This window comes from Bacteroidota bacterium (assembly GCA_016706255.1).
Classification (GTDB): Bacteria; Bacteroidota; Bacteroidia; order Chitinophagales; family BACL12; genus UBA7236.
Window position 1 is genome coordinate 1 of record JADJJZ010000015.1, and the last position, 57671, is coordinate 57671.

The window sequence follows — 57671 nt, forward strand, 5'->3', positions numbered from 1 at the left end:
ATCATGGTGGTATCCTGGGGCTTCATCCATGTTTTTAAGGTATTTCATGCAAACCCCTAAAACCAGGTGGGCTATCGCTTAAATTTCACCTGCATACTTACTGTCCCTGAGCGTTTATACTCGCTCCAGCAACACCTCATCCGTTGAGGTCGTCATTCTTTGGAACGGTTAAATAGTAGTTGCAGCACGATTGTTATAACGTTAAAATTAGGTAAAAACCCAATAGCTAATTACCCGATTATTTGTTAAAAGTCACGGAATCCATATACAGCGCGGTTTCCGTGTCGGCAGTTTATGGGTGCGTGCGGATGCCAGCCAAAAAGTGAAATAAAATGGAAAATCCAACTATATAACCTACAATTACAAACCAGCCGCCTTTTAACCAGGCACCAACCGATTTTGCCTCCGGATACATATTCGTAATTGCCACACCGGCACTGGAGCCAAACCACAACATACTGCCCCCAAATCCAACAGCATAGGCCAACACACCCCAATCGTAACCACCCTGATCAAGCGCCAGTTTGGTAAGTGGAATATTGTCGAAAACTACTGGAAATAAAGCCCAAAACAAAGGTAGTCTGCCACGAAGCAGGGGGTAATGCATTTACGGGCATCATAGAGGCCATTAAGCACGAGACTGGAGCAGAAAAATGGTCCCGGCACAGCTTTTGGAGCTCTTCCCACTCAATTGCGTTATCGCTCCTATAATAAAACAGCTGCCCAAACCCCTGCAGGAAAATAAGATAAAATTGGCAGCAATGGCTCCACCCAAAATAAACACACAAACCAAGCTTGCGATAATCAATTTGGGTGCCTCATACCGCCCTTCAACATTGGGTGATAACGATGTTGCAAAAACCGCTGCGACAATCCCGAAAAACAAAAGGGCAGGAATAGCTGCGCATAAGCATGCATAACATTCATGGGTTAACCCCCATCAATCCAAATCATCAGTGGTAGTATCCCCCAATACTGAACCGGAGCCGCCTCCGTTACTGGGCAACAATTGCAGCGAGATCCAATGATGAACTTTGCCCCGAAACACCACGTCGGGGAACACTTCCGCCAATCATAGCCGCAGCAATATTGTCGAGAAATGAGGATAACAGAAATACAAATTAACAACACAAAGGCCCTGTCCAGTTGTCGGGCAATACTTTCGGCAGCAACTTCGGAATATGGGTATCTTCAAAAGTTTGGCCAATATGGCAAATCCGAGCAGTAAGCCCAGTAAATTAAGTAACACCTTCCATTCTTCTTCCAAGTGATGCACCAGGTTAAAATCTAAACCATTTTAAGAATCAAAACCGCTGCAAGTCCGCTCAATGCCACTTTTAATACATGATTGTGCATTAAAGCAATACCCAGCAAGGTTAACCAAACAGGATAAATTCAACGGGGATGCCTGCAAAATCTATGGTTTTTCGGTTACCACCTGATGCAAAAAAACCATGGCCGGTAACACCAGGAAACAACATAAGGCAGTAGTAATTTTTGAGCATAATCAGGATAATGGAGGAAATCAAAAATAGGAACTATTTTGGGCATATCAAATATATGATAAGGAAAGATATTGACGTATATCTATGTATATGTAGTATTTTGTCCCGTTGCGAACAACACATGTCCAATTTACTGCAAACATTTTTACAAAAGCGGATACTAAAGCATTCGATAGTGAAACACAAACGCAAGTTGTTGTTTAATATCGAAGAAAGATAATGTCTACCGTTATTAAAGCAAAAAACAATATGCCGATTTAGAGTATGTTCCGCAAAAAGCTAAAAACAAAGTGGAAAGTGAAGGAAAATCTCGATAAGTATCTTATCCGAATTTGAAACCAAATTTCACAGCAAACGTGGTAAAGAGTAATATGGGCTAACAATGAAAAAAAAGAAGCTCAGCAGGAAAAACTGAAAATTCTACAAAAAGTGCCTGCATGGATGTTAAAGCTAAAAGTATGGCAACCGGAAGAAATTAACCTGAATGAGTTTTAAAGGAACATGATATTGAAAGTGTTGAAACCGATTTAGGTGAATATATTCAGCAGTTAGATGGTGAAGCACCTTACCATATTGTTACGCCTGCCATGCGCTAAGTAAAGACGATGTGGACAAATTGTTTCACAAAAACTCAATACTTGATTTAAATTTAACGGCCAGGAATTAACACTTGTTAAAGAAAAATTTGCGTCAAAAATATGTGCAGGCAGATGTTGGTTTCAGCGGTGCGAATTTTATTTATCCGGATATCGGCGGCATTGCAGTTACCGAAAATGAAGGTAACGGCAGATTAAGCACCAGTTTTCCTAAAACACATATTGTATTGGTGGGTATCGAAAAAATGCTTACCGGTGTAAACGATTTAAATATTTTCTGGCCATTGTTATCTACGTTTGGAACGGGTCAGAAAGTAACTGTATATAATACCATTTCACCGGACCAAAAAAGAAATTGAAGCCGACGGACCGGAAGAAATGTATGTGATATTGTTAGACAATGGTCGCTCAAAATTATTGGCAGAAGAAAGACAACGAAGCATTGTATTGTATTCGTTGCGGCTCATGTTTAAATGCTTGTCCGGTATATAAAAATATTGGCGGACATACCTACAGCACAACTTATTCAGGACCTATCGGGTCAATTATTTCTCCGCATTTTAAGGGAATGGATGAGTTCAAACATTTAAGTAATGCATCCAGTTTATGTGGTAATTGCACTGAGGTTTGTCCTATGAATATCGAGTTGCACAGTTTGTTGTTGTATAATAGAAATGAAGCTGTTGAAAAAGGGTATAGCACGTTAACTGAACGAACAGTCTGGAAACTATGGCGACGTTCAATGATGAACAGAAAAACGATGGAGAAACCTTCACCATCGATAAAAAATATGGCGCTGAAAATGTTGTTTAAAAATTCGTGGGGTAAGCGGAGGGAGATGTTTAAAATTGCGCCGAAGTCTTTCAATAAAATGTGGGATGAAAAGTTGACGACTACGGAGTGATGGGTTGATCGCTAAAATTTGAATTATTTATTTGGTAGTTAATTGGGTCCTATAGGGATGGTTCTCGCGATGATGTATTTTTCGGACGAGTGTGTTTCCGTACGATGTTTTTCTTGGAAGGATGTGTTTCTGTATGATGTGTTTCTCGCGAAGGCCGCAAAGGGCAAAGGGCGCGAAGGGTTGGTGTGGGTTTTTTCGGGGAGATGTTTTTGTATGATGTGTTTTTATAATGTGTTTCTTGGAAGGATGTGTTTCTCGCGAAGGCCGCAAAGGGCAAAGGGCGCGAAGGGTTGGGTGTGGGTTTTTTTCGGGATAATTTTTTTTGTATGATGTGTTTCTTGGAAGGATGTGTTTCCGTATGATGTGTTTCTCGCGAAGGCGCAAGGGCAAAGGGCGTGAAGGGTTGGTGTGGTTTTTTTGTAGGATGTGTTTTTCGGATGAATGTTTTTTTGTAAGATGTGTTTCTTGGTAGGATGTGATTCTCGCAAAGCTGCCAAGGGCAAAGGGCGCGAAGGGAGGGTGTGGTTTTTTTGAACGATATGTTTTTTTTGTATGCTGTGGTTTGCTTGGATATGTTTCTCGCATATGCGGGGGAGGCAAAGCGCGCTAAGGGAGGGTGTAATTTTTTTTGATAGAATTGGGGGTAACAATAAATTTTTGGGTTTTAACGTTTGTTGGGGAAACTCACACCTATGCGTATATTAATTGCTACTTTGTTTGTGTTTAGTATACTTGAATTATCTGCGCAATCTCAACCCATAACATTTTCTGTTTATTTTGAAAAGGGCAAGGCCGATTTAAATCCTGCTGATGCTTTAACCATTGATGATTTTTTGGCTTTGGCTAAGGATTCGAGTTATAATGCGGTGTTTTTAAAAGGTTATGCTGATCCTGATGGTTCGGATGCTTCAAATATGTCGTTGTCGGAAGCGCGTGGGTAATGTGAGTGCTAAGTTTATGGTAACCGTTATGCAGTGGAAAACAAATATTATGGTGAAACAAATGCCATCAATAAAAATAAAACGGAAGCTGAAAAAGCAATGAACAGAAGAGTGGATATTATTTTATGGACCGATTATAAACTGGCACAACGAAATAAAAAACCACAAGTTTTTTTGTTAAACCCAATCGCGATATTGAATTTACTGCTGCCGAAGGAACAAGAATTAAAATCCCTGCAAATAGTCTGGTTTATGAAAATGGTAGCGTGCCAAACGGTGATGTAACAATTGCCATTACCGAATATTATTCGATGCTGGATATTATAAATCAAAAATTAACTACTACATCAAACGGACAGGTTTTGGAATCGGCCGGCATGATAAATATTGAGGCATCGAGAAATGATAATGCCTTGCGATTAAAAGGCGGAACCTTAATGGAGGTGCAGTTTGCCGAGCGTGAAGAAAATGATGGATTCGGATTATTTTATGGTAATGAAAATGCAAGAACGCAAGTAGTTAACTGGACACCGGCGGCTAATCCTTCGGAAATTGATAAGGTATGGAATATTTCCGGTGCAAAATTATTTGTGAGCGATACAATTGAAAAATGGCGCAGCAAATTCGACTTTAATAAATTAGGTCAGCGCATTAAAGTTACGGAACGTTGGGTCGAAAATGAAGGCACTTCATACGACACATTAATTATGGATAAAACAATTAATGCGAATAAAATTATTTTGCAAGCCACGCGATTAGGTTGGATAAATTGTGATCAGTTTTATGAAGATAATAAACCTACCGTTGAATTATATGTCGATGCCGTTAAAGATTATAAAACGGAAATTGTTTTAATATTTACCGACCGAAAAGGAATGATATTACCTAGCGATAATGGTGACGGCAAATTAGTTTTTCATAATGTGCCTCAGGGCGAAAAAGCAATAATTACCGGCGTGGGCTCTGCCGAAGGAAAATTATATTTCGCAAAACTCGACCTGGTTACAGCTGCCACCGCTGTAAAACTCGATATGCAGGAAACAGCAATTAAAGATATTTCGGGGCAACTCGCCACATTAAATTAGTGGAATTGTTACACAATTTTCGAAAAAGTAAAAATTATGTCCCCAATCTCGCAAGCTGATTAATGCGCCGATAAGCAATGTTTGTAAGGGTTTTGTGCTTGGGTACAGTTTTTGGCTCGTTTATATTATAAGATATAACAACGGAAACAGAATAAATGTGTATTTGAAAGATATCTGTTTATACTTGAATTTTGAATCATCAAAAAAACACATGATTATGTTGAGCATAGAAAATTTAAAAGCGATATTACCGGGAATAGTAACCAGAGTGGCTATTAATTATCCGATTGCATATATTAATTCGGTATCATTTATTGTAAAAAATACAATTGTTGCTGCCTGTTTCTGGAGCGAAAAACATGAAGAAGCAGCTAAACGTTTGGCATTGGCATTTCATCAGGATAATAACAGCAGTTGTTTTATTTTTCAAACGGGAACCGAAGCCGCAGATATTCAGCATGGCGAAATTGAAATTACCGGTACCGATGAAAAAGGAAAAGATTTTATTGTGTCACTCCCTTATCAGCATTTAATTCGTTACCGAATGGCTTCCTGATTTTAATATTTTCTACAAACAAATTTTATCGGCCTGCGATAGGTATTGGTTTTGTCGCATGTTTTGACTGTCTGAAAGCGTTGATTTTACTGACTTCCTGACAGTTTCCTGATTTATTTTCCGTATTCGGCAAACTTCTGTTGCTGATAGCGCAACATTTTGTATTTGATTTTGCGTGGTAAGGTGTGCATTTTTGACCTTGTAAACAGCACACATGTTCAACCGGAAAAATATCGACCACATCATTGCAAAATTGGTAACGCATATTGCGCTAACACTTCCGGTAGCCTATATTCAATCAATTGTATTTTTTAATGGTAAAACAAAAATTGCCGATTGTTCGTGGGAGCATTTTCAGCAAAATGGTTATTTACAATTTTATGGACCCGATGAAACAGGAATTGAATTTGCAAAAATGAAACCCACCGTTGTAGTTTATGCAATTGATATGGATGGCAGCAAACGCGAATTTACCACGCCATTGGGAAATATATTTATGTAACAGTTTTTTTTCATGCCTGACAGATAAAGGGGTAAACGAGAGGAGCGTTTCCCCTTTTTTAATTGCTAATTTCTATAAATAAAATAAAAATAAAAAATATTTTGGAGCATCCACATTTTTCACCCAATGAAAATCGTTGCCCGCTCTTCATTGCAACAAGCCACTAATTTTAAATATACCTCAAAATCGGTTGTTACATTGGTACATCGGTACATTATCAAATTGGTACATTAGCTTGTTTTCATTTCCGATCGGGGCTAGAAATTACTATATCGTTTCTATCACAACTAAATTTGATAATCCTTTATCGTTTTGAGTTATTATTTATACTTAAATATTTTAATGGAGTATTGTTTTTTTACCACAAAGAACGCTGAGAAAATACACACAAAGGGCACAGAGGAATTATTCGTTAATTTAAGTTTTACGAATAAAATTTAATTAGGAAAACATAATTAAAATTTAACTCGTAATTCTCCGCGACCTCGTATGTTTACTTTTTTAAGGAAATTAATTGAAATTTTAAGATTTTAGTAGAAAAATAAGGGAAAAGGATGAGAGATGATCTGCGCCCAAGCAACCTTAAGGTATGCACACACAGAGAACTATCCTCATTCTTTTCGCTTCTTCATTAAGTCTGAATAGAATTTAAGAGCATTTGTATAACGAATGACTTTGGATAAATCCACGAGACAAGACTAAGGAAGAACTTCCTTATTAATTATTATTCATTTATTAAACCTTAAATCAATGGAAAAGAATCAGACAAAGCGTCGGTATTGATTGTTCCAAGGATCACCTGGACTGTAGTTTTGGTATTATGCATGCTTCATTTGATGAAGTAATCCTTTCTAATTCAAAATTTACGAACAATGCTGCAGGACTAAAAAAATTATTATTGTGGAGCAAAAAACTAATGAATACCGATTGCGAGGTGGTGTTTTTAATGGAGGCTACAGGTGTTTATCATGAACGGGCTGCATTGTTTTTATTTGAAAGTAAAAATAAAGTAGCTGTGTTATTGCCCAATAAAGTGAAAGCTTTTGCCGGCACGCTTAAAGTAAAGACAGTGAATGATAAAGAATGTGCTAAAATCATTGCGTTGTTTGGCCTGGAAAAGAATGTAGACCCATGGTCACCTCCTCAAGAAGTGTTTAACCAAATCCGCCAGTTGACGCGGGAACGCGACCAATTACTGCTTGAGCGAACAATGAAGAAAAACCAACTTCACGCTGAAAAAGTGGCATGGCCAAACAGTGGTAGCATTAAAAGAATCGAACAGCAGTTGAAAATAATGAATAAGCAAATTAAAGAAATTGAAACAGAGATTAAGGATCTAATCAACGCTAACCCTTGTTTAAAAGAAAAAATGAAAAAGTTGTGCAGTATAAAAGGAGTTGGAATGATTACCGCAGCTATTGTTGTGGCAGAAACAAATGGATTTAATCTCATTAGAAATAAAAGTCAATTAGTCAGTTATGCAGGGCTAGATGTGATAGAGAAGCAATCAGGGACATCGGTGAGAGGTAAAACGCGAATATCAAAAAGAGGAAATAAATATTTACGAAAATGTTTATACTTCCCGGCCTTTACATCAATTAATCATTATGAACCATCAAAAAATTTATATACCAGAATAATATCTAAAACAGGATTAAAAATGAAAGGAGCAGTTGCAGTGCAACGTAAAATATTAGTGCTAATATATGTATTATGGAAAAAGGATCCAGTTCTTTGATCCGGATTATCATAAAGCAAAGCAAGAAGAGCCACATCAAGATGCAGCTCTTCACGAACTAGCAAAAGCCGTTCTGTTTATAAAACAAATTTACTAAAAATTAGGATTTTAACATAGAATCTCTGTGGGCTGTTTCTCCGGGGACTCTGTGGTTACCCTTTGCAAATTATAAATCAACGCTCCGAATTTTATTTTCACTCAAAATTTGGCTGTTCCATTGGTACATTGGTACATTATCACATCGGTACATTAATTCAATCCTTTATAAACGACAAGCATTTAATAAGAGCCCCTTCCTCAAATTGTACGATATATATTCCCGATGCATATTTACTAATATCAATTGAAATTGTATTAGTAATGTTGACTTCCGGTTGTACTAATGTTCCAATTGCATTTTTTATCGAAAATGTTAACGGCATACCGCTTACATTAGAAATTACTAACCAATTAGAGGCGGGATTGGGATAAATTTGTATGCTGTTGTTTAAATAAGTTGCAATTGAAACATTGTCATCAATTAATCCATTGCAGTCATCATCCAAATTGTTTTCAATTTCATTTGCTCCGGGGTAAATCATTGGATTGTTATCATTACAATCCAAATTATTTAATACATAACCAACCGTATCATTACAACTGTAAATATAAATACTGGTATCACCAAATAAATCATCATCTGCATCCATATAATATTTAACTAAAGGGCAGGTTTGTTCAACATTAATGAGCCAGTAATCAGGCGTTGAATCACCAAAACCATAATGATTTGTAATGTCTCCATCATTTGAAGTTGAGCTACCCCCTAAATAATAGGAAAAGTTATTTCTTAATACGAGGCCACATGGTGCTTCAATACCCGAGCCGCCAAAACATTGTGAAAATTGAATAACGCCAATTGAATCAATTTTAAGTATCCAGTAATCAGAGTAAAAAAAACCACCGTGGTGGCCGTTTATGTCCCCGTCGTTAGGAGAAGTTGACACTCCTGTTATTACGATATTATTGGAATCGATAATTTCAATATCTGTTCCATAATCAGCACCAGAGCCGCCATATGCATTTCCCCAAACAATATTACCTAACGAATCAAGTTGCAATAACCATAAATCCCGATTATCGCCAGGATAATGACCACTTACATCTCCGGTATGTGAGCCTGCTTCACCTGCTATTAGTAAATCCTGATTAGGTAGTAAGGCAATGGTAAAAGGTTCTTCATATTCACTGCCACCAAAACCATAGTCCCAAATAATATTACCCGCACTATCCAATTTTAGTATCCGGTATTCCTGATTTTCACCATCCGCTATCAATTTTGTGGCACATATATAAATATTCCCGTTTTCTGCTACTACTAAATCGTTTGCCCGGTCTTCATACGGAATCCCAAGGTTTTTCAGCCATAATAAATTACCAAAAGCATCAATTTTTCCAATATAAGCGTCGGCACTAGTTTCCGGACCAACATGTTCGGTAAACACGCCATCCACTGAATGGCTGTAACCCGTAAACACAAACCCCGAATCTGCAGTTGGCTGAATGGCGTTTACCACATCAGAATTAGAGCCCCCAACCACAAGCGACCACACTAAATTACCAACACTGTCTATCTTAAAAATCCAGCCATCATTGTTGCCATAACTTAACCCACATCACCATCATCTGAATAACTGTATCCTGCAATTACAAAACCACTATCGACTGTTTTTACAATCCTGTTCGGGTAATCAACACTTGAACCTCCAAATGATTTTTCCCATAACAAATTACGTGCAGTATCTATTTTACAAAGCCAGATATCTCCATTACCAAAAGTTTCACTTACGTCTTCATCAATCGAACTACTTTTACCAATAATAATTAATTCTGTCTCATTTATTAAAATTAAATCAGAAGCGTTATCATATCCATAACCTCCATAATTTTCATCCCATCGCAGTATAACTGACTGTGATTTTATATTTAGAGGTATAGCTAAGCAGATAACAATAACGATTAATAAAACCCAAATTTTAAACGAATAGTTGCCTTGCACAAAATTAAATTTTAATCCCATTTTATTGATTTTCAATTACTTATAACTAATATTGGCAATTACTTATATTTATTCTTGCTAAAGTTAATTAATAATGTGTAAAAAACAATTTTTGCTATTGGGTATCAAATAAAACAGAGGTAATTTATCCATTACTTTATTGGTAGAAATTTAATAAAATAATAACGACTCAGTAACATCTAGTCCGGATCGAAACGGAAACAAACTAGCTAATGTGCTAATGGGTGAATGTACCGATGTACCAATGAAACAGCCGATTTTGAGTAAAAATGGGATTTTTAGGTTTGTTGGAGTGGAGAGCCGGTAGGGGATTGCGTTGGTGTGGGGGATGTTGCTACTCCAAATATTTTCTGACCTGTTTTAAGACTAATGAAGGGTATCATGGTGCGACGAATTCGTTGTAACTTTGCGGCATGGACACGGATTTACAACATTTTAGCCGCGTAATGCAATACGATAGAAGTAGCCTGAGTAATGAACAATTGCTTGATTTATACAAGCGGATTTTGAAGCCGCGCATGATAGAGGAAAAAATGCTCAATTTGCTGCGTCAGGGCAAGGTGAGTAAGTGGTTCAGCGGTATTGGTCAGGAGGCGATTGCCTGCGCTGTGCCTTATGTGCTGGAAGCCGATGAATATATTTTGCCGATGCACCGCAATTTGGGCGTGTTTACCGGTCGCGGCATTCCGTTTGGGAAATTGTTTAATCAGTGGCAGGGCAAAAAAAGTGGTTTCAGCAAGGGCCGTGAGCGCAGTTTTCACTTCGGCACAAACGAATATCACATTGTTGGTATGATTTCGCATTTAGGTCCGCAATTGGCAGTTGCCGACGGTATTGCGCTTGCTGCAAAATTGAAAAAGGAAAATAAAGTAACCGTTGTTTTTTCAGGCGAAGGTGGAACAAGTGAAGGCGATTTTCATGAGTCACTTAACGTTGCTGCCGTTTGGGGATTACCGGTAATTTTTATTGTTGAAAATAATGGATATGGACTGAGCACTCCTACAAGCGAACAATTTTTATGTGAGCGTATTGCCGACAAAGGTATTGGTTATGGCATGCGTGCATTAACGGTGGATGGCAATAATTTGCTGGAAATGGTTCGTGTATTAAATGAATGCAGAAATTATTGTATCACCGAAAATAAACCGGTATTGCTGGAATGTATGACGTTCAGAATGCGCGGACATGAAGAAGCAAGTGGTGTAAAATATGTTCCGAAAGAATTATTTGATTTGTGGGGCAAAAAAAGATCCTGTTGTAAATTATGAAATGTATTTACGCGAAGCAGGTATATTAAATGATGAATTAAATAATTTATTCAGAGAAGAAATTAAACATGAAATAGAATACGGTTTGGAAATCGGTTTTAATGAACCGGATATTATTCCCGAAACCAATGAAGAAATGAATGATGTATATGCGCCACATCAACAAAACGTAATTGCTGCAACAGGAAATACTTCTTCTAAAAAATTTATTAATGCAATTAGTGATGCACTGATTTTGGGCATGGAAAAATATCCTGAATTGGTTATTATGGGTCAGGATATTGCTGAATATGGTGGCGCATTTAAAGTTACAGAAGGATTTATCGAAAAATTTGGTAAGGAACGTGTGCGCAATACGCCCATTTGTGAATCGGCAATTTTAGGTGCAGGTTGTGGTATGTCGATTAAAAAAATGAAGACAGTTATTGAAATGCAGTTCGCCGATTTTGTTACCAGCGGATTTAATCCGATTGTAAACAATATGGCGAAAATGTATTATCGCTGGGGACAAAATATCGACTCGGTTGTCCGCATGCCAACCGGTGCAGGTGTTGGCGCAGGGCCGTTTCACTCACAAAGTAATGAGGCATGGTTTTTTCATACTCCTGGATTAAAAGTGGTTTATCCAAGTAATGCACATGATGCAAAAGGTTTGTTGCTGGCATCTATTGAAGACCCGAATCCGGTATTATTTTTTGAACATAAAGCATTGTATCGCAGCATCACCGAAAATATTGCTGATAATTATTACACTGAACCAATTGGAAAAGCAAAATTGGTAACTAAAGGTGATTCACTTTCTATTATTACTTATGGTATGGGTGTACACTGGGCAACAAAAGTTTGTGCAGAAAATAATATAAGTGCCGATATTTTAGATTTACGCACCTTGTTGCCATTAGATTATGATGCTATTGAAGCAACAGTTAAAAGAACCGGAAAAGTTTTGGTATTACATGAAGATAGTTTAACTGGTGGTATTGGCGGAGAAATTGCAGCATATATTTCTGAAAAATTATTTACCTATTTAGATGCACCGGTAATGCGCTGTGCAAGTTTAGATACACCAATTCCATTTAGTATTGAACTGGAGCAAAACTTTTTAGCAAATGCCAGGTTAAAAGAAAAGTTGAGCGCGCTGATGGCATATTGATTTATTTATTTTAACTGATGCAAATAGAACTTAAAATTATACCTGCAACGTTATTAAATAACTATGTTAATTTATTTAATAATGCCGTAGCGGATGATTTTTATGCATTGCAGGAAAGTGAAATTTCAACTGCTACTTTTAATTTTTACCATTCGGTTGCAGCAGTTTTTTCTTCGCGTATTGAAGGTGAAATAATTACTTTAGACGAGTTCATAAAACATCGTATTCAGCATGTTGAATTTCAACCTGATTACACACGTAAAATTGATGATTTATATCATGCATATCAATTTGCAACAGAAAATCCACTGACGGCTGAAAATTTTAAAATGGCGCATGGTTTACTGACAAAAAATATTTTGCAGCCCCATCAGCAGGGTACATTTAGAACAGGAAACATGTACGTTTTATCTGCATCTGGGAAAATTGAATATGTTGCTGCAGCAACACATGTAGTAAATGGACATGTCAATTTTTTATTCGACGATATTACCAAGTTATTGCAAGCGGATTTAACATTTGCTGAAGTGCTGTATTTTGCTTCCATGTTACATCTTGTTTTTGTGAAAATTCATCCTTTTAACGATGGAAACGGTCGCGCAAGCCGACTGCTTGAAAAATGGTTTTTAGCAGAAAAGCTGGGTTCTAAAGCCTGGTTTATTGAATCGGAGCGATTTTATCATGATAATCATGATTTGTATTTTGCTAATATCAGAAAATTGGGATTGGAATATGAGCAGTTAAATTATTTGCAAGCTGATACATTTATTTTGATGTTGCAAAAATCGATATCTACAAAATGAAACAGCATAAAACGTTTCGGGTTTTAATTATTTTAATGCTGCTTTGCTGCACGTATAATGTAAATGCACAAACCTACACACCCGGAGTATCCTATTACGGTGCTCATGGTTATACAGAATATATTCCCGGCTCACTGCCAATAATTATTAGTGCACCGCATGGTGGTTATCTTGAGCCTGAGGTTATTCCCAACCGAACTTGTTTTGATGCCGTATATGCAACAGATGCTTATACGCAGGAATTAATTCGCGACATTCAAAATTCGATATATGCAGAATTTGGATGTTATGCGCATGTGGTTATTAATTTACTCGACAGAAAAAAACTGGATGCCAACAGAAATTTGGCGGAAGGTGCATGTGGTAATGATTCAGCCAAACAGGCATGGAACGATTTTAATGATTTTATTGATATTGCCGAAAGTACGGTGATGGAACAATATGGTAAAGGTTTATATATTGATTTGCACGGACATGGCAACCCAAAGCAGCGATTAGAAATTGGTTATTTATTATATGATGATGAATTGCAATTAACAGATACTGAATTAAATACAGATACTTATATTAATTATAGTAGTATTCAACATTTAGTGGCAACAAATGCAGGAGGTTTTACGCATGCGGAATTATTAAGAGGTGCAATAAGTTTCGGCACATTAATGCAGGAAGCAGGATATGCTTCGGTTCCGTCTGCAGCAGACCCGTTTCCGCTGACAGGAGATAATTATTACAGTGGTGGATATAATACGGTTGAACGTTCATCGTATTCGGGAGGAACAATTGATGGGTTTCAAATTGAATGTAATTATACAGGTGTTAGAGATAATGCGGTAAACCGAGAAAAATTTGCTGATAGTATTGTTTCGGTTTTAAGGGCTTATTTGGAAACACATTATTTTATTGATAATGAAATGAGTAATTGCAGCAAATTTGTGTCCATTGATGAGCATCAAAATGATTTATTAAATGTTGCTATTTATCCAAACCCGGCATCGCAGATATTACAAATTAATTCCGATAAAATAATTTCATCTATAAGTATTTATACGATATCCGGAACAAAACTGCTAACATTAAATGAGGCAACAGATTTTCATCAAATTTCAATTTCGGCACTTGAGCCCGGTTGTTATGTTGTACAGATGTTAATTGAAGGAGAAGTGGTTGTTCGTCATTTTGTAAAGCTTTGATGCTGCGTTAGCTAAGTTTATTTGGGCATTTTTAATTTCTTCAATTTAGTAATTCCAATCACGATAAATACTATCCCCAAAATAAAATACAGACCTAATGAAATTAAACCAAATACGTCCATTGAAATTGCTGTAGGGTCCGGTGTGTTTAACTGCTTTAATATTCGAAAAAAGTTGACAATTCTAAGCATTGCCAATAATAGCAGCACTATTCCTGCAATCAATATTAGGATTGCTAAATTTCGTTTGGACATAGGTATAAAATTCGGGTGTTTAAAAATACCTATTTTCAATTATAAGTTACCTGCTCGTTGATGTAATTTTGCACTTGTGCCAATACATCTCCAACATTTAGAATCAGAAACAAACGAAAAAACTCGCTTGCGCGGATATGATTATTATTGCGAAGGGCGGGTTAAGTCGGTGTTTAATATAAATGGTATTGAATGGATGGCCATTGTGCAGGGTTACGACGACCATGTTGTGCAGTTAAATATCATGAACGACTCGTTGTTGCGATATGAATGTAATTGCAGCGATACGGAAGATCCTTGCAAACATGTGATTGCCGTTTTATATTATATTAAAAACGAAGCACACAAATTAAAAAAATCGGATGCAACAGGTTATGATGAAATAAAAGAAAACATCAGCTACCTGCCCCCGCATGTTTTGCGGTACCTGATTTTAAAATATGCTACCACAAGTAAGGAGTTCAGAAAATTTCTGCTGGACTATACCAAAGATGATAAGAAGTAACCCTGTACTATACCTTGTATGGGTTAAAGGGTGACAAATGTTTTTGTTCAGACTGATTTCGCTTATATTTTTTGGATTCATCAAATTCCATCTTTGAGTATAAAACTTAAACGTTATGAATACCAAAAAACATATTGCCGAATTACACCCAGAGGTAAAGGCATGGATGAGTTATGTAGCTTATGTAAAAGATGAGTTAAAAGTATTTAACCTGCGTCTGGAGGAAATTATCAGCAAAAACACCGGCAAAGAGGTGATGGCGCATACCGAACATTTTCAAAACCAGTTTATCCGTCAAAATGAAGCATGTGATGAGTTGATGCATGATTTACATCGCGTTGAAAAATCTTATAGCGACCTAGCTGTCAACAACCCCGCTGCAATGCACGTGGCAGTAGCCGATGAAGTAGGTTTGCGCGATCGCGTTGACACCCACAGACATATTTTTGAAGACCTTACACATGAGTTCAGGGCGTTTTTATCGAAATATATGTAATGAAAAAAAACTTTCAATAAGTTTTGAAAGTTCGAAAACATGAAATAAATTTGTCTCATGGAACTCAACGAGGCAAGAGAAAAATTTATTCAAAGCTGGGGCAGTTTGGGCAGTCAGTGGGGTATCAACCGCACGATGGCACAAATTCATGCCCTTTTGCTCATTGCCCCGGAAGCCCTTTCTACCGACGAAATTATGGCGCAACTGCAGGTGAGTCGCGGCAATGTGAACATGAACCTGCGCGAGTTGATGAACTGGCAATTGGTGCGCAAAGAAGTTAAAACCGGCGAGCGCATGGAGTTTTTTGTGGCTGAAAAGGATATGTGGAAGGTGTTCCGGTTGATTTTTAAAGAACGTAAAAAACGTGAGCTGGATCCAATGATGGAAGTGATTCACGAATTAAAAGGATTGAAGGGCGACCACAAAAACAAAGAATTTGCTGCATTTAGTGAAGTAATGGAAGACCTCGACGGGCTTACCAATAAAGGAGAAAAAATGATGGAGCTTATTATTAAAAGTGATGAAAACTGGTTTGTAAATACCTTTATTAAACTGATGCGCTAAATTTTTTTATTATAAACTTTCAATAATTATTGAAAGAAATGAAAATTAAAAACAACCTGCTTATCCCAACCTTTTAAAACACTACTACAATGGCAAAACAACTCCACTCTGACGACCGCTTGCAACAAATTAGCTGGAAAGATTTACAAAAACTTTCGCGCAGGGAAATTGCGTATGAAATTCTGCTATCCTTACCATGGTTAATTGCCTCCTGCGTATTTGCGTATTTCCGTTTGTATGCACCGGCTTTAATTTGTTCGTTTTTCTTTTTTTTAACCGGATTACGACAGTCGCACAATGCACAACATAATACAGTTGGTATTTCGAAACGTGCAACAGAGTGGTTGTTGTTTTTTTTAAGTACTGCCATGATGGCAAGTATGCATGCTGTAAAATATAATCATCTGCAACACCATAAACATCCGTTAAGCGAAAAAGATGTTGAAGCCATGAGTGCAAAAATGCCTTGGTGGAAAGCAATAATGGCAGGACCGTATTTTATTATTATGATACACCGCACAGCAATGCGTTATGCGAATAAAAATATGCGCATCTGGATACTCATTGAATTAATTGTAATTACAGGAATTATGTTGTTTACTTATTTTGTAATTGATATTCACTGGATTACTTATCATGTTACGGTAATGGTAATTGGTGAATGTTGCACTTCATTTTTTGCTGTGTGGACTGTTCATCACGATTGTGATACCGGTGGTGTTTATTCACGCACTGTTCGCGGTAAATGGCGGACTAAATTATTTTATAATATGTTTTATCATACGGAACACCATTTGTTCCCAAAGGTGCCAACCTGCCATTTGCCGAAGCTTGCAGCCAGAATAGATGAGGTTATTCCTGAAATTAAAAACAAAACAGTACTATGAAAATTGTAATCGCAGGCGGGTCCGGTTTTATTGGAACTTATCTCGCCAATTATTTTGCTGAATCAAACCACGAAATTATTATTTTATCGAGAAAACAACATCTACCCCAAAAAAATATTAAGTATTTATTGTGGGATGGAAAAACAATTGGCGATTGGAGTAAAATTATTGATGGTGCAGATGTATTAATTAATCTCGCCGGTAAAAGTGTAAATTGTCGGTACACAGAAAAAAATAAAGCTGAAATATTAAATTCCAGATTAAATGCCAACCACATATTAGGCATTGCAGTTCAACAAGCAAAACGTCCGCCTAAAATTTGGTTTAATGCCGCATCGGCAACAATTTACCGACATGCCGACGACAGACCGATGGATGAAAATACAGGTGAAATTGGCAGCGATTTTAGTATGGATGTTTGTAAGGCATGGGAAAAAAGTTTTTATGAATTGGTGTTACCGGAAACAAGAAAAATAATATTACGCATGTCGATTACCATTGGCACAAACGGTGGTGTTTATAAACGATTTAAAAATTTAGTATTTGCAGGTTTGGGTGGAAAAATGGGCAACGGAAAACAAATGATGAGCTGGATTCATGTGAAAGATATTGCTAGAGCAATTACATTTATAATAGCAAATGAACATTTAAACGGTATTATAAATGTCACTGCGCCAACTCCCATTAGTAATGCTCAATTTATGGCGGCCATCAGGAAATCAAACCATGTTCCTTTCGGTTTGCCTACACCACGGTGGTTTCTAGCATTTGGGGCATTTTTGATTGGCACCGAAACGGAGCTAATTTTAAAAAGCCGTTGGGTAATTCCGCAAAAACTGATGGATGCCGGTTTCCGGTTCAAATACCCTGAAATCGAGCAATTAGCGGCCGATACTTTTTAAAAGTGTCATTATTTTGACCACAGTAGTGTAACAAATCGGACTTTCGACGTTTGTTAGTTGTAACAATTCACTAATTTCGTAGGCTCAAAGTTATTTTATGAAAAGACACTCTTTATTTTTAGTAGGAATTATTTCAGCAAACCTGGCATTTAGTCAGACCACAACCTGGGAATCGGTTTACAATGTTTTGCAGACAAATTGTGGTAGCTGCCATATTGCAGGACATGAAAGCGGTTTGGATTTAAGTGCATCCATCAGCGAAGTGTATGACAATTTATACGACATTTCACCGGCCAATGCGACATCTGCCGGTAAAGGATACAAACGTGTATTTCCGGGTGAGCCATATAAAAGTTTTGTTTTCAGTAAAATAAATAACGGCCTTGCGCTTGATGTAAATCTCGGAGCAGGTGAAGGTGCAGCATGCCCACAAGGTGCATCTCCATTAAACAATAAAGACATCGAATTAATTCGTCAGTGGATTATGTATGGTGCTTATGAAAGTGATACTGCGGTAGACATAACATTGATAAATGAATTTTATGATAATGATGGAATTCAAAGTGTGCCATCTCCACCGGCACCTCCTGCAGTTGGCGAAGGATTTCAAATTCATTTTGGACCGTTCTTTTTATGGCCGGAAGCAGAACATGAATACTTCACTAAATTTTACACTCAAATTCCAACAGACCAGGAAGTGATTCGCGTAGATACTTATATGGGTGAATATTCACATCACTTTATTACGTATCGTTTTACAGATGCTTTCTGGACAGATTATACACCTTACGGATTACATGATGGACCGGACTTTGCAGGTATAGATTTAGTAACTGCAAATCAATACCCGCAAAATATAGTATTACCCGAAGGAACTGCATTTAATTGGGTTGATAATACGGTATTAAATTTAAATTCACATTATATTAATTACAGTCCCGACAAAGCATTAGCCTGCGAAGCTTATGTAAATATTTATACGCAACCTGTCGGAACAGCAATACAAACCATGTATTCTGTATTATTATCGAATCAAAGTTTTTTTGTGCCGAATGATGGTGCACCACATACAGATGTTGCTTCAGCATTTGAAACCGGACATGGTGATGATGAATTATTTGTTTGGGCAATGAGCTGCCATACACATAAATATGGTTCTGATTTTAATATTTTCAAACGCACTGCAGATAATGAAATGGGCGAGCAGATATTTGATGGTGCATGCGGCGCAACTGAAGGTGTACCGGGCTGTTTAGATGAAATTTACGATTATAAACATCCACCAACACGTTATTGGGAAAGTATGTTGCCAATTAAATGGGGAGAAGGCATTAAATACGAAACAACATGGGTAAATGATGGTCCTGAATCAGTTGGTTTCGGATTAACCAGTGCAGATGAAATGATGGTAATGATGTATTTTTTTGTAGATGATACAACCGGATTAAATTTACCAACGGCATTAAGTAATCACGAGTTGGAAAAAAATGCAATTAATTTATTTCCTAATCCCGCTTCAGATAAAGTTTATATAACTAGTGATATTAATTTATCAGGCGCAACAATTACAATTGCCGATATTAGCGGAAAAATTATTAAAACAGAACTTACTGAATCGATTTCAACGGGATTAAATTATTATCAGGTTGATATCAGTAATTTAATTCCCGGTATTTACTTGATGAATATTATAGATAAATCAGGTAATATCAGCAGCAGGAAGGTTGTTGTAGAATAAAATATATTTTATATTATTGATAAAAAAATGCGACGGATAATAATCCGTCGCATTTTTATTTATACAGATTAACACCTGAAATTTATTAATTCACTACAATTTTTTGTTTCACATCTCCAACACTAATGATATAAATTCCACTTCCCAATGTATTAACATCAATACTAATATTATTTTCTCCGATATTTAATTGTGTATTTTGAATATATACAATTTTACCCGTAATATCACTTAATGTGATATCAATAATTTTGCGCTCATCGCTTCGGTAAAATACATTTAATACATCTGAAACCGGATTAGGGAAAATATATAATTCACTTTGAACCTGACCGAATTTAGCAGGAACATAAATTGTTATTTTCGACGAGTTAGCGGAATAAACGCCATCGCATTTAGCTTTTACAAATATTTTATTGACAGTGCCCGGAATTAAATCGGTCATGGTATAAGTATTTGAAACGCTAGTATAATTGTAACTTAATCCGCCAACTTGTTTACGTGTTATTTTGTAACTATCAGCTCCCGGAATGGCCGTCCAGCTTACTGTTGCAGAGGTTGTAGTAATATCGGTTGCAACTAGTCCTGTTGGTGCATTACAATTATCGAGATTGCCAACATACAACCCATTACCAAAACTGGTTACCCAAACTTCATTGGTATTTAAAGGATTAAAAATTACACGGACAGGATGTTGAAATGGATAGTTCGGGTCTTTTGTAAATACGGGACTTGCAACGTTCAAATTATTTGTAATCCATAATCCTTCTGATTCGGTTGTTGCATACATGGTATTTGCATTATTCGGGTCGATGGTAATTGATTCAACGCGGTCTAATGCATTAATTTTTGTCCATGATGTTCCGCGGTTGGTTGTTTTATAAATTCCACCCAATCCATTTGGTGCACCACCCCAACCGGAAAATACTGCGCAATAAAATGTATTCTGACTTGCATCATTTGCATCAACAATTAAATCTTTAGTCCAATAAAACATGCCGGGGTCAGAAATATCTGTCCATGTTGTACCGCCATCAGTAGATTTAAATACACCACTGCTGGCAGTAAATACACCTGCTGCAGTTCTTCTTCCTGAATAAACAGCAATTAAGGTACCGTCATTTAATACATGAATATCGTAAGGGTGTCCTTCAGTGCGTGGAGGGTTAGATAATTTTGTCCAGGTACTTGCGGCGCCTAAATTAATATTTGAAGAAACATAAATTCCGCCGGTTGTTGAATTAATAACTGCGGCATACATTTTATTGGCAACAAGCGGATCAAATGCAAGTCGAATAACCGGATCTGCGAAATCGTGCAGCACGGTCCAGTTTGCACCATTATCTAAAGAAGTTAAAATTCTTCCAGTTGCGCCATTTATAACATCATCTTTTAAATACGTGCTTTGATACATATCATGTGCACTTGATGTTGCCGCATATAATTTTCCGCTACCGAAATTTTTAATTACATGGTAAACTGAATTTTCGGTAATGCCTGTAAAATTTTTATTCCATTTTGCACCCGCATCACCACTTCTTATTGCTGTGATATCGCTAAAGCCGACAAACATATTATTTGCATCGCTCCAGCAAATGCTCCAGCAGGAAGTATTTTCGATACCAACACCGGCATAATTTTTTCCTTTAACAATATCTACATTTATCGGATTTTGGTCAGCAGGATTTACATATTGTTGTTTCCATGTAACACCGCCATCATTTGTAAAATGCGGAAATCCCAAGCCGGTAATTACGGCAACATTTGAATTTGTGGATGCAACATCAAATCCTTCGGCAAATTCATCATAATACCATCCTTCATCACCATTATCACCCTGATAACCGGTGTAAATATTTTCGTTGTTATTAGTTAATAATACTGCTGACCATCCGGCGCCTGCATTTGTTGTTTTATAAACAATAGGATATCCTGTTGAAGAATTGCCGCCTGCCACATAAGCAATATCGATATTATTTTCGGCCATATCCACAAAAAATGGTTTATTTGAACCACTTATTCCAGTAGCTGCTGCTGTCCATGAAGCGCCAACGGCATAATCCATTTTGTAAATACTTTTATAGGAATTAAAATCTGCACCTGTAACGCCGGGATAAATATCAACTAAGTCGTAACCAACGATAAAAAATCGAGTTGTTGCTCCGGCTTTAGCACCTGCAAATGAAATTATTCCTCTACCTACCGGTAATCCGGTTAATGTATTGCTGGTAAATGTTGCACCATTATCGGTACTTACCACTAAATTTTTTGCAGCACCGATATAAACATTACTACCATCAAAAAACACGCCGCCAATATGTGCAGCACCACTTCCCATGTTGGTATAAATATTTGTAAAAGATGTGCCACCATTCGATGAAAAATAAATTCGGTTGTAGGATGCAATTACAATTCGTTGGGTGGAATTATCATCTGCAAAAATGGAATAACATTCGCCACCTGTTGGGTCGGTAATCGGATTCCAGGTTATTCCTCCATCGGTTGATTTAACCGGAAATGAAGCTTCTGTAAAAAAATCAAAATTTACGGCGTAACGGATGAGATTATCGGAGGTGAATTGCACTTTTGAAGTGGTTACCGATAATAATTCGTTAAAAGGCACTGTAGACCAGCTAACACCGGAATTTGTGGTGTGAAATACCTCGGTCATGTCGCAGCCGATATACATTTCAGCGGTATTTCCGGGATTCACCGAAGGGGCGAAAAGTGCTCCGCCTCCGCCAATACCGCGACTTTCCCACGTAGCGGGTTGAGCAAAAAGGGATTGAAAAAAGAGTGTGTGTACGGCAAGGATAAAAACAGGTATAAACTTACGCATACAATAAAATTTAGGTGGTTAAATGTAAAAAAGGTGTAATCAAGTAAAAATAAACAACTTTTTTTCATTCACCAATACCACAAAAGGGTGAGCTAAAGCTTAGTGATTATTTACATAATACTCAAAATAGGTGCATTCTTTAATAGCTTCTTTGTAAAAATCGGTTTCACTGAATTGATTTTTTAAAATGCTGAAATTGGTTTGATATTCCAGTTTAATTCCCGATTCATTTTCATAGTCATAATCATCGCTTCTGTAATATTCATTTTGTTCGCACTTGGCAAGCATAAAATAATTTAATGCTGCAAACTGTTTTCCACTACTTTGTTTTGCGGCTAAGGTGTAATATTTAATTGCCTGGGTCAAATCATATTGATCGTTATAATAGTAATAAAAACTATCGTCAGGGTCAACAGAATTTGTTTCACATCCGTGGCAACGGTAGTAATCAAGCGCGTTCCAGGCATTACCCCAATAAGACATATTATAATAAATATTGCCAAGCTGATGGTAAATTTCAGCGCTGTTTTTTGGTTCGGCGTTGGCTTTAGCCTGTAATTGTAAAATAGTTTCTGCAAGCGTTAATTTATTTAAATCAGTTGGGTAGGCAGAGAAGTCGCAATCGTGACAATCGTTGATATGAATGATAAATGGGTCTGCAGAAAGTGATGTAAGCACATCTTGCTGATTTTGTATTTTTTTGAAAATGGCTATTGCTTCATTTAATTTATTTTCCCGCATTAATAATGTGCCTTTTATTTCCAGCATAATATCTGCACCATAAGGATATTGTTCAGCTAAAAATGTTTCAAATGCCGATTTTTTAGTTGAAGTGAAAAAATCATACAGCTCATCAATCGGTGCTTTTTCCGGTTCTTCATAAATATCATAATATTCAACTGCTCTGGCACGACATAATTCGGCGAGTAATGAATTATTTGCGCTTAAATACATTTTCATCAAATTGAACATTACTATACGATAAGCATCACTTTTAAATCGGTTGGCATATTCACTTTGATCTTCGGCAACACTCAGCCATTTTAAATCGTCGAGTAATTGTTTTTCTAACGCAGGCGTTACTGATGATGCAAGATTTACTTTATTTAAAATAGATGTAATTTTTGCCTGTTGAATTTGTTGTGCATCACCTTTTGCATTTTGTAACGCCAACTCACACATAGCTTTACAGCGTTCCGGTTTTTGATCAATAAAATATAAAAATGCTGCTGTGTTGTACCAGAATGCCGGTGTTCGCATTTTGTTTATCTGAATCCCATTATTAATAACTTCTAAAATGTCAGCAATATCGTTGGGCTCCATTGAAATGTAATTATATTCGTCGGATATGTCTTCACTATTGCCATTCCACCAGCGCGTAGGCATAGTAGTGCGCTGAATTTTTTCTACCTCGCGTGCAAGTAAAACTTCCAGTTCTTTTGAACCCGGGTCTATTTTAAGCATTTCATTTAATGCAGGAACTGTTGAATTATTTTGATTAACACCGGTTAAAAACCACAACACATTTTTTTCATGATCATTTTTGCACATGCTCAAACATTTTTGCCATGTAGCTTCACTATCCATATAAAAATCGCGTTCAGCGCCTAATCTTCTGCTTAAACAATTATCAAATACCAATGCATTGTAATAACCGGCTTCAGCAAATTGATTTAATCGCCAATAAGCACCGGCCATTAAACTCATACTCCAATATTTAATTTGAGTATTGGAATTTTCGTTGGCTACATATTTATTATAAATATCGATACATTCCTGATACGATTTTGAATAATGCGCACAACGTGCAGCCTGATATGCATATCTCAATTTTATAAAAGGATCATCCGTTTTTTTTAATTCTTTTAATGCTTCTGATTTAAGTGATGCAAGTAAAGCAGTATCGCGTGGAACGGGTTCCCAGGAATAATCGGGTTGCACGTGTGGCTCAACAGTTTTTGCAAAAGTTAAATATTTAAACGAAGGGTCCTTCGGGTTATTCATCCAAAATTTAAGAACCCCATTATTCAGCCATATTTCGCCAACATTTTTGCTTTTTCCCTTCAATGCAATTGCAAAAGCGCTATAATCATCAACTGAGGTATTGTAAATAATAGATTGAATATCGTTTATTGGTATTCCTTTGAAATAGCTGCTCCATTCTTCAAGGTTTTGTTGAGTGCCATCAAATAAGGAAAGGTCGATTGTTCCGCCTAATGAACTCCAATCGGTATTAGGGTCGCCGTTGTAGTAATGTTCGGAGTAATAAAACGGGAATAACTCCGGTAAACCAAGCATTTCCGAATTGAAGGGCGAAAGATTTGACTCATCGATGTCGTATCCCCATGAACAGGTATTTGCCAGTTGAAGCGGGAAAATGCAACCCATACAGGTAAACAATATGTAAAACGGAATGGCTTTCATTCCACAAATTTATTTTAATGTGTTGTATTTACATAGTATTTGAAGTACTTACATTCATTGATTAAGGCTTTGTAGAATTCGGTATTATTGTAGTTAGTGTTCAAATCGGCAAAACTTTTCTGGTAGCTTCTTTTACGGCCATTTTTATTATATTCATCATAATCTGATGACAGGTAATAAAATGTTTGTTCACATTTTGCCATCATAAAAACGTTTAATGCAGCAAATTCTTTGTTGTGTGTATTGAGTACCGCCTGTTTATAATAAAACAGCGCATCACTACAATTATCTGTACCAAAAAAATGGCAGTTTTCGTTGTAATATTCATCTTCAGATGTAAAACAATAATCATTTTTGAAGTGACTTCCGGCATACCAAGTATTCCCAAATCGGGAAGTGTTATAATATACATTTCCAAGTTGATTGTAAATACTATCCAATGCGACACCCGGTTGTTTTAGCTCCTTATTTAATTTGATTACGCGATTACAAATATCAAGCTTTGTCATTACCGTTTTATATTCCGGGGAAGCATAGTCTATTCCTAAGCAATCGTGAATAGTGGATTTAAAAGGATCGAGTTTGATTCCGAAAGTTTTTACTGTTGCGGGATTTTCAATTTGCTCCAGATATAATTTTGCTTGGTCCCAGTTTCTTTTTGAAATATTTATTGTGCCAAGTAATTCATATAGTTCGTTTTTACTAAACCCTGCCATTCGTAATAAAAATTCATCAAATGGTGTGGGTGTTTTGTTTTCATAAAATGGAACGAGCTTTGTTAAAACATTTTCATCCGACTTATAGCGAAAATCAAAGCTTGTTTCATATATTGCAAAACACAGGGCGTTGCGTGCAACGTCGCCATTTTGTTTATACAGGTCACTCAGTTTTTTCATACTTAAGCGCAATGCATCATTATTATATGTTGTTAGCCATTTATCTGACTCGCCATTTTTTTTAAAAGCAGCAAGCCATTCCAACTCAGGAAGAACTTCATCAATTGCTACGGAAGATATTTTTTCCATGCTGTTAATTTTATTTAACAACAATAATCTTCTTATTTGGTCATGTAGTTGAATGCTGATGTCTTTTATTTGAAAAGCTTCATTAAGACAGCGTTCACTTTCCTTATAATTTTTATTTAATGAATACACATATCCAAGGTTACATAACCAGTAGGCTTTGTTTTTAATTTCATTATGCTGAACTGCTTCGTTGAGCACTTGAATTAATTTATCAGGGCTTGTATAATGTGGACGGGTAATTTTCCAGTTTTGAAAATCACTATATTGATATATGTAGGGCAAATTACGCTGCGGCAAAATATTTCGCTGATATCGTTCAATTTCGCTGGCACAAAGCACTTCCAAGCCCACATGAGTTGGAGCAAGTTGTAACATTTCGTGTATACTTACGATGGCTGCATTTTTATTTTTTACACCGGTTAAAAACCAAAGATTGGCCTTTTCAGTGTTGTTTTTACATGCATTTAATGCAGCGTGCCAAATGGAATCGTTGTCAACATCGAAATCATTAAAACACACATCTCGTCGGGAAGGGCACTTGGTAAAAATATCGGAAAGTATTAATAATGCTTTTGGTTTATCATACGCATAGTACATTCCGGCAACATGCACTTCTGCCCAATAATGTAGAACGGAAGTGCTATCATTTTTTAGATATTTTTCAAATGTTTCTAGTGACTTTTCGCGTTGGTTGTTAACTCTATATTTTCTAACCAATTGATAAGCATAACGGGTTTTTAAAAATGGTGTTTTACACTTTGAAATTTGATTTTCACAAAATTTAATTTGATCCGTTAATGAATTTTCCTTTCGGCCTGCTGATTTATTTTGTTCATAATCGTTTTCTTTTTCGGCGGGTGGAGCAATGTAATTCATATATTCCAAAACATCCAATTGGGTTTTACAACACCAGGCTTTTACTAATGTATTGTTGGCTAATTTTTCAGATAATGGACTCGTGTCGTCGGCTAAATAATCTTTAATAGAATCAAAGGTGTTTTTATTAGAATTATAAAGCAATTCCCTTAATTCATTTTCGGATATTTTGTGATTGAAATACACACTCCATTCATTTAGAATTACTAATTCTTCGTTGATTCCAAAATAGGGATAATTCTTGTTATAAGTTGTATCCGGCGCAATCGTTTCATTTCGCGAGGAATGCAAAAAAGGGTAATAAGAAATTGTATTGTCAACACATTGGTCATATGGTTTTATAACAGACTCATTTCCCGGCCAATAATGTAAACACGCATAAGCAATCGAACAACATGAAATCGCCAAACCACTAATTAAAATCGTCAAAAATTTTTTCGAAATTTTCATGGGTATAATTTTGTAAAATAATTGTGTCAAGATGATATAAAATGATATTTCTATCGGCAGGAGGAAGTTCCTTCGATAACTGTTGTGCAGCCTGTAAAGTTAATTCGGGGGTCATGGTTTCAAGTTTTAAAATATTGCCTTCTACAAAAAATTGACCGCTGAAATAAAAATTGCTTTTAGCTGCATACAGGTTTTCACTTTTTTTTATAAAATACTTTTCATCTACCTGTGCCGGATAAAGGGGATAAAATATTTTCATTAATTCCTGTCCGTCAAACAACAGGCCCCAACTATAACAGGGCAATGCAGCATCCAAAGGAAGCGGGTATTCGCTGATACGGTTGGTGTATAATTCTGCTGTGGCAGCATCATAAATGGAATTTTCAGCAGAAATATCTTCAATATTGCCCATATTGTAAAACATAAGCATACCGCGGTTTACCGGTGGAATTCCGGTTTGTTCGGCATATTTTATCTGATGTAAACGTATGGTTGCACTCCACAAAGTATTTTTCCAGTCGGGAAAATTTTTCATGGTACTGATTAACAGAAAATAATTTTCGCGGGTAGATTCGGTCCAGTCGCAATCAAGTTGAATTTCCTGAGGCGTTGTTATTTTATTTGTCTCAATAACACCCTGAATCCGTTTTGAAATTTTTTTGCGCGAGCATTGTCGTTTGAGCTGAATCCAGGTGTGACAGGGTTTCGTTTGTAATAAATACTACCGGTATAATTTCAATGCCCGCGGGTATTTCGGATGAAAAATGAATATCTGCAACCGGTGATGGCTGGGCTGTAGCCTTATCCCAATTAACATCAAAAAATTTTACGTAGAGTTTATTTATTTCAAGTGAGGTGAGGGTGTTCAGGGTTTCATTAGAAAGCGTAAAATCCTGCTGCCAGTAATAAAAACACCTGTTTACTATAGATTTATCTTTATTACAGCCGATTAATGAAAATGAAAAAATGCAAAATAACCCAATCCACAAACGCATGAATCAAAGTTCGGAAACATTTTGGTAATTGGCCATCAAACCCGGGCATAAAAAAATCCCCGCCGTAGCGAGGATTATAACACATATTAAATACATCTTTATAAATAAACCTGCTAAACAGGTTTAATCATCTTCTTCAGCATCTTCACCTGCTTCTCCCCCTCCTTGCTCTGCTGCATTATTTGCCGGCGTTGTTTTGCTGCTGCCGATATTTATTTCACCCCGTATTTCACTATGACGTATTTCACCACCGGTTAAACCAACGTAACTCATATATCCCGAACTGGCAATGGCACCAACAAAAGTTGCAATCAGTAAAAATTTAGCAGCTTTTGGAAATTTGAGTTTTGCAATTCCTGCGCAGGCAGCAAAAATGCCGGTTATTAATATAATTTTTAAGCCTATAGATGCTGCATCTTCATGTGTATGTATACTTTGATGGGACACACCTGCAATTTCTTCAACCATTTCTTCAGCACCTTCACCGGTGTTATTTGCAATAATTGCCGTAACAGCACCGATTATTAAAAGCAGAAATGCAGCATTATTGAGGTTACTTTTTTTGAACACTAAATTCAAAACAAGGAACAGTGTGCCCATTATACTAAGTATAATCGGGAAATGGTTAATCAAAAGGTGCCAGTGGGCGGTACTAATTTGCATAATATTCATTTTTATTTAAAGTTATAAAATTAATTATTTCACTTTAAATATGCCTTATTTGAAATATTAATTAACCGGTTTTAAACCTGTTGATGTCATTTTGAGTTTGTTGTTGAATAATTCAATGTCTTTTAACCCGGCAGTATATTCATTGTGGTCGAGATAAAAATCCAGTGCATCATCGATCACAATATTTTTATTTTGCGGAACACGGATTAAAATTTCCACCGATTGATCGCGCCATTTTTCAGTTTCACCTATTGTAACTAATGAAGGAATATTGATTACTGAATCAGATGATTGAATTACGTTATAGTTAAAAAATTGTGCATTGTTTTTTGCATTGGCCCGGTCGTAACCTCTTGCTGTTTTATTTATTATAACAACAAATGCGGTGTCCAGACTTTTTTCTATTTCTATATTTATTTGTTTAAATATCAGACTGTCGTCTTCATGATCTTTTTTGATGCTCCAGTTTACAATTGAATTGTCGCTTAAGGGTAATTTCACAGACTGCAGTTTTACATACATGGTTTCCGAAACCGGTTGTGTTAATTGTAATTTGGCGCTTACAGCTGATTCATATTTAAAATTTCTGCCAATGGTGATGCCGAGGTAAATTACTACCAATAAACAAGCGGTCCATAATAAACCCAATGAGGCGCTTACAAATTTTGTTTTGCGTTTAACACCCAACAGATATTTCACACTGGAAAAAATAATTCCGATAAGCGGGATAATAAACAATGCTATAGCACAGGTAATTAACAGCCAAGCCTGGTCAGAGCCTTCGGTAATGTGATTGCCAAAAAATTGAATTTCTGAAAAGTCGCTACCCCAGTTGGTTAATAATTCGATACCGGTTACAACAACAATTAAAAGGGAAACAATTAATGCACCGAATACAAATATTTTTACGACAGTTTGAAAAACTGGTCTCAGTGTTTGAGCAACGTCTTCAATAAAATCGCCTGCATTACGTTTAGTTTTGTCGATATGCTCTTTTGAAAAAGTTTGTTTTACTTCTTCACCAAATTCATTTACTTTTTTACCAAATTGTTTGGCACCGTCTTTCACTGTTTTTTCGATGTTATTGATATCGATTTTTTCACCGCGCATTTCTAATTTTTCTGCTGTTGTTTTTGCTTCAGGAATTATTGCCCAAAGAATAATATATAACAGAAACCCTGTTCCGGCTGCAAAAAATGAAACTAAAAAGGCTAAACGAATCCACAAAGGATCAATATCGAACCTTGCTCCGAAACCTGCGCATACACCACCTAATACATTATTTTCTTTATCTCGGAAAAATTTACTGCCACCGGTTTTATAAACAGGTTCTTCGTAGGTATTTGTTTTTTCGAATTGTTCTGTATTTCCGTCGAAGTCTTCCGGTTTTCCCATTACGCTGATTATTTCTTCAACGTGTTTACCGGTAATAGCACCACGTTCACCAACGCGTTCATACATGAGTTCGGCAATGCGATGTTCAATATCTTTTATTATTTCATCCCCATCGGGCGAATTTTGATATTTTCTGCGGATACTATTTAAATAGTTATCCAATTGCTGATAGGCAGATTCATCTATCTGGAATACGACGCCACCAATATTTACATATAATAGCTTGTTCATTGTTGAGAGGTATTTAAGGTTTTTGTGTTGATTGATACAGCATGCGCTAATTCATGCCAGGTTTTATTTAATTCAGTCAGAAATAATCGGCCGTTATCAGTCAACTGATAATATTTGCGGGGTGGTCCTGAATTACTTTCCACCCATTTGTAGCTTAGAAGTTCCATTGTTTTTAATCTGTTAAGCAAGGGATATACGGTTCCCTCAGCTACCAACAAATTACTTTCCTTGAGCCGGTTAATCACATCTGTCGGGTAGATCTCCCCTTCATTTATGATGGCCAGGATACAATACTCCAGCACACCTTTTCGCATTTGAGCCTGAGCATTTTCTACATTCATGGTGCAAACATAGTGCATAAACTTGAACTATGCAATACATAGTAGCATGTTTATACTGGTTCTAGGCGTTAAATTTTTGTTAAAATGGCATGTAAATTGCCTGATTGTAGTGTAATATATTGATAATCAAGTAATTATAATTAGATAAAAGACAGCGCTTTGGTCAAGAAATTGATAAAAATATTTTTTTCGGCACGCCAATTGCGCAAGCCGCAGACAACTTATTGGGTAATATTCCTATCTTCATAGCATAATACCACTTATGAAGACAGCTTTATTTTACGCTTTAATGGCTTTATGCCTGGTTGGTTGTAATTTGGAACGTAACCTCCAACAAACTGCTGTTTACGAGCCGGTTGTTAGTGCAGTTCAAAGTGACAGTCATTCAACTCCTATTATTACAATGGGCAATCAGCCCTCCGGAATTGAAGCGGTGGAGCCAATAGCAGAATCAACTGATTTTTACACAGAAGCACCTGTTGCAAGTATTGTTAAAGAAGAGGAGGAAGCAATAATTGAATCACCTAAAGCCATAAAATCAGAACACACAACCACAAAATCTATATTTGATTATAAAATTCAATCACCTGATCAGGAAGTAAATACGAATGCAATAATTGGATTTGTACTCAGTATTTTCCCTGTAATACCCGTAATTGGAAATATTGTAGGAATTGTATGTTGTATAAATGCGCTGAATGAGATTAATAATAATCCTGATACTTATTCCGGTAAAGGTTTGGCAACTTTTGGATTGATATTAAATATTCTTTCTATGGTTGTATTAACCGTGGTAATTTTGTTTGCTTTAGGCATTTTGGTTTTTAATCAGACACCCTGATTATTTAATTATCATGAAATGCCATAATTAGTTTAAAGGTTGGCATTATCAAAGCCTGGTTTGGACCATCATCAACTAATCCGCCACTATGATGCCAATCGCCAATAGGATAACCATAAGTAAAACCTAATTGAAATCCCCATCCAAACCCACCGGTTTTTCTTTTTCATATTTGTCGTTGCCGGAAAAAAATATGGTATTAATTGCCGCGCTGCCAACAACACTGTATTGAATTAAATTGATTTCCTGGAAATGTGAATCCGTTATTTGAGTTGCAGAAACAGTATTCGTATTTACCGCATTTAAAGTTTGTAAACCAAACCCTAAACCGACAATAGGATAAATTTTATACTTTGGTTTTTTTATCATTTGATATCCGAATAGCACCAGATAATCATTTGAAAACTGATTAACCTGTAACGAGTCGACATCTATTTTTGCACTAAACGATACATTAAATGAAAGACCAAATAAGTATTTGTCTTTTCCGCTCATTATTTCACTTCCCAAAATAAAATGATGCGGTGTAATATCGTTTTCAATCTCCGGAAAAAATACAGATGCCGTATTAATATCAGCATAACCATAACCTAAATTCAAATTGAAAACGCCTGAAGTAACATCATCTTGTGCAATTAAACATCTGGAAATTACTGATAGCAACAAAATAAATAAAATTCTTTTCATGTGATTATTATTTAATGTCGTGTAGATAAACCGATTGTTAAACCCATTCGCACAATTGGACTAAAACGTGTAGGGGTTCTGTTTTCAAGTAATGGATTATTTAGTAAATAAATATCATTATCATATTCAATTCCACCGCCGTCAAATTTATTATAAGCGGCACCTATTCCGAAAAAATAATCTACCATGATAAAATTTTCTTCAACATGACCTCCATAATTCAACATTAAATTATAGGATGTTTCGGTTGGGGTAAAAGCGGCCTGATATAAATACGTAACACCATCGGCAGTAAACACATCGCTGGTGGTAGGTAAATAATTGCGTTGTACAATTTCGAATAAAGGACCGGCAAATACGCCTTCACTATATTGATCACGGTCACCAAATTTAAATGCGATATGTGCGCGATATCCATCCCAATAAGTATCATATCCATCGTAATCGATATCTTTTATGGTAAGATCATCGTATATCACATGATTTAAATTAATGAGTTTGTAACTGAATTCAACTCCTATATTGTATAATCCAAAACCAAACACACCGCCATAATCGCGATATTTATTATATCGAATAATTAATGGTAAAGGATAAATTCCGGCATATACACTAAAATCGAGGTTATCGCGACGCGCCTGTTTAGCCTGCTCCTTTTCATATTCGCGTTGAATTTCAGCTGCCGCGGCTTCACAATTATTTGACCTTTCTGTAGCTTCATTTCCTTTTGAAGTATTACCATAACGATACCACTTTGTTGCTATATCGCGCCAGCCGGCACAATCGGTACTGCCTACTCTTGATTCTTGTTGTGCAGTTGCCAATAAACCCAATTCATTGTTATTACTTGCATTTGCAACATCATATGCCTCAACTATAAATGTGTAATCATAATATCCGTTGTTAAGTGCTTTTGTATAAAATGGTGCAGCACGCTGGTAATCACCAATACTTTTTAATGCGCCACCTGTTTTGGCGTAAATCTGACCGTCTTTTACTAATTGCGGATTAGCTGTTGCAAGATTATTGATGAAATTAATTCCTGCTGCATAGCCATAACTTTCTGTTTCTAATACAATTGCTTTTTCTGCTTCACCAAGCGTATTATAAACGAGTATTTGGTTAATTGCCATATCAGCCGATTGATTATCGTATTTAGCAATAATTATGGCTGAATTAAGGTATTTTGTTGCGATAATATAACGATACCAATATATATCAGTTCGGTATTCAGTTGTGTAATCAAAAACCATTACTTTTTCTGCAAGTGCCATACCTTGTTTATGATTACCAACAATCATATACAGTTCACTTAAGGATGCCATAAATTCTAAAATGGTGGGAGCAGCATTTTCCCATGCTATTGAATAATTTTTATTTTCATATTTATAATTCATTTTAAAATCACTTGGTTGAAAGGCCAACATCGATGATTTAACTACCTCAAATAGTTTCACTGATTCCGTATTATTGCCCACACGCCCGTACAAATAGGCAAGTTCATGCGTAGTCATTGTTTTAAAGTAATTAGCAACTTTTATATTGTCTGCACTACCAATTTCAATCACCTGATTCATGGCAGCATATATGGCATCATGTTTTACGGTAAATTCCCGTAGGAGAGATGCGGTAATATCTTCATTTTTTAGCCCATTTGTTGCGTCACGGTAGCGATTGTACATATGTACAGCAGAATCAAGCTGTGTATCGGCAGCGGTATAATTTAAAGTCTGGGCGAAAATTGTATCTCCCCAACCTAAAACAAATAAACAAACAAAGGATTACTATACGGTGTATGCGCATATTGGATATTTTAGGCAAATTTAAATGTAAATTCATGATAGCACTAAAACTGATTGTTTTAAATACGGGGAAAATCCAATATTGCAGACATCGTTTACTGAAATGAACTATTTGGGTTAACATTGCTGTTAAATATTAAAATGAATTCAATGCAGGTAGAAATTTGGTCAGATATCATGTGCCCTTTTTGTTACATAGGGAAACGCAGATTTGAAAAGGCTATGGCGACATTTAAAGATGCCGGAGCTATTGAAGTAGTATGGAAGAGTTTTCAATTGGACCCAAATCAGGAAGATTTACCTGGGAAAAGTATAAATGAATATCTGGCAGAGCGCAAGGGCTGGACAGTTGATTATGCCCGGGAAATGAATAAATATGTAACCGATATGGCAGCCGCTGAAGGTTTAACCTATGATATGGATAAAGCTGTTGTAGCCAACTCATTTAATGCGCACCGTTTAATTCAAATGGCGAAAAAAGCAGGCCTCGGTGATGCTGCAGAAGAAGCATTGTTTTATGCCTATTTTACAGAAGGAAAAAATATTAATGATGAACAAACCTTAATACAAATTGGTGCAAGTATCGGTTTAGCAGAGCAGGCAATTCAGGAAATGCTGGAGAGCGGCATTTATGTAAATGATGTTCGTGCCGAAGCTCAGGAAGCAGGAATGTTAGGGGCACGGGGAGTTCCGTTTTTTGTATTTAACCGCAAATATGCAATATCCGGTGCTCAGGCCACTGAGGCGTTTACACAGGTATTAGATACTGCATATGCAGACTGGAAATTATCGCAAGCAGGAAAAATTGAAGTTGTTAATGATGGTGATATATGTGCTGTTGATGGGGATTGTTAAAAGATTTTAGACAATAACTTTTTTCGTTTTTTGATTCCCAATATTGCGAGTCCTGCAATTAGTATTACAAAAACATTAGGTTCCGACATCATTTGCGGGTCTTCGCCCATGTTTTCTGCGTTGGTGCCGGCTAGTATTTGTTTCTGTTTTTCCAAAAGCATTTTTTTCTGACCCTCATTTTCTAATGAAATAAAGGCAGTAACAGGTGTTAAAATACCTGAAACAAAACTGTTGTAAACTGATTCATCCCAACTTTCGTTTGCGAGATATGGATATAGTTGGAGATATCTGTTTGCGGCCTGAAAAAACAAACCGTTTTTCCAGTTTTTTTTCCAGGTTTAAAATCTTCATAATTGTAATTTTTGTAATCAAATACAATATCACTTCCCGGTTTCGTGCTTAGAAATTGTTTTGGATATTTATTATCCTCATAAATATAACATGGGATTGTATTACGGCAGTCCAATTGAAGTTGAATCTACGGGTAAGTGGAAAATGAAAAAGATTATGCTTGTATATGTCTTGATTACTTTTTAAATTGATAAAATAGTCAACATCTGGATAAGCAAATTGCATATCACTAAAATCGCTGTTGATATAAGCTTTTTCTAAATCATCTGAACAAACGATAAACATTGGAAATGTTTCATCAGGATGCATATAATTATCATAAATTGCTGTTCTGATTGCTCTGTCCATAAAAAAGCCACCTTTAAACGAAGCGGATTTTATTTTTTCTTTGGTTTCTTCAACATATGGAAAGGTAGAGATATTATAATTTACCAATGATACCATTGCCCCATTTTTTCCTTCGGGATATTTTTCAATAAAATCATCGATTGCACTTTCAATATTATTTTTTTTAGTCCTTTCAGAAATGTCGACAATAAAGTGATAATAAGGCCTCCTTTGCGTTTTAGGTAATGAATATTTAACTGATTCAGGAATATAAGCAACCTGATTAGTGGATTCAATAATATTGTTATTTATAACATCTCCCTGTTGCCCTAAACTAATTGTGTCGCCATCCAGAAAAATTGTTTTTGGCTCAGCATGTATAAAAGTAATTCCGGATTCGCGCAATTCATTTTTTGCGAAAGGGAATATTTGTAATGCCATTCGTTCACCTGTTATATAATGTAGAAAACCAGGATCCTTTCTGGTGTTTACAATTTGGTTGTAGGTCCATGTTGCGGCTTTTTTTTCTGCTAATATTCCTTTTTCCTTTATATCACCAATCATTAAATAATAGTCGGTTATGTAGCAGCGGTAGGTAAATCAAAAACGGAAAAATATTCCAACTGATTATTCCAGCCTTGATTGGTTGAATCAGGTGCTTGGAAAAATAATTGAACATTGCTGGTCCAATAACCTGTTGCCGGATCAAAACTGCTGGCAACCAAATGTTGATCAAGTTTTACATTATCTGTTGTAAGTGGTTCGTTAATTACAGTTGGCGGCTCGGAGTTTAATAAAATAGATTTCAACGCAGCACCTTTATTAATTGAAATAGTTTTTGAATCAAGAATTATGGTATTAAAATACCAAGAAATTATTGGTGTTCCATTTTTATTTGTGCGGCCACTCAAAAATCCGGGATATGATTGTTTAACTTTAAAAGCTTTTATAGTTTTTGTTAAATTTATTGTTGCGTTTTTTTCATAATTCGGGTTGTCTAAATAATCAATTGCCGTTAACATTTCCTTTTTATTCGCGGCTAACTGTTGATGCATAGTAACCGGTATAACAAACAAACAACAAATTAAAATTGCGCGTAAATAAGGTTTGCCAATATAATTTTTAAGGTAAGCAATATCATTGATTAAAACCTGACAGTGAATGATAAATAAAAGAATAGGCGTTAACATCAGCAATCCTGCACCCACGGCTGCAATGAGCACTACCGAAAGTGGTGCATATGGCAGAAAAACGATAAAAAAGTATATGGTGAAGGCAAATAAAATACTTCTTGCAACAAATACTACAATTCGAAGTGTAAGATTATTCCCAAAAGGAATTGCTAATAAAAGACCATTTAAAATGGCTAAAATAAAATACCAGTAACTACTAAAATTGCCAAAATAATGTGCATCGTCCGCGCCATTTAATACCAACCCTAATAATGGCATAAAAACTCCAAAAAACATTACAAACGGTGGACTTGTAATAAATGATTCACTTTTATTTTTGTTATAAGAAAGATAAGATGCTCTGAGCATATGGTAAACAACAAATAATACTGAAACAACAATTAAAATCGGGCTAAAAATATCAGGGATAAAGTCTAATCTATTTGTGTTTATATCAGAAAAAATAAGCAAAACAAACGCATAAAATAAGGGTATCGCTATCACAAAAGCGATACTTCTCCCGGCATCTTTATTTTCAGTTTTGTTCAGCAATACTACGATACCAAACAAACTATAAAAACAACCCGGAATTAACAAAAACAGCATCGTTTCATTAACCGGTAATGTAATGCCAAAAACATTTCCATTATCCAAAATATCTAATAATTCGAAATGTATAAAGAAAAACACTTCCAGCACTGAAAAAGTTAAAATAAAAATGAATGCTGATAATGAGATATAACTTTTGCGCTTAATTTTATAAATGACATAGGGTATAATAATAATCAAATAACTGGCAGCACCAATTAATATGCTTAATAAATCCTCGAAAGTATAAATTGGCTTAGACTGGTCGGTATAAAACAACTGCAAGGTAATGGCGAAAAATAATAAAACAGGAATTACAGACAATAGGATTGCCCATTTAGGTTGTTGTGCTTTGTTCATTGGGTTGGTTTTTTGAGAAATAATTTATAGCCAGTTTATGCATTATGATTAAACAAATAAAGTAAACTAAAAGTCCGATACATTGATGTAAGATTAAATGTGGCTTGGGCTCCAGAAGAAGGTCGCCAATACGCTGACCCAAAATGCCCGATAAAACACGCGCACAATTCATGATCAGGGTAATGGGATAAGAAATCATTATTATAAATAATAAAAAGAATAATTTAGTAAACCACTTAGTGTAATATTTATTAAATTGAAAATATAACATGGTAATACAAATCATTAAAAACGTAAAGCCGGAGCAAGTAATGCCGATAGCTATATGGGGCTGATCAAATATGTAACCGCTGTCGGGATTAAAATAATAAACGCTACCTGTAAATAGGGCGATTAATTTTGAAGTAGGCAATAATAACCAGTTAATTTCTGCAGGAGTGGCTTGATTATACCAAACCTGACAAGCAATCAATAGAAAGATGCCGGAAATAAGCTGAATAAATGCAAAACGATTCCCCTTCATTTCTGATGGTAGCTGATTTAAAATTAAACGGAAAAAAAGGGCGGATATTATATTAGAGCAAGCTTGCTTTATTTTGGTTGCAAGCAATATAGTATTTTAACCATGATAAACTCTGGAAGCAATAATTTTTCCGTTTTTTACCTCCAGAATTTCTGCTACGGCCATATCGGGTTCAGAACCAACAATCCGTGTGTATTCCATAAAGGCACAGTTGTCATTTGCCGTAATTCTTTCTTCCCGATATTGTAAGTGTGGTAATCTTTCGAATGCATCTTGCCACCATAAACGCATTGCCGCTTTCCCAATTATTAATCCGTTTGTTTCGGGTTGGCGCTGTTTTAATTTCGGACTAAAATGTTGGGCATTGTCATCGTACAGATTTAACAAAGCATCTAAATTATGTTCATTAAATGCCTGCAGCCATAATTTTGCAACAGTATGTGGTGACATTAATTTTTAGGAATGTCTTTTAGTATTTCCAATAAAAATTTCCAGAATTTTTGAACAGAATTAATATTCACTTTTTCATCAGGTGAATGCGGATGTTTAATTGTTGGACCAAATGAAATCATATCCATACCATGATATCGCTCCCCTAAAATACCACATTCAAGTCCGGCATGAATGGCCATTACGTGTGGTTTTTCACCAAATAATTCAGCATATTTATTTTCCATCAGTTTTAAAATAGCAGAATCCGGATTCGGTGCCCAGCCTGGATAAGCGCCTGCGTGTTCAACATCGCAACCCATTAATTTTAAAGGTGCTCCAACCGTATAGGCAACATTATATTTTGCAGATTCTACAGATGAACGCTGTAAACTTTGTGTTATAAATTTTCCATCTTTAATAGATACACGTGCAAATGATGATGATGTTTCCACTAAACCCGGAATTGCCGAACTCATGCAAAATACACCGTTATGCACTGACTGAATTGCGGTAGTAATTTTTTGCGTATCTGATTTACTTAAAACAGCAGTTGGCAAATCTGTTTTTGATATTACAATATTTAAGCCTTCATCTTGTAAGGCATATTCATTTTTAATTGCTTCAGCGCGATTATTAAATTCGGTTACATAACTTTCATCTGTTACAATAATTGTAGCAAACGATTCACGCGGAATAGCATTGCGTAAACTTCCACCATCAATGGTAACAATTTGCAAACCAAATTTTTCGCACTGATACATCATGCGATTCATAATTTTGTTTGCGTTACCTCGCTCCAAATGAATATCTACCCCACTATGTCCACCTTTTAAACCATTTACTGTTATTTGATAAGCAATTGCGCCTGCAGGCGTATTTTCGGAAGTGTAATTATACATCGTATTGGTATCTATACCACCGGCACAACCAATTGAAAACTCATCATCGTCTTCAGTATCCAGGTTAAGCAATATTTTACCCTCCAATAAACCTTTATCCAGTTTAAATGCACCTGTCATGCCCGTTTCTTCATCAATTGTAAATAAAGCCTCTAAAGCAGGGTGCGGAATATCAGTAGATGTAAGTAAACTCATTATTGAAGCAACACCAATACCATTATCGGCACCCAAAGTTGTTCCTTTTGCTTTTACCCATTCACCATCAATATAAGATTGAATTCCCTGTGTGCTGAAATCAAAATTTGTGTCGGAATTTTTTTGATGTACCATATCAAGGTGCGACTGTAATACAACAGTTTTGCGGTCTTCCATGCCAGCAGTTGCCGGTTTGTAGATAATCACATTTCCAATACTGTCTACTACTGTTTTCAGGCCTAAACCTTCACCAAAGGCCTTCATAAAAGCAATTATACGCTCTTCTTTTTTTGAGGGACGGGGAATGGCATTTATATCTTCGAAATGATTCCAAAGTGCTGCTGGTTGCAGAGATCTTACTGTATCAGACATGATTTTTGTTTTTGCAGGATAAAGGTAGTCAAATAATCAAAATGACAACATCGAAAAACTGTAAAAAATGATATAAAATTAATTGTTGTGTAGAAAAACACCGGAATATCGTAAGTGGCCATTTTCAGTACATAACACAGAAAAAATGCCTGATGGCAGATCAGTTAAATTAATTTGAAATAAATTGCCATTAATTGACTCCTGTTGCAAAATTAATTTGCCTGTAGCATCATAAATAGCACATCTGGAATTATTCATTGGTTGTTGCGATTGAATAAATAACAAATCTTGTGCAGGATTAGGAAATAATACTAATTTATTTTCCGCTAAATCATTTACACCGGCAACAATAAATAATTCCTCACATTTTGTATCAGGACCACCAATGTTTGTGGCTGTTAGGCAAACTAAATAACTACCATCATCAGCATATACATGTATTGGATTTTGTTCCGTTGATATTTCGCCATCACCAAAATCCCAGTTCCACAATATAGGATCATTGGTAGATAAATCAACAAACGCAACACCAAGGTCGATGATTAAATAATCAAAATCAGCTACCGGAAACGGATAAGCATAAATTATGGAAACCTCCTGACAATAAGTATTTGAGCCGCCTGCATTGGTTGCAGTTAAGCACACATTAAAAGTTCCATTATCAGTATAACTGTGCTCCGGATTTTGTTCAGTTGATGTAGTGCCATCACCAAAATCCCAATACCATTCAAAAGGGTCGAGTGTAGAATTATCGATAAAAGTAACTGTTGGATCACCACTAAAAGTAAAGGCAGCCACAGTTGTTGTATAAGTGGTAATGGAAACTGTTTTACAGGTATAGTTTGTGCCGCCGGGATTTCCTACCGATAAACAGGCATTGTATTCGCCATTAGTTAAATAAGTATGGGTGGGATTTACATCAGCGCTAATATCTCCATCACCAAAAAACCAATCCCATGTTGTCGGAAAATTTGTACTCATATCCGTAAACATGACAGTTGGATCACCACTAAAACTAAAATCGGCGGAAGGCGCATAATAGGTAATTAGTGTATCACAAAAATTATCGCTGCCATCAGGATTGGTGGTTTCCAGACAAACCGTGTAAATACCTGGGAGATCGTAGTGATGAAATGGATGTAAATCGGTTGATGTGGCTCCATCACCAAAATCCCAAAAATAGGTTTCACCCTCAATACTTTCGTTTAGAAAAAACACATCTGCACCAATACCTACAAATTCAATGTAATAGGAAAAGTCTGCAAGAGGTATATCTGCAGCAGCGCGGTTCATGCCAAAAAGTAAAAGTAAACTGCCTAGTGTCCATTTCATATAAGTAAATGTAAGGCTGTAAAATTTAATTTCCGAATAATTATTGATGTTTAACATATTGATGAACTGAAGATTGACATAGTTCCGGCTGGTCTTAAACAGTTTACGAATTGGTCATTGGAAAACATTTTCAATAAAAAATTAAATAATTGATTGAAGCTTAAATGATAATGCCCTCGAAATGATGTGCTGTTAAATTTATTTTGTAATTTCGAAAACGATTTATGAAAAGAATTATATGTAATGTTTTTATTGGCTTGATTTTTTGTTTTGGACAGAAGGGGTTTGCACAATTATTTCCTGTAATGAGTTATAATATTCGATACGACAATCCTGCAGATGGTGAAAATAGTTGGGATAACAGGAAGGCAGATTTAGTTGCTATGTTACAACAAACACATCCTTATATTTTGGGTATTCAGGAAGGACTTTTTCAACAGGTGCAATACATCGATAAAGCATTGGTTCAATATAAATTTATAGGTGTTGGCCGTGAGGATGGTAAACAAAAAGGTGAGTTTGCAGCGATATATTATGATACTTCAAAATTGGAGCTGATGGCAGGTGGAACATTTTGGCTTTCTGCTTCAGGCGATACAGCATCTACAGGCTGGGATGCAGCATTACCAAGAATTTGCACATATGGATTATTCAAAATGATTGAAACAGGTAAACAATTTTACGTGTTTAATTGCCATTTCGATCATATTGGGGAAGAGGCACGATTATCATCTGCAAAATTAATTAAACAAAAAATAGATGCACTTAATATTACTAATTATCCGGTAATATGGTTGGGCGATTTTAATTGTTTGCCGGATAGTGCGCCAATAAAATATATAACCCAATATTATGATGATTGTAGAGTAAACTCGAAATTTCACTTTGATGAAAATGAAGGCACTTTTAATGGTTTCGATGTAAACGCGGAGCCAACAAAACGGATTGATTATATGTTTGTCAAGAAAATAAATATTGATATGTATATTGCTATTGCCACTAAAAGAAAAAATGGCTTATGGATTTCCGATCACTTGCCAATTGAGGCATGGATTGAGCTGCTTTAAAATATATTTTCAATTTTTTCGTCTTTAATTTCACCATGGAAAACCGTTTAATTCTTACATCAAAAACCAGTGTGGCATATAGCATGACGCTTGTTGTGTTTATGTTTTTTGCGGTGATTGGCATTGTTATTTTTTCACACATTGAGTCTAAATGGTCACCTTACTTCCAGGGCTTTATTGCTATTGGATATTTATTGTACGTGCTTGATTACATCTTTTCAAACAGACGTGTTTATTTTTATATTGACCATATGATAATAAAATACACATTTACGCGTAAAGTAAAAAGGATAGATTATAATGAATTTGTTAATTTTTTATACGAGCCTAATTTAAAACCCAGCAGATTAATTCGGAGAACAATAAGTGAAAATGGTTTAATTAAAATTGAAATAAAAGATAAACCCCCTTTCAGACTTTCTGAAATGCAGTTCGAAAATTTTTCTATCATGCGCGTGTTGCTGCAGGAAGTAATACGAGATGAGTTTAATCCTGATGAATGGTATTAAGCAGATATTAAATGAAGGCAATTTCCAATATTTATAAATAATTTGTATTATTGCTTATAAAACTATAAAATATGAAGGCACTACTACTAGGAATCTTATTTAGCATGAGTTTGGGCGTTTTTGCGCAAGCACCTGATTGCTCAGAGGCAAAGGTGGGCAATTTTGAAATTAAACAGCAAGGCGGATCCACGCAGATTAAACGGACAGAAAAGTATCAATATGAAACTGCGGGTAAAATTAAAATAACCACACGTATTGAATGGACAAGTGATTGTAGTTATAAGCTTATTTTTGTAAAAGCAAACAAAGCTTATTACAAAGCTACAGGCGCAAAAAAAGGTGATTCAAGCCCTGATGTTTTAGTGGACATTATAAAAAAAGATGGCAACGTTTATTATATTCAGGTTCACGTTGAAGGAATGGAACAAATGGATATGAAGCTGATAAAATTGGAATGATTAAAAACAATTTTCAGATTAAAATTTAATTATTTTATCTGAAATAATTTGTTGATCATTTATTAGTTGAATAATATATAATCCCGGTGTAAATTCAGACAAATCAACTGAAATTATACCGGGATTTATTATTTGATATTGTCCTTTTAAAAAAGTGTGGCTTTTGCCATTTATATCAGTAATTAAAATTGGTCCATCATAATTTGTCAGGTTCACATTAATAATTAAATTGTCGTTAACGGGGCTGGGATATAATAACATTTCAAAGGGCTTCACTTCAGCATCTACAGTTGCAACATTTATATTTAAGCCGATTGTATCATCAACAAAAAAATACATAAAAACAGCCATCTCATCTTCAGATGTCATTCCAAAACTAACCGGTTCGGGACCATTATTAATAAAGCTGGTTTTAGAAATAAATCCGTTTTTCCATTTAACAGGTAACATGTTATCCCACTTTCTGGTAGGTGGATGCTGAAAGTCATATATCTCATCTAAACAATCCGGTGCTCCTAAGGTTGCGCCACAGCTTGCATCAAAAATATGATCACCCAGGCTGCCATCTTCATTACGTTTATAAATATCAAAATCGGAACCGTATTTATGGGTGTGGCTGGTCATTGCCCAAACAAATAATTCATCTTCTCCGTGTCCGTTCCCGTAAGCAGTATCAACAAATGTATGCGGTAAACTATCGTTTGGAATAAATATATCGGAATTTGATTTACGAATTGTTTGCATTATTTGAATTGCTGTTCCTGCCGTTTGCGTGTAAACATTTATGTATACTTCACAAGCCAAAGTTTTATCGGGACTGTAATTAATATAATGTGAATTTAAATCCAGTAAAGTATTTGCCTCCCAACTAAAAGCGGTATGCGGGGGTAAATTCAAACTATCACTAAATTGTTGAGCAAAAACAACATCTACACCTGCAAAATCGGGACCATCATGTAATCCGAACGGAACTGTTTCTGCGATAGTTAAATTATTAAATTTATACATCAAAAAATGATGCGAATAACTACTCATTAATGTTTCGAATTTAATTATTTCTGTAGTTGAGGTAATTTCCGGATCAAATTTGTCCCAATATTCATGTTCTTCACCCGGCCATAAAAAAAACGGGCCAAAATGAATTTGATAACCGGTTCCTGCTGTTGGAGGTGCGGGCGGTGAGGGAACAGATTGTATACCATCATTATCATAAAAGTCTGCAATAATTGCTTCATCAACTACAAATCCTGTTTCGGGTGCACTAAACAAAATCCATTGTCTAACCAACTCGATTTGTTTATTATCCAGTGGCGCTGCATCCTGAGGACATGCGGCACCTTCCCCTGCACTAAGAGCAACATCTAATGCAAGCCCGTTATTAATTTTAGAAAACAAAAAACTTTTATACGGATTTCCCGGCTTTACCAGTTTGTAATTTTTACCGGCTGCAGTAATGTTTGTCGGTGTTACATCATAAAGTTGTGTATACAGGATGTCAGATGTTTCAGTCAGATTTAAACCACTAACATGACCGGGTATATGGCAACTGCTGCAATTGCTTTGAATAATATTATAAACGGCTTCCCAAGTAGAAGTTTGGCCATAACTGATTGAATAACAGGTAATTAAGACGGTAAGGATAAAATATTTGCGCATAATGGGTAATGTAGGTTAATCGAAAATACCACTATTTTTCAAATTCTTTAAATTGTTAAACCAATAATTTTTTTTCAATGTTAACTTTTGTTTGTAAATGCAACAGTTATATTTGTATGAGTTAAAATTTACATAAATGAAAAAATTATTCTTAGTTGCTTCAGTTTGTTTTGGGATATTAAAGTGCACTACAGTAAATGCACAAACAGATATCATATTTTACACAACTATGGGTACATTCGAAGCTGAAATGTATGATACTTTGCAACCGATAACTGCAGGGAATTTTATTGATTTAGTTGAAGCAGAATTTTATGACGGAATTATTTTTCATCGTGTTGTTGCTGATTTTGTAATTCAGGGAGGTGATCCACTGGGAACAGGTTTTGGTGGACCCGGTTATACTATTGAAGATGAATTTGATACATTAGCCAGTAACATAAAAAAGGCTTTAGGTATGGCCAATGCCGGACCAAATACCGGTGGCAGTCAGTTTTATATTAACTTGGTGAGCAATACCTATCTTGACCCCAATTATCCTGTATTCGGAATCGTAACAGAAAATTTTGAAGTAGTTGAAGCTATAGGTGAAGTGCCGGTAAATGCAGCTGATAAACCAATAACCCCGGTTGTTATGGACAGCGTAAGAATTAAAGGAGCAGGTCCCACATCTATTCAAAATAGCACTGCAGATTTAATAAACATTTCCATTTCGCCCAACCCTGCATCAGACTTTATAAATATTAATGTTTCCGATTTTGCAGGAAAAAACACCCTCACATTAATAAATAATTCCGGCCAAACATTTTGGGAAGCACCATTAACATCTACATTACAAATACCGGTATCCGATTTTGCTGCAGGTAATTATTTTATTGTGGTAAAAGATGAAAGTGGGAGGTTTGTGGAGGTTAGGAAGTTGGTTGTGGGGAGGTGAGAGTGAGGTGTGACTTTTGGATGAGTTTTTAATATGTACTAAGGGAGTTGTTTTTCAATTTAATTTGTGTAACGTTTGATTGAAATATAAAAAAAGTTAAAATCAAGCCCGTTATAAGAAAATGCTTAAATGATAAAGCATCCCTTTAACTTTTGACAAATAAAATATTATTTAAAAACCTTCCCCGCTTGCCTTTTATTATTTTTCACGTCTATGAGTTCAATCAGATATACTCCTTCTGCAAATTGGGAACAATCAATTATAATTGTTGCAGAACTTTCGTTTGCATTAATGCGTGCAACACAATCACCATTAATTGAATAGAGATTTATTACATTTATTTCCGAAAGCGCATGGTAGGTAATGAATAATTGTTGTTGAGCGGCATTATAATAGGATTGAATATTCAACTCATTATCCATATCATGATTTATTAATGGATAGTCGTTGTCAATAATATCATACAATGTATAACGGGCCAATAACAAATCGTAGATGTTGTGCACACTATACGCTTCAGTGAATAATATGCCTGGGTCGGTGCTATCCATTTCGATATCGTTTTTTGCAGTAATAATTATTTTTTGTTCATTTAATGCTGTGGAATCAGCATTAAATAACATTGTAAATACATGTGGATCGGGGCTTGAAAGCGTGAGCTCGTATTCGGGGTCATATGTATCTTTTGCATTAAATTTTATATAACAAATTTCTGCCGGAATTGTATTTAATCGAACCGATATTGTATCGTTATAATATATATTTTCATCTAAGGTAAGGCTGTCATTAGAGTGTTCTACAATTACATATACAGGTTCAGGATTTATCTCAATGACAAATGCCGAATCTCCGGGAAAAAAGTCCTCATCGGGTACACCAGCAATTTCTGCAATACCATCCTCATTAATATCTGTTGCAATTGCAAAATTGTAATTGAATGTCATAGCTGCTGGTATAGAATCAAGCCCGGATATTGCATTGTTATGATAATAATAAGTGTGATAACTGCCGGAAATTACGTCTAGGCGGCCATCTTGATCCATATCTTCAACCAAAGTGATTCCACTATAATATCCATCGCTAATATTACTTCTTAGTATGGGATCAGTAAATACTCCGGCTTCATTCAAGCAGACAAACAAGTCACCATTTATAGTAATAACTAAATCAAGGTCTTCATCATTATCTTCATCAATTATATTGAAAGTGCGGATTGAGTCTACTGCTATTAAATCATGAATATCCGAAAAGTTGCCGGCACCATCTAAATTTTCCCACCAACCCAAATTTCCGGTTGTAAAATTAATTGACATAACATCCATATCGCCATCCTCATCCATATCGCCCGATTTTGTGATGTTTTGGGTCGGAGTATCTTCAAATGAAATCATATGTTTAGTGAATGTGCCACCGCCCATTTCATTTTTCAACCAGTAAGTATTAAACTGAGGAGTATATATTTCAAAACCCTCATCATCATAACCGGCGAAATAATAATTTGGATAGCTTGCTACAACATCTATAAATCCATCACCATCAATATCAGCACTTATAGGATAAATTAAGATTTCAGTTGCAGCAATTGAAGGGCTTGCATAATTACCTTGACCAGGTAAATTCTTGTAAACCCGTAACACTTTATACTCATCTTCATACAAACATTCCATACAACCAGAATAGGAATTTGTAAAAATGTCCTCAAGACCATCGTTGTCATAATCAAAAGTCAAGAATGAAGAAATATCAAAAAGTTGTGCAACACTATCCGGTTTTAAAATGAATTCAATAGAATTAGCAATTGTATCAAAAAAATAACTGTTGATTCGGCCGTTTCTATCATATAGTATTATCTCATTTTCGTCGCTACCGTTTTCATCAATAAAGCTCAAACCTTTTGGCTCGGCTCTCATTTGTGCTAATTGTTTATATCCAGAAAAAGGGCCAGCAACTGTCACATTTGTCGACCAAATAACTCCACCATTTACAGAAATTGCTAAATCATCCAAACCATCATCATTAATATCCGCTAAATTTCCTTTTTTGAAACCTGTCATATCAAACTGTGGTGGTGTGAAGCTCAACAAATTATTAATGCCGCCTAATGTTTCATCGCTGGTGCCGTATAGGATATGACCATTAACCGGATAACCATCTATCACCCCAGAAATATTATCCACAAAAACAATATCAGGAAAAATATCATTATTTATAAACCCCGTAAAAATATTTAAAACGTCTGCAGGCTCGTAGTAATTAACTGCATCTGTAAAATTACCCAAGCCATCATTATAGAGAATAAACAAACCATTATCATCATCAAAATAGGATTGTCCGGCACCTATCAGCAAATCCAAATCATTATCCCCTTGAAGATCGGTAAACGTCATACATTTCATATTTTCAATCTCCTCAATAATTGATTCAAATGAAAAAAATTCTCCGCCCAAATTTTCAATCCAACAAACCTTATCTTCTAAAGTTGAAGTGATAATATCCATATCACCATCATTGTCAAAATCACCGGTAGCATATTCGTTTGGAAAATAGGTAAGTTCAAAAATGGTGTGTGTAATAAATTCATCGCCTTCGGAATATACATTTTCTGCCCAGATTAATTCTTGGGCGATAGTTGTAGTGTATATGACATCATCATCACCATCAGAATCCAAATCAGCAACAGTGAATGGAAAAGTATAAGCACCTACGATCGGGGCATAAATAGTGTGTTCTTCGAATTCAAGTCCGGTGCCAGATATGTTTAAGTTATAGGTAATTTCAATATACCAACTATGAGAACTAACAATATCTAAATAACCATCTCCATTTATATCGCTCAACACAAAGTGATCTGCTACAATATTTAGCATATGTTGCTGAGTTGAAAAGGTGGTTCCAGTGTTTTCAAACCACATCATGTAAAAGTAGTCTCCACCACCAACAACTATATCCAAATCACCGTCAGAATCCATATCTCCTGTTTCCACCTGATCGGAATTATCCCTGAACGTTTTGGAATCAATTTCCCATCGTTGAGGAATTTGGGCGTAAATGCTCAGTGAAAACAATAATGGAATTAAGATTATTGATCTTAATAGGTTTGGAAAATGAAACATGGGTTGTATTTTAATTTCAAATGTAGGTAGTCCGACCCAGAAATGCTTTTGGTTTTGAGCGAAATACCGGTTTTAGTATGCGAAGTGACTAGAATATTTAGTTAAGTAAATAGTTTCGTATTTAAATACGAAGAACCGCATGTAATCTACTTATACATATAATCAAAAACTCCTTAATAGCAAAATCACATTTTGAACTTCACCTTAAAGTGAAAAAGCTTGATGTACTTTATAGATAACACACATTTTTAGCTCCGTAAGCCCCAAGTAGAGCTCCTACGTCGCTCACTTCGGGGCACCCTAAAGTGAAAAAGCCTGATGCGGGAGCATCAGGCTTTTTCTACTTTAGGGTGGTGTGGGGCGGGATCGAACCGTCGACACAAGGATTTTCAGTCCTTTGCTCTACCAACTGAGCTACCGCACCATCTTTTATTCCAATCCGCCGGGGCGGGCGAAAATCAATACTTTTTGAGGGAAATTGACTTTCTATCGGACTGCAAAGGTAATATTTAGCAGTTTATTTTCCAATACTAAAGTTGTTTACCATAAAAATTTTGTCGGAATCCACGTCGTAGTAGGCGTTAAATGCCGTATGTCGTATCAAAAGCTCATCGTACCAGGCCTTACTGTTGTCGCTCGTTACTACCCTGATTTGTTTTACTGCCGGAACTACCTCGAAATTTTCTGAAGCCCGCACCCAGCCTGACATGACATCGGTTGAGAGCGTGGGTGTGATGCTGTGTTCGGCGATTAATTCACCGTTTTGACCCAGGAAATAGAGCGTTAAATAAGGGTAGGCGACATCTTTGATGCTGTTTGTAATCCAACAACTGGCTTCTATCCAGATTGGGTCGGCAGTGGACACGGGGATATTGGCGAGTTCTGTTTCGGCTTTGTTGTTACAAAAGGCACCTTTTCCCAGAAATGCTGTTTCAGTTGGGTTGTTCTCAAAACTATTTCTGAAAAATATCTGCAATGGTTTTTCACTCCAATATGAAGTTCCTGTAGTGCTTACGAATTGATGCAGGGAGTCTTTTACTGCATGATAATCAGCAATAGCAATATTGTCACCTTTTGCATGGGCCGCACTCATGTCGAAGGCATATAATTCAAAACCGCTTTTTTCTGCAAATTTTGTAGCGTGTTCTAATAAATATTGCTCACCTGCATTTTGGGGTAAGCCATGGGCCATTATTAATAATTTATCTAATGAAAATACACCTGTGGAACTTGAATTATTGATATATGGATGTGCAACCAACTGCACATTATTCATGGTTTCGCTTAACGATGTTCTGCTCATCATATAATTTACCACAGGCAATTTGGTTTGATAAGCCAATTCCAATGCCTTCATAAAATAATCACCTTGTGTTCTGTCGATATATAATTTCTCTGAACCCTGAAACATGGATGGCAAAAATAATATCGCATCAAAATCATCTGCCTGATAAGGTGTATTCGTTAACATGTCGGAGAAATAAATGTTTTTTCCGTCAAATGGATTTGAAACATTGTAACGTTGTAATTCTATTCCTGTATGACTGAAATACGATAAACTTTCTGCACAAAAAAATACGGTCGTACTTATAAAAAACAAGTTTGCTGTTTTCGGGTGTCGTTTATGTATTTTCTTTTGTAATAAATAAATTAAAACTGCGATAAATACTAAATAAAAATAATAAAAACCCCATGCAAATCTGCCGGGCGAGCGAAATTGTTTCAATGGTGTGATGATATCCAATAAAAATTCTAATCCGAGATTAAAAGGAAATGTCATTGAAAATAATAACATCAACACACCGGTAAAAACAAATGCCCCTAAATCACCGGGTAACAATAAAAATGATTTTTTTAATGATTTTTTATAGGCTAACCTTTTAATAAAAATAAATAAAAGGATGAATAAAAATATTAATCCCATATATCCCACATAAGCGTAACCTTCGGGATTTGCCTGCCCCATGTTTAAAAACTTTTTACCCCAGTTTGCTAATGAGCCGCCATCAGGTAAAAATACTGTTTGGAAATTTGCCTTATATCTGAAAAACCCGTAAGGTGTTTCCGGCCGGTCTGTTACCGTATCCGTAAAATGCATGAAGGTCATGATGGCCAGCAATGGAATTCCGGCAGCAGCAATTAATTTAAAAACAGCAATATAATTTTTTCTATGCTGCACAAATAAAACTAAAGCATGAAACCCAATTAATAATCCGCCGATTAAAACATAATACATGTGGATGAGTCCAAATATAATTACCAATGTTAGCAAACTCAATAAGGGGAGTAACCTGTAATTTTTTTCTTTAACCTGTATAATCCGCCACCAAATCCAGGGAATAAAAACGGTATAACCTAATGCGAAGTGACCGTAAAACCTTTCTATCTGCGGCCCCATCAAACCAATGGCCAATGCCATAATTGCTGCATACCAGGCCGGCATGCGGTAATATTTAAGTATTTTATACAGTAATAAAATCCCAAAAAACAATGAAACAAACAATAGTATATTTAAAATTCCAATCGTATAATTTTGAATGGGATAGATATTATTATCTACAAAATTTAAAACCCAGCTAATTAAAGGTTGGTTGTCGGTAAAAACTACATGTTCGCCATAGGGATAATTCATCCCGGTAAAATGTGTTCCGTTGTCGTTTGCAATAAACCAGGCGGGGGTAAATAAATTTTTAAATGCATCTCCGCCGGAGGCTAGTAAATATTGATTGGGATGAAAAATTATTTTACTGAAAATACCGCAAATGAGCAGCATGCTTACAACAATAAGCACCAATAGCGGATTCTTTTTAAAAAAGTGCATATTAAAGACTTTTAAAAAATATTTTCAGGAAGTTTCCTGCTTCAGTAAATAATATTCCGGCACGCATACTGCTAAATTGAATATTTTCTTTCAATTCGATTTCTACCGGTTTAATTTTTATTATGTTGTTTCTTGAGGCAAGAAAAATAAATTCTAAATCAAATAAATAACGGTCGATTGTGGTGGATAAAAATATCGTTTTTCCGGTTTTATTAAATCCCTTTAAACCACATTGTGTATCATTTACTTTTAATCGCAAAACAAATCCAGTGCAACTGCGCAACAACCTAGAAATAAAACGCCTGAAAGCAGGAACGTGTTTATAATAATTTTTATCTTTTACACCGGCTGCGATATCACATTGTGATGTTGTTAATTCATCCAATATTTTTAAAATACTTTCTGTAGTATAAGGAAAATCAACATCTGTATAAATACATAAATCGGCTGTTGAACTTTCAATGCCTTTTCTTAAAGCAAAACCTTTCCCTCTGTTTTCGGAATAATTGATATAATTAAAATTACCAATTTCGTTTTTTAATCTGATGATATCTTCCGGTATAATTCCTTTTGAAGAACCATCATTTACCAGTGTGATATTTATTTTGGTTTCCGGAAGTTTATTTTGAAGGTCATGAAAAGCTGCAATAATATGTTGTGCCCAATCCGTTCCGGGATTATAGCAGGGTAAAACGATATCGAGTTCAGCTAATTTCAAATATTAATTAAATAGTCCATAACGTAAAATACAATAAATGGCTCTGAAACCATCTTTCCAATTTATTTTTTTCCCTTCAGCATAAGTACGTCCATAATAGGAAATACCAACTTCGTAGATGGTAATTTTTTTAATTTTTGCTAATTTTTGTGTGAGCTCGGGCTCAAAACCAAATCTGTTTTCTTTTAATTTAATGGACTGTAAAATTGATGTCCGAACCAGTTTATAACAGGTTTCCATATCTGTTAAATTTAAATTACTGAACATGTTGGATAAACTTGTTAAAAATTTATTTCCGATAGAATGCCAGTAAAATAATATACGATGTGGATTGCCGCCTATAAAACGACTGCCATACACAACATCTGCATTGCGCTCAATAACAGGTTTTAGCAAATCATTAAACTCAACTGGATCATATTCAAGGTCGGCATCTTGCACAATGGTATAATCGCCGGTTGCATTGCCAATTCCGGTATGTAATGCAGCACCTTTACCTTTATTTTTTTCATGATGGAAAGCACGAATATTCACCTGCGGATTAGATTCAATAAATTGTTGCAGGTGTTCGGCCGTTTTATCGCGGGAGCAATCGTTTACTACAATTATTTCCATTGAAATATTGTGCAGCAGCTTAACACCCGCTAAAGTGGTAAGAATGGTTTGAATTGTAGCCTCTTCATTGTAAGCCGGCACAATTACACTGAGTTTTTTTACCTCCATGGTTAAGGTGGTAAAAATAAAGTATTTGCCTGTGATTGGGAAACGTAACTTATTGCGACCCTGATGGTTTATCAGTTGCCGTTAGTGGCAGCTTTATAGTATAGGATTGACCGGTTTTAACGGTTAGCAAGGTGCTGCGCAGCCACGGATTATAGTATTTCAACATTTTATAGTTGGTATTGTGTTTTTGCGCAAAAACTGCCAAATCAGGTATTGTCGAATCTATTTTAATGATTTTGTATTCAAGGGGATTATATAAATCTTCCTTATTTAAAAAGAAACCATATTTCTGGGTGTTTTCAAAAATGATTTTATAAGCTAAAGCGCGAAAAATATATCGGGATGTTTCTTCTTTTAGATATAAGTCGTAGTACGCATTTTCTTTTTGATAACTAACTGATCCTTCAATAGAACCCATTCCTGCATTATAACTTGCACCTGCTAAGGTCCAATTGCCAAATTTTGCATAGGCATCTTTTAAATATTTTGTAGCAGCGAGTGTTGATTTTTCCATATCATAACGTTCATCTACTTCTGCATTAATTGTTAATCCATACTGTAAACCGGTGCCTTTTAAAAATTGCCAGTAGCCATGTGCATCGGATGGAGAAATAACATTGCGTAAACCACTTTCTGCTATGGCCAGATATTTAAAATCGTCAGGAATATTATTTTCTTTTAATACTTTTTCAATAATTGGAAACCAGCGGTTTGCGAGTTTTAAATTTTGAATCATATTAGAATGCCAATAGCCGTTAACGGTTAATTCACGGTCTAAACGTTCGCGTACTTCTTCATCTGTGAGAGGAACAGGTTCGCCTGCAAAACTAACGGAGGCAGGCATTTTAGCGGCAAAATACCGTATCGTATTTACATCATCAGCCAGGGTGCGCAAGGTATCGGTACTTACAGAAAGTTGCTCCGTATTACCCGTAGTATTATTTCCGGAAACGGCATATCCGATAAATATGGCTATTCCGACAAATGCACCAATGAGGATGTAATGTATCTTTTTCAAATTATTTATTTTTTCTTGTAAACAGGTACGGTTGAACAAGGCTCACCATACATTATACTTTTAGCTAAGGGCCTTAAAATTTTTGTTATTTCCAGATATGCTTCCGCGGGAACAGGTTTATCGCTGCATCCTTTAATTACTACTCGTTGGTCAACAAATTGAGTTGTGTCGATATGTGCGAGCGAATTGCGATATAATTGAACAATTACTTCATTTACCGTTCCCATGGTAACTGTTTTGGCAAATGGTTCTGCCTGAGCAACAATTAACATCCAGGCCCAGTTTGGAATAATTGCATCTGCAGAGCAAAAAATGGCAAGGTGTTTATCCGTGTAATCAGACCAATTAATAGCAGCCAATGCTTCACGAAAATCTTTTTCACGAAGAATCAACCCTTTAAAAAGGTAGTCCTTTAAATCGAATGCGATGATATTTTTTTCATCCGGAAAATAATCTTCCAAATCGAACGAAACGATACCGCTTTGTGCTACTTTATTTACAAATTCCACGATTACCTGATTAGCTGTTAGTTCAAATTTACGTAATTCTTTAAACAACTTTCCCGCAGAAAGCGCCGGCATTTAAGTGCTTGAGGCGTAACCTGCGGGAAATGTTAAGAACTATACTGTTCTAAACGAAGCTTAACCCAAAAAAGTTTTAATCTCCGTATAAATATCGGTTATCCGTTACTTTGGCTTTTTCTTTCAGTTCATTCAACAATGTTTGTCCCTGAAATTTGTTTTGCATTACACTGGTCAACTGATTTTTGTTGATGGTATAATCGGTTGCTTCAGGAACCGGTGCAAACTCAATAGGCATTAGGATATAAACACCGCGCATACCTTCAATAACTGCAGTTGTTTTACCAATTTCAGTGGCAAAAGCAGCTCCAATAGCCTTTGGTTCGCGACCAAGAATTGGTGCATTTGGTGAACCCATGCTTGCATTACGAATGGTATCAACACGAGCGCCAACTTTAGCTGCAATAGCATCCATTGAACCTGCGCTCATGGCATCTTGTAATTGTTTTGCAAGTTGTTCCGCTTTTTTCTCTTTAATAACTTCCTGCTCAACTACTTCTCTAACATTTTCTAATTCAGCAACACCGTTTACGCGTAATTCTTTTACATAAGCAACAATTACACGTTCAGACATGTTGAAGAATTTAAATTCATCTTTTTCAGCATCAAAAGCCCATGTAATTATTTCACGTGTATTTTCGATACCCGGAACTTCATATAAATTTTTTGTGAGCGGCTGTGTAACGCGTTTAAATAATCTACTATCAATTACACCTTGTTCAAAATCTTCCGGTGTTTGATATTTTTCATAAAAAGCAGTTGCTGCTTTTTCAATTGAATCGATGGTTTCTTTACCCGGCTCAATTACTTTACTTAAGTAAGCAACATTAACAAATTCTTTTTTAGCATGTAATTCAGTTATTTCCATAATATGGTAACCATATTGTGTTTTAATAACTGATGACTTACCGGTAGTTCCTGTTTCGAATAAATATTTTTTTAATTCAGGGAAGAAGTTTAATGATGGTGTTGCCCAGCCTAAATCGCCACCCTGTTGAGCTGAGCTTTGATCATCTGAATATTGGATAGCCATTGCATTAAAATCTGCACCATTATTATCAATTGCATTTTTAATACTATCAGCGAATGCTTTTGATTTAATACTATCGCGTTCAGGCGTAATTGCAACAAATATCTGACGCGCTTTTACTGAGTCAGGCATGTTGGTGCGGTTCTTAATTTTTGCAACACGATACATTCCACCATTTTCAAACGGACCAACTAAACCACCAACCGGAGTTGTAAAATAACTTGCAACTACAGCAGAGTCGATACCTTGTGTATATAAATCGTTGCGTGTGTAGTTTGAATTACCGTATTTATCCGGGTCATCAGAACGTGTAGCAATAAAAGTTGAATCGTTTTTAGCTGCAGCCATTTTAGTGATATTTTCACTTAATGCTTTTAATGTTGCAGCACTGTCGGCAGCAGTCGGATAAAAATCCCAGCTCACATATTCTACAATACGACCTTCAGTTTGTTTGTATTTATTTTTGTTTTCGTTGTAATATTTTTTCAAATCTTCATCAGAAACTTTAATGGTAGAATCTGCAATTGAAGCATAAGGTAAAGTAATCATTGCAAATGTGCCACGTGTATTTGAAACAGTGTAAGCACGTTTTGCCATCCATTCAGGAACGTAAGATGATTTTGTAAAGAGGTTCAGATATTTTGTTTGTTTGTAATCGCGTTTTGCAACCTGCTCACGTGAAACAAATTGATAATATTCCTGACGTGCCTGTGCATTATTTTTTTGTGTTTCAGGATTAGAAACATTGTCGACAAACCCCGGTAATACCGAAGGATCGTACTGACCGGTTTGTGAAAGACCGATATAGTAATTTTTAATTACAGGATGTGGATCTGGTCCGTAAATGATGTTACTGAATTCTTTATCGGTAAGTGATAAACCTAATTCGTTGAGGTTTTTATCGATTAATTTTTCGTTAACATAGTCGGTCCAGGCTTTTTCACCTAACTCGAACTGAGTTCTGGGGTCAAGTTGGTATTGACCTTGTTCGTAAGCCAAAACCTGGTTGTTGAATGTCAGATATTCGAGAATAGCTTTACCACGACGGTCGCTAAATTCGTCACGGGAAACTTCTTCACCATCAATTTCTGCAAATTTGGGGGCTTTGTTTTTGTTGAAGATACCGGTGTTTGAGTTGGTAGCGTCTTGCACCAAAAACAGTATCAAACTCAGGGCTATCAAGCCTACGACTACCCATGAATACTGGCGAATCTTTGAAATTAGCATATTATAATGTCAGATTTTTTATGATATTGGGGTTGCAAAGGTAGTGGAAGCAATGTGGAAAACAAAACCCAAACCCTATGTAGCCTTATTTTTAAGGTAAAAAACGTGTCAGGGGTTTTTAGCTTGCTGCTCCGCTTCTTTCTTTTTGTAGTAAGATTCGAGGTATTTGCGGTTTTTCTT

General features: G+C 35.9%; 48 protein-coding genes, 1 tRNA gene and 3 pseudogenes (1 of these 52 running past the window's edge). 22 read left to right on the plus strand and 30 right to left on the minus strand.

Translation table 11 applies throughout. The features are described 5' to 3' along the window. Nucleotides 1-245: 245 nt before the first annotated feature. A pseudogene (locus tag IPI65_15685) lies at nt 246-1421 on the minus strand (citrate transporter). Nucleotides 1422-1946: 525 nt separating this feature from the next. Here IPI65_15685 and IPI65_15690 point away from each other — a divergent pair. The 7 genes and pseudogenes from IPI65_15690 (at nt 1947) to IPI65_15720 (ending at nt 7827) form a co-directional block, all read left to right on the plus strand. Then, nucleotides 1947-3005 (plus strand): annotated as a pseudogene (locus tag IPI65_15690) (lactate utilization protein). A 692-nt stretch (nt 3006-3697) separates the two neighbouring features. Further along, nucleotides 3698-3946 carry an OmpA family protein gene (locus tag IPI65_15695; protein MBK7442912.1) on the plus strand — a complete coding sequence of 83 codons (249 nt, stop codon included), beginning with the start codon at nt 3698-3700 and terminating at the stop codon, nt 3944-3946. Nucleotides 3947-3979: 33 nt separating this feature from the next. Next, a complete protein-coding gene (locus IPI65_15700) occupies nt 3980-4231 on the plus strand; it encodes a hypothetical protein (protein MBK7442913.1) in 252 nt (83 codons plus the stop codon). Continuing rightward, on the plus strand, nt 4213-5031 hold the full coding sequence (locus tag IPI65_15705) for a hypothetical protein (GenBank protein MBK7442914.1): 819 nt from the start codon (nt 4213-4215) through the stop codon (nt 5029-5031). The genes IPI65_15700 and IPI65_15705 overlap by 19 nt, the downstream gene beginning before the upstream one ends. 217 nt (nt 5032-5248) lie before the next feature. Then, nucleotides 5249-5587, plus strand: coding sequence for a hypothetical protein (locus IPI65_15710; GenBank protein MBK7442915.1), 339 nt, complete (start codon nt 5249-5251; stop codon nt 5585-5587). Between the two features lie 214 nt (nt 5588-5801). Further along, nucleotides 5802-6089 (plus strand): hypothetical protein, encoded by a 288-nt coding sequence (locus IPI65_15715; GenBank protein ID MBK7442916.1) that lies wholly within the window; start codon nt 5802-5804, stop codon nt 6087-6089. A 760-nt stretch (nt 6090-6849) separates the two neighbouring features. Continuing rightward, the gene (locus IPI65_15720) at nt 6850-7827 is read left to right on the plus strand and encodes an IS110 family transposase (GenBank protein ID MBK7442917.1); all 978 of its coding nucleotides are present in this window, start codon (nt 6850-6852) and stop codon (nt 7825-7827) included. A gap of 254 nt (nt 7828-8081) precedes the next feature. Here IPI65_15720 and IPI65_15725 read toward each other — a convergent pair whose 3' ends face one another. Then, on the minus strand, nt 8082-9407 hold the full coding sequence (locus IPI65_15725) for a T9SS type A sorting domain-containing protein (protein MBK7442918.1): 1326 nt from the start codon (nt 9405-9407) through the stop codon (nt 8082-8084). Nucleotides 9408-9472: 65 nt separating this feature from the next. Beyond that, entirely contained in the window at nt 9473-9865 is a 393-nt protein-coding gene (locus tag IPI65_15730; protein MBK7442919.1) for a hypothetical protein, read from the minus strand. A gap of 467 nt (nt 9866-10332) precedes the next feature. Here IPI65_15730 and IPI65_15735 point away from each other — a divergent pair. The 9 genes and pseudogenes from IPI65_15735 to IPI65_15775 all read left to right on the plus strand — a co-directional run bounded on the left by IPI65_15735 (nt 10333) and on the right by IPI65_15775 (nt 19649). Then, a pseudogene (locus IPI65_15735) lies at nt 10333-12307 on the plus strand (dehydrogenase E1 component subunit alpha/beta). A 17-nt stretch (nt 12308-12324) separates the two neighbouring features. Beyond that, nucleotides 12325-13110, plus strand: coding sequence for a Fic family protein (locus IPI65_15740; protein ID MBK7442920.1), 786 nt, complete (start codon nt 12325-12327; stop codon nt 13108-13110). After that, nucleotides 13107-14303 (plus strand): T9SS type A sorting domain-containing protein, encoded by a 1197-nt coding sequence (locus IPI65_15745; protein MBK7442921.1) that lies wholly within the window; start codon nt 13107-13109, stop codon nt 14301-14303. Before IPI65_15740 ends, IPI65_15745 begins: the two co-directional genes overlap by 4 nt. 330 nt (nt 14304-14633) lie before the next feature. Continuing rightward, nucleotides 14634-15062, plus strand: a complete 429-nt coding sequence (locus tag IPI65_15750) for an SWIM zinc finger family protein (protein ID MBK7442922.1) — start codon at nt 14634-14636, stop codon at nt 15060-15062. Nucleotides 15063-15177: 115 nt separating this feature from the next. Next, nucleotides 15178-15558, plus strand: coding sequence for a hypothetical protein (locus IPI65_15755; protein MBK7442923.1), 381 nt, complete (start codon nt 15178-15180; stop codon nt 15556-15558). 57 nt (nt 15559-15615) lie between these two features. After that, nucleotides 15616-16122 (plus strand): transcriptional regulator, encoded by a 507-nt coding sequence (locus tag IPI65_15760; GenBank protein ID MBK7442924.1) that lies wholly within the window; start codon nt 15616-15618, stop codon nt 16120-16122. 89 nt (nt 16123-16211) lie between these two features. After that, on the plus strand, nt 16212-17009 hold the full coding sequence (locus tag IPI65_15765; GenBank protein MBK7442925.1) for a fatty acid desaturase: 798 nt from the start codon (nt 16212-16214) through the stop codon (nt 17007-17009). Next, a complete protein-coding gene (locus IPI65_15770; GenBank protein ID MBK7442926.1) occupies nt 17006-17911 on the plus strand; it encodes a TIGR01777 family protein in 906 nt (301 codons plus the stop codon). The genes IPI65_15765 and IPI65_15770 overlap by 4 nt, the downstream gene beginning before the upstream one ends. A gap of 97 nt (nt 17912-18008) precedes the next feature. Beyond that, nucleotides 18009-19649: a T9SS type A sorting domain-containing protein gene (locus tag IPI65_15775; protein ID MBK7442927.1), complete on the plus strand. Its 1641-nt coding sequence runs from the start codon at nt 18009-18011 to the stop codon at nt 19647-19649. 85 nt (nt 19650-19734) lie between these two features. Here the strand turns inward: IPI65_15775 and IPI65_15780 are convergent, their stop codons facing one another. The 8 genes from IPI65_15780 to IPI65_15815 all read right to left on the minus strand — a co-directional run bounded on the left by IPI65_15780 (nt 19735) and on the right by IPI65_15815 (nt 30897). Next, entirely contained in the window at nt 19735-22488 is a 2754-nt protein-coding gene (locus tag IPI65_15780; GenBank protein MBK7442928.1) for a T9SS type A sorting domain-containing protein, read from the minus strand. A gap of 99 nt (nt 22489-22587) precedes the next feature. After that, nucleotides 22588-24912: a hypothetical protein gene (locus IPI65_15785; protein MBK7442929.1), complete on the minus strand. Its 2325-nt coding sequence runs from the start codon at nt 24910-24912 to the stop codon at nt 22588-22590. A gap of 14 nt (nt 24913-24926) precedes the next feature. Further along, nucleotides 24927-27263: a hypothetical protein gene (locus IPI65_15790; GenBank protein MBK7442930.1), complete on the minus strand. Its 2337-nt coding sequence runs from the start codon at nt 27261-27263 to the stop codon at nt 24927-24929. Further along, a complete protein-coding gene (locus IPI65_15795; protein MBK7442931.1) occupies nt 27226-27798 on the minus strand; it encodes a hypothetical protein in 573 nt (190 codons plus the stop codon). Before IPI65_15795 ends, IPI65_15790 begins: the two co-directional genes overlap by 38 nt. A gap of 91 nt (nt 27799-27889) precedes the next feature. After that, complete coding sequence (locus IPI65_15800) at nt 27890-28258, minus strand: hypothetical protein (protein ID MBK7442932.1); 369 nt, start codon at nt 28256-28258, stop codon at nt 27890-27892. Nucleotides 28259-28381: 123 nt separating this feature from the next. Further along, nucleotides 28382-28921 carry a hypothetical protein gene (locus IPI65_15805; GenBank protein MBK7442933.1) on the minus strand — a complete coding sequence of 180 codons (540 nt, stop codon included), beginning with the start codon at nt 28919-28921 and terminating at the stop codon, nt 28382-28384. A gap of 66 nt (nt 28922-28987) precedes the next feature. Next, nucleotides 28988-30556: a PspC domain-containing protein gene (locus tag IPI65_15810; GenBank protein MBK7442934.1), complete on the minus strand. Its 1569-nt coding sequence runs from the start codon at nt 30554-30556 to the stop codon at nt 28988-28990. After that, complete coding sequence (locus IPI65_15815; GenBank protein ID MBK7442935.1) at nt 30553-30897, minus strand: PadR family transcriptional regulator; 345 nt, start codon at nt 30895-30897, stop codon at nt 30553-30555. The genes IPI65_15810 and IPI65_15815 overlap by 4 nt, the downstream gene beginning before the upstream one ends. Nucleotides 30898-31159: 262 nt before the next feature. On the opposite strand from IPI65_15815, the gene IPI65_15820 reads away from it, so the two are divergent. Further along, nucleotides 31160-31738 (plus strand): DUF4190 domain-containing protein, encoded by a 579-nt coding sequence (locus IPI65_15820; protein MBK7442936.1) that lies wholly within the window; start codon nt 31160-31162, stop codon nt 31736-31738. Nucleotides 31739-31864: 126 nt separating this feature from the next. Here the strand turns inward: IPI65_15820 and IPI65_15825 are convergent, their stop codons facing one another. After that, complete coding sequence (locus IPI65_15825) at nt 31865-32425, minus strand: hypothetical protein (protein ID MBK7442937.1); 561 nt, start codon at nt 32423-32425, stop codon at nt 31865-31867. Between the two features lie 11 nt (nt 32426-32436). After that, the gene (locus IPI65_15830; protein ID MBK7442938.1) at nt 32437-34107 is read right to left on the minus strand and encodes a hypothetical protein; all 1671 of its coding nucleotides are present in this window, start codon (nt 34105-34107) and stop codon (nt 32437-32439) included. A 270-nt stretch (nt 34108-34377) separates the two neighbouring features. On the opposite strand from IPI65_15830, the gene IPI65_15835 reads away from it, so the two are divergent. After that, nucleotides 34378-35082, plus strand: a complete 705-nt coding sequence (locus IPI65_15835) for a DsbA family oxidoreductase (GenBank protein MBK7442939.1) — start codon at nt 34378-34380, stop codon at nt 35080-35082. Here IPI65_15835 and IPI65_15840 read toward each other — a convergent pair. From IPI65_15840 to IPI65_15870, 7 genes are all read right to left on the minus strand, one after another. Then, nucleotides 35079-35393 (minus strand): hypothetical protein, encoded by a 315-nt coding sequence (locus IPI65_15840; protein ID MBK7442940.1) that lies wholly within the window; start codon nt 35391-35393, stop codon nt 35079-35081. The two genes, IPI65_15835 and IPI65_15840, sit on opposite strands and share 4 nt — an antisense overlap. An 88-nt stretch (nt 35394-35481) precedes the next feature. After that, complete coding sequence (locus IPI65_15845) at nt 35482-36324, minus strand: MSEP-CTERM sorting domain-containing protein (protein ID MBK7442941.1); 843 nt, start codon at nt 36322-36324, stop codon at nt 35482-35484. A gap of 14 nt (nt 36325-36338) precedes the next feature. Next, nucleotides 36339-37880: an MSEP-CTERM sorting domain-containing protein gene (locus IPI65_15850; GenBank protein MBK7442942.1), complete on the minus strand. Its 1542-nt coding sequence runs from the start codon at nt 37878-37880 to the stop codon at nt 36339-36341. Beyond that, nucleotides 37858-38403, minus strand: coding sequence for an exosortase K (xrtK, locus tag IPI65_15855; GenBank protein MBK7442943.1), 546 nt, complete (start codon nt 38401-38403; stop codon nt 37858-37860). The genes IPI65_15850 and xrtK overlap by 23 nt, the downstream gene beginning before the upstream one ends. Before the next feature lie 96 nt (nt 38404-38499). Then, entirely contained in the window at nt 38500-38853 is a 354-nt protein-coding gene (locus tag IPI65_15860) for a nuclear transport factor 2 family protein (protein ID MBK7442944.1), read from the minus strand. Next, nucleotides 38853-40301, minus strand: coding sequence for an aminoacyl-histidine dipeptidase (locus IPI65_15865; GenBank protein ID MBK7442945.1), 1449 nt, complete (start codon nt 40299-40301; stop codon nt 38853-38855). The genes IPI65_15860 and IPI65_15865 overlap by 1 nt, the downstream gene beginning before the upstream one ends. A gap of 78 nt (nt 40302-40379) precedes the next feature. Then, entirely contained in the window at nt 40380-41633 is a 1254-nt protein-coding gene (locus tag IPI65_15870; protein ID MBK7442946.1) for a PKD domain-containing protein, read from the minus strand. A 224-nt stretch (nt 41634-41857) separates the two neighbouring features. Between IPI65_15870 and IPI65_15875 the strand changes: the two genes are divergently transcribed. From IPI65_15875 to IPI65_15885, 3 genes are all read left to right on the plus strand, one after another. Continuing rightward, nucleotides 41858-42700, plus strand: coding sequence for an endonuclease/exonuclease/phosphatase family protein (locus tag IPI65_15875; GenBank protein MBK7442947.1), 843 nt, complete (start codon nt 41858-41860; stop codon nt 42698-42700). A gap of 35 nt (nt 42701-42735) precedes the next feature. Further along, the gene (locus IPI65_15880) at nt 42736-43209 is read left to right on the plus strand and encodes a hypothetical protein (protein ID MBK7442948.1); all 474 of its coding nucleotides are present in this window, start codon (nt 42736-42738) and stop codon (nt 43207-43209) included. A 71-nt stretch (nt 43210-43280) separates the two neighbouring features. Continuing rightward, nucleotides 43281-43667, plus strand: coding sequence for a hypothetical protein (locus IPI65_15885; GenBank protein MBK7442949.1), 387 nt, complete (start codon nt 43281-43283; stop codon nt 43665-43667). Nucleotides 43668-43685: 18 nt separating this feature from the next. On the opposite strand, the gene IPI65_15890 is transcribed toward IPI65_15885, so the two are convergent. Continuing rightward, the gene (locus IPI65_15890) at nt 43686-45323 is read right to left on the minus strand and encodes a T9SS type A sorting domain-containing protein (GenBank protein MBK7442950.1); all 1638 of its coding nucleotides are present in this window, start codon (nt 45321-45323) and stop codon (nt 43686-43688) included. 136 nt (nt 45324-45459) lie between these two features. On the opposite strand from IPI65_15890, the gene IPI65_15895 reads away from it, so the two are divergent. Continuing rightward, nucleotides 45460-46260, plus strand: a complete 801-nt coding sequence (locus tag IPI65_15895) for a peptidylprolyl isomerase (GenBank protein ID MBK7442951.1) — start codon at nt 45460-45462, stop codon at nt 46258-46260. A 167-nt stretch (nt 46261-46427) separates the two neighbouring features. Here the strand turns inward: IPI65_15895 and IPI65_15900 are convergent, their stop codons facing one another. From IPI65_15900 to IPI65_15940, 9 genes are all read right to left on the minus strand, one after another. Then, a complete protein-coding gene (locus IPI65_15900) occupies nt 46428-49325 on the minus strand; it encodes a VCBS repeat-containing protein (GenBank protein ID MBK7442952.1) in 2898 nt (965 codons plus the stop codon). 399 nt (nt 49326-49724) lie between these two features. Beyond that, a tRNA-Phe gene (locus IPI65_15905) sits at nt 49725-49797 on the minus strand. A 93-nt stretch (nt 49798-49890) separates the two neighbouring features. Beyond that, nucleotides 49891-52194 carry a hypothetical protein gene (locus IPI65_15910; GenBank protein MBK7442953.1) on the minus strand — a complete coding sequence of 768 codons (2304 nt, stop codon included), beginning with the start codon at nt 52192-52194 and terminating at the stop codon, nt 49891-49893. A gap of 1 nt (nt 52195) precedes the next feature. Beyond that, entirely contained in the window at nt 52196-52912 is a 717-nt protein-coding gene (locus IPI65_15915; protein ID MBK7442954.1) for a glycosyltransferase, read from the minus strand. 3 nt (nt 52913-52915) lie between these two features. After that, a complete protein-coding gene (locus tag IPI65_15920) occupies nt 52916-53635 on the minus strand; it encodes a glycosyltransferase family 2 protein (GenBank protein MBK7442955.1) in 720 nt (239 codons plus the stop codon). 49 nt (nt 53636-53684) lie between these two features. Then, nucleotides 53685-54479 carry a lytic transglycosylase domain-containing protein gene (locus IPI65_15925; protein MBK7442956.1) on the minus strand — a complete coding sequence of 265 codons (795 nt, stop codon included), beginning with the start codon at nt 54477-54479 and terminating at the stop codon, nt 53685-53687. Between the two features lie 179 nt (nt 54480-54658). Beyond that, nucleotides 54659-55234, minus strand: coding sequence for a DUF2480 family protein (locus tag IPI65_15930; GenBank protein MBK7442957.1), 576 nt, complete (start codon nt 55232-55234; stop codon nt 54659-54661). A 76-nt stretch (nt 55235-55310) separates the two neighbouring features. After that, a complete protein-coding gene (locus IPI65_15935; protein MBK7442958.1) occupies nt 55311-57491 on the minus strand; it encodes a peptidylprolyl isomerase in 2181 nt (726 codons plus the stop codon). Nucleotides 57492-57599: 108 nt separating this feature from the next. After that, a protein-coding gene (locus IPI65_15940) for a hypothetical protein (GenBank protein ID MBK7442959.1) crosses the window boundary here: on the minus strand, nt 57600-57671 show its final stretch. 150 nt of this gene lie beyond the right edge of the window; the window shows 72 of its 222 coding nt (coding positions 151-222); its start codon lies beyond the right edge, outside the window — the gene reads right to left on this strand; it ends in the stop codon at nt 57600-57602.

Bases quoted from the DNA above. Each gene is read 5' to 3' on its own strand.
- IPI65_15910 (MBK7442953.1), bottom strand. From the start codon at position 52,194: ATGCACTTTTTTAAAAAGAATCCGCTATTGGTGCTTATTGTTGTAAGC.
- IPI65_15810 (MBK7442934.1), bottom strand. From the start codon at position 30,556: ATGAACAAGCTATTATATGTAAATATTGGTGGCGTCGTATTCCAGATA.
- IPI65_15775 (MBK7442927.1), top strand. From the start codon at position 18,009: ATGAAAAGACACTCTTTATTTTTAGTAGGAATTATTTCAGCAAACCTG.
- IPI65_15935 (MBK7442958.1), bottom strand. From the start codon at position 57,491: ATGCTAATTTCAAAGATTCGCCAGTATTCATGGGTAGTCGTAGGCTTG.
- IPI65_15760 (MBK7442924.1), top strand. From the start codon at position 15,616: ATGGAACTCAACGAGGCAAGAGAAAAATTTATTCAAAGCTGGGGCAGT.
- IPI65_15755 (MBK7442923.1), top strand. From the start codon at position 15,178: ATGAATACCAAAAAACATATTGCCGAATTACACCCAGAGGTAAAGGCA.
- IPI65_15820 (MBK7442936.1), top strand. From the start codon at position 31,160: ATGAAGACAGCTTTATTTTACGCTTTAATGGCTTTATGCCTGGTTGGT.
- IPI65_15875 (MBK7442947.1), top strand. From the start codon at position 41,858: ATGAAAAGAATTATATGTAATGTTTTTATTGGCTTGATTTTTTGTTTT.
- IPI65_15825 (MBK7442937.1), bottom strand. From the start codon at position 32,425: ATGAAAAGAATTTTATTTATTTTGTTGCTATCAGTAATTTCCAGATGT.
- IPI65_15880 (MBK7442948.1), top strand. From the start codon at position 42,736: ATGGAAAACCGTTTAATTCTTACATCAAAAACCAGTGTGGCATATAGC.
- IPI65_15870 (MBK7442946.1), bottom strand. From the start codon at position 41,633: ATGAAATGGACACTAGGCAGTTTACTTTTACTTTTTGGCATGAACCGC.
- IPI65_15860 (MBK7442944.1), bottom strand. From the start codon at position 38,853: ATGTCACCACATACTGTTGCAAAATTATGGCTGCAGGCATTTAATGAA.
- IPI65_15830 (MBK7442938.1), bottom strand. From the start codon at position 34,107: ATGTACAATCGCTACCGTGACGCAACAAATGGGCTAAAAAATGAAGAT.
- IPI65_15740 (MBK7442920.1), top strand. From the start codon at position 12,325: ATGCAAATAGAACTTAAAATTATACCTGCAACGTTATTAAATAACTAT.
- IPI65_15745 (MBK7442921.1), top strand. From the start codon at position 13,107: ATGAAACAGCATAAAACGTTTCGGGTTTTAATTATTTTAATGCTGCTT.
- IPI65_15715 (MBK7442916.1), top strand. From the start codon at position 5,802: ATGTTCAACCGGAAAAATATCGACCACATCATTGCAAAATTGGTAACG.
- IPI65_15895 (MBK7442951.1), top strand. From the start codon at position 45,460: ATGAAAAAATTATTCTTAGTTGCTTCAGTTTGTTTTGGGATATTAAAG.
- IPI65_15850 (MBK7442942.1), bottom strand. From the start codon at position 37,880: ATGAACAAAGCACAACAACCTAAATGGGCAATCCTATTGTCTGTAATT.
- IPI65_15925 (MBK7442956.1), bottom strand. From the start codon at position 54,479: ATGCCTGCCTCCGTTAGTTTTGCAGGCGAACCTGTTCCTCTCACAGAT.
- IPI65_15805 (MBK7442933.1), bottom strand. From the start codon at position 28,921: ATGCAAATTAGTACCGCCCACTGGCACCTTTTGATTAACCATTTCCCG.
- IPI65_15780 (MBK7442928.1), bottom strand. From the start codon at position 22,488: ATGCGTAAGTTTATACCTGTTTTTATCCTTGCCGTACACACACTCTTT.
- IPI65_15845 (MBK7442941.1), bottom strand. From the start codon at position 36,324: ATGATTGGTGATATAAAGGAAAAAGGAATATTAGCAGAAAAAAAAGCC.
- xrtK (MBK7442943.1), bottom strand. From the start codon at position 38,403: ATGAAGGGGAATCGTTTTGCATTTATTCAGCTTATTTCCGGCATCTTT.
- IPI65_15920 (MBK7442955.1), bottom strand. From the start codon at position 53,635: ATGGAGGTAAAAAAACTCAGTGTAATTGTGCCGGCTTACAATGAAGAG.
- IPI65_15890 (MBK7442950.1), bottom strand. From the start codon at position 45,323: ATGCGCAAATATTTTATCCTTACCGTCTTAATTACCTGTTATTCAATC.
- IPI65_15815 (MBK7442935.1), bottom strand. From the start codon at position 30,897: ATGAATGTAGAAAATGCTCAGGCTCAAATGCGAAAAGGTGTGCTGGAG.
- IPI65_15885 (MBK7442949.1), top strand. From the start codon at position 43,281: ATGAAGGCACTACTACTAGGAATCTTATTTAGCATGAGTTTGGGCGTT.
- IPI65_15835 (MBK7442939.1), top strand. From the start codon at position 34,378: ATGCAGGTAGAAATTTGGTCAGATATCATGTGCCCTTTTTGTTACATA.
- IPI65_15800 (MBK7442932.1), bottom strand. From the start codon at position 28,258: ATGCGTTTGTGGATTGGGTTATTTTGCATTTTTTCATTTTCATTAATC.
- IPI65_15795 (MBK7442931.1), bottom strand. From the start codon at position 27,798: ATGAAAAATTTTCCCGACTGGAAAAATACTTTGTGGAGTGCAACCATA.
- IPI65_15770 (MBK7442926.1), top strand. From the start codon at position 17,006: ATGAAAATTGTAATCGCAGGCGGGTCCGGTTTTATTGGAACTTATCTC.
- IPI65_15765 (MBK7442925.1), top strand. From the start codon at position 16,212: ATGGCAAAACAACTCCACTCTGACGACCGCTTGCAACAAATTAGCTGG.
- IPI65_15785 (MBK7442929.1), bottom strand. From the start codon at position 24,912: ATGAAAGCCATTCCGTTTTACATATTGTTTACCTGTATGGGTTGCATT.
- IPI65_15710 (MBK7442915.1), top strand. From the start codon at position 5,249: ATGTTGAGCATAGAAAATTTAAAAGCGATATTACCGGGAATAGTAACC.
- IPI65_15865 (MBK7442945.1), bottom strand. From the start codon at position 40,301: ATGTCTGATACAGTAAGATCTCTGCAACCAGCAGCACTTTGGAATCAT.
- IPI65_15695 (MBK7442912.1), top strand. From the start codon at position 3,698: ATGCGTATATTAATTGCTACTTTGTTTGTGTTTAGTATACTTGAATTA.
- IPI65_15790 (MBK7442930.1), bottom strand. From the start codon at position 27,263: ATGAAAATTTCGAAAAAATTTTTGACGATTTTAATTAGTGGTTTGGCG.
- IPI65_15930 (MBK7442957.1), bottom strand. From the start codon at position 55,234: ATGCCGGCGCTTTCTGCGGGAAAGTTGTTTAAAGAATTACGTAAATTT.